This is a genomic window from Streptomyces siamensis (genome assembly GCF_039543605.1).
GTDB lineage: Bacteria > Actinomycetota > Actinomycetes > Streptomycetales > Streptomycetaceae > Streptomyces > Streptomyces siamensis.
Genome location: NZ_BAABKB010000005.1, coordinates 55852 through 113522 on the forward strand (window position 1 = coordinate 55852; position 57671 = coordinate 113522).

The window sequence follows — 57671 nt, forward strand, 5'->3', positions numbered from 1 at the left end:
CCACCGGCGCCCCGGCCGTCTGGGTCTACAACGGCGGGACCAAGGCGTTCAAGAAGCTGGCCTCCGACGCGGACGAGCCGAGCATGTCCCCGGACGGGCAGTCGCTCGTCTTTGCCCGGACCGTCGCCGGACACAAGCAGCTCTTCACGGTCAAGGTCGACGGCACCGGGCTGACCCAGGTCACCACGGACCCCGCCGACCACAACCGTCCCGCCTGGTCGCCCAAGGGCGACCGGATCGCGTACGACACCTACTTCACCGGCGGCCCGGACACCGGCCCCAGCGGTTCGCAGATTTGGATCCACGACCTCGGCACGGGCACGGAGACGCGTGTGCCCATGGCCGACGGGTCCGACGTGGCCTGGCAGCCGCTCCGGAAGAACGCGATCTCCCGGGTCTACGGCGCCGACACCTACGGCACCAACATCGCGTCGTCCAAGTGGACGTGGAACACCCTCGGCAAGAGCGTGCCGGGCCTGATGAACGCGAGCTCGGCGGTCCTCATCAGCAAGTCGGACTCCGCGTACGCCACCACCGCGACCTCACTGGCCGGCAAGAAGCACGGACCGGTGCTGATGACATCCCGCACGGGACTGGACTCCTCCGTCCAGACCGAGCTGAAGCGCATGCTGCCCAAGGGCAAGACCGTCTACCTGGTCGGCGGCACCAGCATCCTCAGCAGCTCGGTGGCGTCCAAGGTGACCTCGCTCGGGTACGTCGCCAAGCGGCTGTCCGACGTCTCGCGCTACTCCACCTCGGTGGCCGTGGCCAAGACGATCACCAGCGCCCCGAAGTACGTGTTCCTGGCGACCGGCACCGACTACCACAACGCCCTCGCGGCCAGTTCCGCCGCCGGCGCCATGGGCACCTCGGGCACCGCGGTCGTACTGCTGACCGAGGGCTCGACCATGACCCCGTCCGTGTACGGCTACCTGAACAAGTACAGCCCGAGCACGACGAAGATCATCACGGTGGGGGTCGACGCCGAGTCGGCGCTGACCAAGGCGTACAACGCCGGCAAGCTGCCCCACTGGCCCAGCAAGTACAGCTACTACCGCTTCGGCGGCAGTCCGGCGCCGGTCGCCGCGAGGCTCGCCGAGTTCTGGTGGTCGTCGCCGTCGGACGCCGCGGTGGCCTCGGTGAACAGCTGGACCGGCGGCGTCTCCGCGTCGTCGGCGATGACCACGTTCGGCCCGCTGCTGTGGACCGACGTCACCTCGCTGACGTACGACACCAAGTGGTACATGATGCGCACGTCGGCGAGCCTGAACCACGTGGCCGTGTTCGGCGGCAACGCCTCCGTCGACGCGAAGGTGGTCCCGTTGATCGGCAGGGCCATCGGCGTGGACAGCACCTACGTGTACACCTCGTACTACAAGGGTGACATCCCGCAGAGCCCGGCCTCCCAGCCGTTGTCCGCGAGCACCGCGAGCACCGGCAAGCCCGTTCCGAGCCCGGATCTGGACCCGCTCAAGGTGACAGTCTCGAGGTGACCCCGTGTCCGGGCCGCCTTCCTCCCAGAAGGCGGCCCGGACCACCGGCCGGCGACATCTCGCGAGCGCGAGCACGTCGTCACCACTCCCGGCCCAGGTCAGCCGATCAACCACCCGTAGATCACCTCGGCTTCCCGAGCTCATGCCCCTCATGGGCTGCTCGGCGAGCCGCGAAGAGCGGACCTCGATGTCAGAGCCGCACTGTACGGTCCGGCCTCATGGCCGAGAGACCGACGACGAATTGGCGCAGGGGCATGGCCCAGGAAGCCGCGGAGCTTGCCGCCGGCACTCTGGATCCCGACTGCGCGTGCATGGTCGACCTGTTCCCCGACGAGCTTCTGTCGGCAACTGATGCCGTCCTGGACACCTTTGAGGCCGAGTTGCCCACACTTGCGGAAGGAGACGACGAACGCGTCTTCGCCGTGGCGCAGCGCGTCGTCCTGGCCCTGAACGCGGTGAACGAAGCTCACGACGGGTGCGCGTTCGAGACCGACGAGCGCGAGCAACTGTGCACCTACATAGACCAGGCCCTCACCGAGCAAGGGGTCGACGTCGCGGCCCTGACCGCCAGGCGCGGACTCGGACGGCATGAGCTCACGGACCAGTGGCGGGATTGGTGAGCAAGCCGACGCCGTAGCAGGTCAGGACCCGCGACACCAACAGTCGAGGCGGCTAGGTTGAGGTCGTGGACGACGATGCGATCACCATCAGGCTCACGCACGATCAGGCATTCGTGCTGTCGGACTGGCTCTACCGAGTCATGTTCCAGTCCGACGACCTTCAGGAGATCGTGCGCGACCGAGCCGTCTGGTCCGCGATCTACACCATTTCGGGAACGCTGGACACGACGCTCAGCGAGATCTTCATGCCGGACTACGGCCCGCGCCTCGAAGCGGCCAAGCAACGCCTCCGCGCCGGCCTGTACGGCGAAGCCGACGAGTCAACGACGTTGAGCGGGGATGCTGCTATCGCACCACAAGTGCACCGGCCAGATCGCAGCTTCCCAAGCTGATGACGCCGTCACCAGTAGTCATTCGGCCGCGGGCCCTGGGCCCGGAAGGCGCCAGTGTCTACGATCGCGCGGTGAGCTACGACATCTACTTCCTGAGCCGGCGCGACGGGCAGTCCTGGGACGAGGCCCTGGAGGCGATGGAAGACGCGGCCCAGGCCGAGGACAGCGAGCCGATTCCCGGCGTACTCCTCAAAGCCTGGGAGCGAATAGTGCCGCAAGCCCGGGCTCTGCTGGGCGAAGTGGAGATCACGGAGTACGAGCAGGAGTCGCGGGACCTGAGCGACTCGGGCACCGGCATCGACTTGTCCGTGTTCGGCGACGAGGTAAGCATCACCGTGCCCTACTGGCATGCCGGAAACGACGCCGCGGTCGTCCTCGACAAGGTCTTCGCCCTCGCTGGCGTCGTCGAGAAGGAGACCGGGCTTTCCGCTTACGATCCCCAGGCAGAACGTCCCCTGACAGAGACGCCTCCGCACGACGCGGCCGGGCTCATGTCGCGGATCACCGAGGATCTGCGCAGTCGCTACGGCGGCTGAGCACCCGGTTCGACCGAGTCGGCAGGGGGGCCGAACCGTCTGCTCGCCGCTTGCCACAGTCGTGCCAGATGCAGAGGTCAGCCACGGTTGGTAGTGGCGATCGGCAGGCAGAACCGTGACGACTGGCCTGGTCGAGGTATCCGCAGGCCACCTGCCCTGTCGCCCCGCCTCTCTCCTATTAGCGGGTGTCGCAGGTTCGAATCATGCCGGGGGCAGCAGCCAAAAGGCCCCGGACCGATCATGGTCCGGGGCCTTTTGGCGTCCAGTTTTGGCGTCAACGGCCCTGCCACCGATCGACCGGATCGCGGCGGACCGCGAAGGGTCCCCCGAACGGAGGCCCCCCGTTGTTACCGAAGCCGTTGGGCCGTTCGGAGGAGTTCGGGCAGCGAGACGGCCGCGAATCCCACTGGCCGTCAGCTCCTGTTTCTCCTGCTCTCGGCATGATTCCGAGCCGGGGCAGGGCCGACACCCGGGCTCCTGTCCGGCATCAATGGCGCATACAAGGGACAGTTACCGATATATCTGCGCTTTGTAACGCGAATCCTGTCCTTGCTCTGGTGTCGCCGCAAAGGGCCACAGTGTGGGGTCCTCGGCACCTAGCCGGGAATTTCGGACAGCGCGCCCGGCTCAGACCAGGGTCGGCGTGCACGAACGTGAGGTGACAGATTCATGTCTGTTTCTCGTACGACGGTCCGCCTGATCGCCACCTTTGTGGCTACGGGCGCACTCGTCGGCGCGGCCGCCATGCCGGCTCTGGCCGCCGGAGCGGGCCATGACCGCGACAACGGGAGGGGCTACTCGCACAGCGACAGAGGCGACCGCCACCACGACGGTCACTTCGGCGACCGGGACCGGGGCTGGGACCGGGGCGAGCACCGCGGCTGGGACCGGGACCGGCACCACCGCTGGGACCGGGACCGGCACCACGGCTGGGACCGGGACCGGGACCGCGACCGCGGCTGGCACCACGGCTGGGACCGGGACCGGCACCACGGCTGGGACCGTGACCGCGGCTGGCACCACGGCCACCGCTAGGCCGCTGTACCGGCCTTGAGGCTGTGCTGCGACGCGGAGGCTCGCACCCTCCGCCACCCGTCGGCATAGCCGGCACGGCCGCCGCACCCGTCCGGAGGGCCGAAGACCGTTCCTTGCGGTCTTCGGCCCTCCGGCCACGTCCGCCTGCCGAACGGGCCGGCCCTCGTCCCGCCACGCGTCCGTGTTCCGCAGGCGGCGGGCGTGCGCTGTCACCCCGCCACGACGCCGAGGGCCGGGCCGGCGATGGACAGGTCGCCGCTGAGCCGGGCGGCCTGGGAGACGGTCACGTTCTTGAAAGTGATGGTGCGGGTGGGCGCGGCGGAGTCGGAGAGCCACGGGGGCAGCGCGTCGGGCGTGACGGTGACACTGCGGTCCGCCGGGAGCGGAGCGCCGCCCAGGCCGACGAGCGTACCGCTCAGTTTCTGGACGTACAGGGTCACCACGTCCTTGCCCTTGACCGTGGACGTGGTCGCGGGCCTGGCCCGCAGTCGCACCGCCGAGCGGCCGCGGCCCGCCGTCAGGTCGAGGTCGCCGAGGTCCAGCGACCGTGCGGTGAACTTCAGTACCCGCTCGGACCCTGCCGCGGTCCTGAGGACGGCCACGCCGCGGAAGGCACTGCCGTGGAGCACGAGTCTGTCGGCACGCAGCACCCAGGGGACGTCCGCCGCACGGTCCGGTGAGCGGGCGGCCGGCGCGGCACCGGCCGCCGGTGGCTCGGACGTGCGGATGCCGCCAGGGGCGAGCAACGCCTTCGAGGCCGTGGGCGTGGCGAGCTGCAGGCCCAAGGAAAGGGCGGCCACTGCCAGGGCGCAGGCGAGGGGCCGCAGCGGTCGGCCCGGCGAGCGGCGCTTCACCGCACTGCTCGGACGGCAGGGATCGCGCTCCGGACCGCTTTCCGTACAGCCGGTCAGGGCGTCACTTGCCACCGTGGTCCTGACCCACGGGGACGGGGGGCGACGCAAGGTCGGCCGCGGGCTGCGCATCGGTGGCGCCCGTCGGAGGAATCCAGGCGCAGGCCAGGGATCCGCCGATCAGGCCGGAGAGCAGCCCGACGAGAAGGCCCCCGAGATTGGCGACGGGGAAGGAGATGAGGGCGAGCAGGATGACCGTGATCCCTGCGAAGACGCGCGACTGCCGGTGGAACCACAGGGAGACGGCGAGGGTGACGAGGAGAACCCCGATGATCAGCGACCCGGCGCCGGCCGAGGTCGACAGTGCCAGGGGGATGGCGCCGAAGTCGAGGCGCGCGTATGGGAAGTAGATGATGGGCAGACCCGCCGCGAAGGTGAACAGGCCTGCCCAGAAGGGTCGTTCACCCCGCCAGGTCCTGAATCTGCGTCGGGCGTCGGCGGCGACGACGCGCACGTTCTCGCGTCTGCCGATTCGCTGGAGGAACACGTGAGCTTCCCTGATGTTCGGCGGGAGGGAGTACGCGGTGAGCGGGGGCGGAAGGCGCGTGCTTCGTGCCGGCGGATCAGAAGCACTCGTGGTGGCCTTGCCTGAGTCGCACATCGAGGTCCGGGACGTTGAACGTGGCGGCCGAGACGGCGACCGTGGTGAAGTGCACGTCGGTCAGGAAGGCCGAATTCGCCTGCTGGGCAAAGCCGTTGGGATCGAAGAACCGGGAGTTCCGGTCCCCCCGGCTGATCGGGCCCTTGCTGACCGCTCCTGTCGCCACGCCGATGTCGAGGTCGTCGAAATTCGCCTGGCTGCTCGACAGGGCTGTCGCGTCGAGGAACAGGTTCCTCGCTTCGACCCGGCTGTGATCGCCGCCGGTGATCTTCAGTGTGTACGGGCCCAGGACCGGGATCGTGATCACCACGGACTGGCACAGCCCGCTGATCTTCGCGTGGCTGGCGCCGGTGACGAACACCGGCACGAGGGTGCCCTTCTTGGTCACGTCCACCGTGCCGTAGATGGCCAGACCTCGGACGTCCAGAGTGTCCAGGGCCACCTGGAACTTCTGGCCGGAGATGAGGAACGACACGGCCAGCGCTCCCTGGGCCATGGCGATGCCGAGGGCCGCGGCAGCCACGGCGCTCGGGACGAGAATGCAGGCGAAGCGCTTCCAGGAGGTCCTGCCTGCACTGCGCAGCATCCCGTCTCCTCCGCTCGTACGTGGGCGCGCCGATGCCGGACAGGGGTAGGCGACGTCTCTCTCTAGTGGCGGATCCTAGGCTTCCGGGCGGGGCAGCGGACGGTACGTCAGGTCGGCCGGACGGGTGAGTCGCCTTCTGTTGCACCATCCGGATGACGCGCGGCGCGGTGCCGCCGACGGCGTCTCCGGTCCGCCGGTCACGGCCGAGCGGACGGCCGGTCACCGATGTCCGGGGCGCTTCCGGGGAGCGTCCGACGGTCTCCTCCCGGGCCGTGTCCTTCGTCGTGTCCGGGGTGCGGCCCGCGTGGCGGTGGAGTCCACCCGGGCCGTGATCACCCGGCGGTGTCGATCGCGTCAGTCGCCGGCCGGGACGATCGTCCAGGGGCGCATCAGGTCGTCGTCCTCGTGCTCGAGGAGGTGGCAGTGGTGGATGTACGTCGCCGGGAGCTCGGCGCCGCTTCCCGGGATCGACGCGATCTCCTTCTTCGGCGGGACGAATTCCTGGATGATGATTCTGGTGACCATCTGCGCGGGGGCCTTGACCGTGTCCTTGTAGGGCAGCGCTTCGTCCGGGTCCGGGGGAATCGGCGGGCCGGTGAAGTAGTCGGCCACGGCCGGGTGGTCCTCCGGCTTTCGGCCGCCGTAGACCCAGTTGTCGTAGTCCTTCTGGTAGGCCGCCGCGTCGATCGGCTGCCTGTCCAGTACCTGGAAGTTGACGAGGTGGACGTGCATCGGGTGGGCGTCGTGATTGGGATTGATGTATTCCCAGATCTCGGTCGAGCCCTCCTTGATGAAGTCCTGGGACGGCTCCATGTAGGGAACCGCGTTGAACGTCATCGTCCTGAAGAGCTCGTGCTGGTACACGACCCATTGCCGCCGACGGGTGTGCGGTTTCGGCTTGATGGCCGGGACCGACTGCAGCTTGAGCTTCTCGGGCGGTGTCGACCTGTCCTGGCCCCCGGACAGTGGCTTGCGGACCCGGAATCGCATGATCTCCGCGATCTCCGGTCCGCAGCCGGTGATTCCGGGGAAGTGGACCTGCGTTCCCGGGTAGTTCGTCAACGTGACGTCCTTGCCCGGGGGAATCTCACTGAAGTCGACGATCAGGTCGTACCGCTCGGCCGGACTGATCAGGAAGTCCAGCATGTGCAACGGAGCACGGAGGCCACCGTCCGTGCCGATCAGCCAGAACGGCAGTTGCGGCTGATGAAGTACCCCTCGGGGGGTGTCGAACCGCAGCCGCCAGAATCGCTCGTTCGAAGCGTTGAGAATGCGCAGCCGGTAGCGTCGCGGCTCGACGTCCAGGTAGGGGTACGCCTTCCCGTTGACGATCGGGGTGTCCTCGCCCTCCCTGTCGACCATGGTGTAGGCGAGCGAGCCGTTCGCGTTGAAGGTCCGGTCCTGCAGGATGAGGGGGACCTCGAATTCACCGCGCGGCAGCCCGAGCCGCTCGTCGGCGGGATCACGGATGAAGTAGAGACCGGCAAGTCCCGCATAGACGTTGAGCGCGCTCATCCCCATGGCGTGGTCGTGATACCAGAGCATGCACGAATGGTCGTGGTTGGTGTAGGCGTAGATCGCTTCGTTGGGCTTGACCCGGCCCGGCTCCAGGGTGGTGTAGCCCTCGGCGTGAAAGCCCTTCGGGCTGAACGACTGCTCCGGCAGGCCGTCGGACTGTGGTGCCGTGTAACCGCCGTGCTGGTGCACGACGTTCCACACGTTGATGTCGTCGGGGAACTGCGGCATGTACTCGTAGGGGGGCGGAGGGATCGGGGCGACGACGGGCTTCTTGTCGCGAATCATGTCGATCACGGTCTGGAACATGTGGGTGGTCGGCAGCTCGTTGCGGTACTTGACGACCGTCGGGCGGTCCCTGATCGTCTCGAAGGTCGGCCCGAGATAGCCCATGCCGATCGGCTCGTGGGGACGGTGCGGATCCGTGGCCCAGTAACCCCACACGGGTGACGGACCGAGATCCCGGTGGAAGCGCCACGACCCCTGCCGCATCGTGAACTCGTAGTAGTCGGCGCCCGGATAGGCGGACGGGTCCGGGACGGCCGTCGACGGTCTGGGTAGTGGGTCGACGAACTTCGTCAGCGAAGGGGTGTTGGTCGCCTGGTCGTCACACCCTGCCGGCGGCTGGGCCGACGAGGCGTACGCCCTCGCCCCGAGGACACCCCGTGGAAGCATGCCCGCGGCCCCCATGGCGCCGGCCATGAGGAATTTCCTTCGCTCGATCATCGTCTCCAGCTCTCCCTCGCCTCATGTGACGGTCAAGGGATACAGGGCTGGTTCGAAACGCCGTCGAAGCGCACCGGTCCGGTCCGGGAAAAGCCACTCATTGAGCCGATCTCGGCCCCAATTCCATATACATCGACATTGGGAACCGATTATTTACGAATTGGAACCTGATGATTATCGGCAGTCCTCATCGGATTTATCTGTGTTTTGTATGAGCCCGTAGGTATTTTTCTTCGTCCGTCGGCGGGGGCCGGCTGCCGACCGGCCGGCGGTCGGCAGCCGGTCACCCACCCGCGGGTCAGGGCAGTGCCGGGCCGCCCGTCGGGTCCGCGCCGCCCACGGTCGCGCGACTGCGTTGTTCGACCCACTGGCGGAGTTCCTCGTCGCCCACCTGCTCGACCGCGGCGAGCAGCTCGCGGCGGGCCGTCTCGTCCCGGTCGGCCTCCGGCAGGAGCCGGTAGCGGTTGACGGCCCGGCGGAGGGTCTCGCGGGACTGTGCCGCGAGGACGTAGCGCGGGCCGTGTGCGAAGACCTGGCGGAAACCGGTGAAGAACAGGGCGCCGCCCGCGATGATCGCCGTCAGCCAGGCCGGGGCGTGCAGGCCCGCCGCGACGACCGTCGCCGAGGAGGTCGCCAGGGCTCCCAGCTCGGACACGCGGTACCACAGGCGCGCCGAGTCGCGGACCCTCTCGTAGAAGGCCAACTCGCCCTGGGCCAGAGCGAGTACCGGATCGGGGGCTTCGGACCAGGCGGTGGCGTCTGGCTGCTGTCGGCGCATGGGTACATGGTGTCCTCGTGCCGCCCCACGGGAAACACCCCCCGTGCCGTCACGCGGCGGGAACCTCGCGGCGAGGCCACCGTCACCGTCGTGGCACCCGACGGAACTCCGCGTCGAAGGCACCCTCACCGTCGGAGTACGCGCCGCCGCAGGCGCCGACCGCACCGTCACCGCACGCGCCGGGGCTCCCGGGTCAACACGTACGACTCCCCCGCGAGCCGGATCCGGTCGTCGCCGTCCACGTGGCAGCCCAGACGTGCCGGAAGGCCGCGGAGATAGGCGACGGCGGGGGCGGTCAGGCGGATCCTGCCGTCGCCCAGCTGTGTGATGCCCTCGGGTGCGTCGAGCGCGGCGAACCAGGCGGCGTGCTCCCGTCTCACCTTCGCGGTGTACGTGCCGTCGCGGTCGGTCTCCTGTTCCAGGGCGAACAGGACGTCCCCGTAACGGGCGTGGTCGAGCACGGCGCGCACGGCCTCGACCACGTCCGGCAGGCCCGTGCCCACCTCGTCGGTGGCGAAGACGCGGACACCGGGGCGGACCCGCGCGTACGCGGACCAGGCCCCCGCGCGGGACGGGATGACGTAGCCGACCGGGAACCCTCCCGGGAGCCCGTCGTCCACGCAGACGTACACGATCTCCGCGACGTCGCTCCGCTCCTGCGTGAGGAACAGCCTCCGCCGCTTCAGCTGACCCGTGAGGGACCGGTCGATGACGGCCACGTTCGTGTTTCCTTCCTCGTCGGGAGGCGGCGGCCGTTCCCCCGGTCCACGGCCGCCGCACTTGCACACCCTCGCGGAAGACGCTGCAATGCCGGTGAAATTCTGATGATGCGCGGAGCGGAGGCTTCGAGGTGGGCTCGGAATCCCGTCGACGGTTACGACTCGCGGTGCTCGGGCCGATGCGGGCCTGGCGCGACGGCGGACGGCTGGCCCTCGGGCCCGTCCGGCAGCAGGCCGTGCTGGCCGCGCTGGCGCTGCGCCCGGGACTCCTGGTGAGCCGCGAGCAATTGCTCGACGGGGTCTGGGGGGAGAGTCCGCCGCAGTCCGGCCGCAAGGTGCTGCCCAGCTACGTCTACGGGTTGCGGCAGACGCTCGACGAGAGCGGCACCGCCCCGGCCGACTCCCTGATCCGCGGGGAGCGGGGCGGGTACCGCCTGGTCGTCGACGGGATCCGGCTCGATGTGGCGGAGCTGGCCGAGCGGGTCGACGAGGCCCAGCGGGCGAAGGCGTCCGGCGACCCGGTGACGGCGGCGGACCGGCTGTCGGCGGCCCTCGCCCTGTTCGACGGCGAGCCGCTCGCCGGGCTGCCGGGACCGTACGCCGACGCCGAGCGGCAGCGGCTGCTGGCACGCCTGCGCACCGTTCGGCTGGAACGGCTCGAATGCCTCGTCCTGACGGGCCGGTTCGCCGACGCCCTGGACGAGCTCGCCGCCCTGTCCGCGGCCGATCCCGCCGACGAGTCGCTGGTGGCGCTGCGCATGCGTGCCCTGTACGGCAGCGAACGTCAGGCGGAGGCGCTGGGCGTCTACCAGGACATGTGCGGGCGGTTGCGCGAGGAGCTCGGCGTCGACCCCGGGGACGAGCTCCGCCGCGTGCACGAAGCGGTGCTGCGCCGGGACGACGAACGCCTCCTCGGCCCGGCCGCGGCCCACACCACCCACCTACCCGGTGCGGCACAGCGGGTCTCCTCGCCCCTCCGCGCGGTCAACGACCTGCCGGGCGACTCGGGCCGGCTGATCGGCCGGGACAGGGAGCTGGCGCAGCTGATCGCGCCGGCCGCGCCCGGTTCGGTTTCGGTCGTCACGGTGGACGGTACGGCCGGGGTCGGCAAGACCGCGCTCGTCGTGCGCGCGGCCCGCGAGCTCAGCGGCCACCACCCGGACGGCTGCCTGTTCGTGGACCTGCACGCGCACAGCGCGCAGCGGCGGCAGGCGCCGGAACGGGCCCTGCAGCGGCTGCTGCGCAGCCTCGGCGCGGCGAGCGGTGAGCTGCCGGGCGACCTCGAGGAGCTCACCGCCGCCTGGCGCGCGGCGACCAGCCCGCTGCGGCTGCTCCTCGTACTGGACGACGCCCTCGACGCCGACCAGGTACGGCCGCTGCTGCCCGCCGGGGCGGGCAGCAGGGTGCTGGTGGCCGGCCGGCGGCGGCTCGCGGAACTGGACGCCGACCGCCGGGTCACCCTGGAGCCCTTGGAGAGCGGGGACGCGGTGTCGCTGCTCACCCACCTCATCGGAGCGGAGCGCGCGAGCGGGGAGCCGGAGGCGACGCGGCAGTTGGCCGGACTGTGCGACGGGCTGCCGCTGGCGCTGCGCATCGCGGGGTCGCGGCTGCAGAACCGCCACTCCTGGACGGTGGAGCACCTGGTGGGCCGCATGGCGGGCGACGAGCACCGGCTCGGTGAACTGAGCGTCGGGGACCGCAGTGTGGAGGCGGCCTTCCGCCTGTCGTACGACCAGCTCACGCCTGGGCAGCAGCGCGGGTTCCGCGCCCTCGGTGTGGCGCCGACGGTCGAGTTCGACGTGCTGACGGTGGCGGCCGTGCTCGACGCGCCGCCCCGCGACACCGAGCGGGTCCTGGAGAGCCTGGTCGACACGAGCCTGTTGCAGGAGCCGCGGCCGGGCCGCTACCGGCTGCACGACCTGGTGCGTGTGCACGCGCGGCGGGTCGCCGAGGCCGTGCCCGCCGAGGCCGCCGCGGCGCGCAGGGCCGCGTACCGGCTCTTCCTCGACGCGGGCCGGATCACCAGCGACTGGGGCCGTACCGGTTTCCCCACCGGGCCGCGGCCCTCCGTCGGTCCGTTCGGCACCTGGCAGGACGCGGAGGCCTGGCTGGACGCGGCCGGCGGGGAGCTGCCCGACGTCGTCGCGCACGCCGCGGCCCACGGTGAGACCGACTTCGCCTGCTGGATCGCGGAGGCGTTGTGCGACTACTTCGTGCGGCAGGGCCGCTACCAGGAGGGCCGAACGGCGCTGGAGACCGCGCTCGCGCAGGTCGACGAGGCCGGCGATCCGCGCATGTCCCAGGCCCTGCGGAACTGCCTGGGCTACACCTGCGTCCACCAGCGCCGGTACGCACAGGCCCGCGCCTGCTTCATGGAGGCGCTGGAGATCGGCCGGCGCGCCCCCGACCCGTATGAGAAGGCCCGTTCCCTCACCGGCCTGGGGGCTCTCGATCTGAGTCTGGGGGACGGTGACGGCGCCCTTCGCCATGCCGCGGCCGGGGCGGAGCTGGCCGAGCGGCTGGGCAGCGACTGGGTCGCCTCGATGGCGCTCGTCATCCTCGGTCTCACCCACTACTTCGGCCGACGCGACGAGGAGGCGCTGGCCTGCTTCGCCGACGCCCGGACCCACGCCGAGCGGGACGGCAGACCGCGCATGCTCGGCAGGCCCCTGAGCTGCGCCGCGGACGTCCACCTTCGGCTCGGCGACCACGGTGAGGCCAGGCGCGTGCTGCGCCGGGCGGTCGGCCTGGTCGAGCAGGCCGGGGACGTCTTCCTGTGCGCACGCAGCCTGACCCGGCTGGGCACGGTGGAGCAGGCCGAGGGCGACCCGGACGCGGCCGTCGCCCTGCACCACCAGGCCCTGCGTCAGCACGCGTTGCTGTCCCCCCTCACGGAACCCAGCTACGACTGGCTGGAGATGGACATCCGGTCCCGGCTGGGCCATGCCTATCTGGCGACGGGTCGGGTCCATGAGGCCAGGCAGCAGTTCCAGCACGTGCTCGCCGTCCACGCCGCCCACGCGCACGGAGGCGGACGCGCGGGCGGCTTCTGAAGCCCGGAGGGGCGGCGGAGGCGACACCGGACGCCGGCCGGGGACCGCCCGCTCTTCGGGCCCCGGCCGGCGTCGTCCGTCACCACATCGCCGGCAACCGCTCCGGGATGCGCTTCATGAATCCGGTGCGCCAGACCAACTGCTCGATCGGCACCGCGAGTCGGACGTCGGGCATGCGGGTGAGCAGGGTCTCCAGGGCGATCTCCGCATGGCGCTTGCCCAGTGCGGTGGCCGGGCAGTAGTGGCGTCCGCCGCCGAAGGACAGGTGGGTGGTGCTGTTCTCGCGGGTCAGGTCGGGCCTGAGCGGGTCGGGGAACTCCTCGGGGTCGAAGTTGGCGCCCTCGACGAGGACGAGGACGAGTTCGCCCCTGCGGACGTGCACGTCGCCGAGCCGTACGTCCTCCAGGGCGAGCCGGGGCAGTCCGTCGCCGATGGAGAGGTTGATGCGCAGGAGTTCGTCGACGGCGGCCGGGATCCTCTCGGGGTGCTCCGTCACCTCCCGTCGCAGTTGCGGGTGCTGGAAGAGGGAGACCAGGGCCATGGTCAGGAACCCGGACGTCGAGATGACGCCCGCGCCGAACATCGTCACCCCGACCGTCGCCAGCATCTCGTCCGTCAGGTGCGCGTACTCGGGATCCTCGCGCAGGGCCGCCAGCGCGGACATCAGGCCGGTCGTCGACGGGTCGTCGAGGCGGTCGGTCATGTACGCGATGTCCCGGTCCCAGTTCAGGCGGGCGCCGGTGACGGGGCAGGCGGAGTTCATGAACGCGATGTCCAGGCTGCGCATCAGCCGGGGTGCGTCCGCCTGCGGGATGCCGAGGATGTGGCAGTGCATGCCGGCCGAGTACGGGTCGGTGAAACCGCCGCGCAGGTCCGCGGGCGCGCCCTCGGCGAGCAGGGCGTCGACCAGTCGGGCCGCGTGCGAGCGCATCCAGTCGGTGAGGCCCTCGCTCTTCGGGTTGAGGGCCTTGAGGACGGCCTTGCGCAGTCCTGCGCCGGTGATGTTGCCCATGTTGTTGACGACCTCGGGCGGGATCGTCAGGGCGTACTGGCGGGGCACGCCGGGCGCCGAGGTGTCCTTCAGGCTGAAGCGGGCGTCCTCCAGCACCTGGGTGCACAGCTCGTAGGACGAGACCAGCCAGGCCTCGTCCCCGGCGATGGTCCGCACCCGGCGCACGGGGGTCGACTCACGCAACTTGGCAACCTCGGCCGGGAGTTGGTCGCCGCGCCAGGAGAAGGGGAAGTCGAGCAGTTCCTCAGTGGGCATCGCCGGCTCCTTCCGTGGGTGTGACGATCGCGTGCCCCTGGTTGCGGGACGCGCGCAGGCCCGATCCGCGCGCGTAGAGCAGTTCGGCCATCGGCAGCAGCTGGTGGTAGCAGTTGAGGGAGGAGGGGACGCCCAGGATGGCCGGGGTGTCCAGGAAGAGCGGCGCCTCGGCGCACACGTACTCCAGGCACACGGCGCGCTGCCGCTCGGTGGCCGCCTGCCCGTCGAGGACCTTCGTGGCGAGGTAGGCGTCCACCAGCGCGTCGCAGGTTTCGCGGAACTCCGCGTCCTCGTCGAGGAGTTCGTGGATGTGGTCGTGGATCCGCCGGTAGGCCGGGTTGTCCGCGAAGTCGGACATGGCGTATGCGGCGAGCCGCGCGCCGCCCGCGCCGTGGGCCGCCGCCGCGGCGGTCACCTTGGCGCGTACGCCTCGCAGGTTCTTCACCGCCTTGCGCCGGGCGTCGTCGGCGGGATAGCCGAGCGCCTCGTACATCTCGGCCACATGGAGGTCGGTGTAGACGAGGTCGACCCGGTCGAAGTGCTCGACGCCCCAGCGGGCCAGGTCGTCGACCCGGCGAGCCGAGAAGTAGCTGTTGCCCGGCGAGACGCCGATCACGGCGTGGTCGCCCGCGGCGTGGATGACCTGACAGTGGGGTGTGTAGGGCTGGACTCTGAAAAGGCCCGCGATGGTCGGGCGGGGAGTGACGTGCTGGATCTCGGAGACGGTCGCAGTCGTCAACTGGAGAGTGTCCTTCGCGTCGCTAGTCCCGATGGAGCCTGGTGCTCCTGGTGTGGCGACGACGCCGCGAAGTTAGCTGGCGGACACGGAGAGTGTCAACGCCCGTCCGGAGAGTGGCCGGTCGGGGCGCGTCAGGGACGCGGCGCGCGGATCAGGTGGTACTCGGACGGGTCCACACGGCGGGTCCGTTCCGCGTACTCGCCCATGTAGCCGGGCCAGTTGGCGACGTTGCGGCCGTCGGCCGTGCGGTACCAGGAGGTGCAGGCGGTCCATGCGGTGCCCGCGAACCGGGCCCGCAGCCGCTCCAGCCCGCGCGCCTGGGCCTCGGCACGCACGTCGAGGGCCGCCGCTCCGGTCCGCAGGGTCAGTTGCAGGGCCCGGCGGACGTAGCCGGCCTGCGCCTCCAGGAAGAACAGGATGGAGCCGCCGGAGGTGTTGGTGTTGGGGCCGTACATCAGGAACATCGACGGGAAGCCGGAGACGGTGATGCCCAGGTGGGCCTGGGCGCCGTCGGACCAGGCCTCCTCGACCGAACGGCCGCCGCGGCCCGTGACCCGCATCGGCAGCATGAAGGTGTTGGTGCGGAAGCCGGTCGCGTAGATCACGCAGTCGACGTCGTGGCGGCGGCCGTCGGCGGTGACGGGGCCCTCCGGTTCCATCCGCACGATCCGGTCCGTCACCAGTTCCGTGTTCGGGCGCCGCAGGGCCGGCAGGAAGTCCGAGCTGAGCAGGACCCTCTTGCAGCCGAAGGGGTGGTCGGGCCACGCCTTGCGGCGCAGTTCCGGGTCGGGGAGCTGACGGCGCATGTGGGCGGCGGAGAGAGCGGCGCCGATCCGGCCCACGGTGCGGGGGTGGCGGACGCACAGGGTGATCAGCTCGATGCCGTGGTGGAGCAGCCCGCGCCAGGCCCGGCGCGCCACGGGCAGGCGGCGCAGCACCCGGGCCAGGAGGGCGGGAGTGGGGCGGTCGCTGCGCGGCAGGAACCAGTTGCCCGTCCGCTGGAAGACCGTCAGCCGGGCGGCCTGCGGGGCGATCTCGGGGACGAGCTGGGCGGCGCTCGCGCCGGTCCCGATCACCGCCACGCGCTTTCCCCGCAGGTCGTAGGTGTCGTCCCAGCGCGCGGAGTGGAAGCTGCGGCCGGCGAAGCGGGACAGCCCCTCGACGGCGGGGAAGGACGGCTTGTCCAGCTGCCCGGTCGCCAGCACCAGCGCGTCGGCCACCCGCTCCTCGTACGGCCCGGTCGTGTCCGTACGGCGGCTGCGCACCGTCCAGGTGCAGGTGCGGTCGTCCCAGGTGCAGGCGGTGACCTCGGTGCCGGTGACGATGCGCGGGGTGATGCCGAGAGAGTCCGCCGTCCGCCTCAGGTAGGCGAGGATCTCCGGCTGGTGCGAGAACAGATGGGTCCAGTCGGGGCGTTGGGCGAAGGAGTACGAGTACAGATGACTCGGTACGTCGCAGGCGGCGCCCGGGTAGCGGTTGTGGTGCCAGGTGCCGCCGGGCGCGGGCGCCGCCTCCAGCAGGGTGACGTCGTCCAGTCCGTGGCGCAGGAGCTCGGCGGCGACCGCGATGCCGCCGAAGCCCGCGCCCACGACGATCACCCTCGGCCTGCGCCCGTCACGCTCGCGTCCGTCGTCCACGCGGCCAAGCTAGCCCGCCCGCGCGCGGGGCGACAGACGGCCACGGGCGCGGGGGACCCCGACAGCCCTGGGGGCGACGGCGGCCGGAGGGGGACACCCGCGGCCAGGGCCGGCCTGCCGGCCCTGACGCCTACGCCGATTCCGGTGCCTGCTCCGGCTCCCGTGGCGCGGCCGGACCGGGCCGAGGCTCACCGACCGGCCCCGGCTCCGGGTCCGGGCCAGAGCGCGCGGGCCGTCGTCGTGCGGGGACCGCGGCCAGTGTCAGCGTCGCCGCCAGCGACGCGAGCGCCATCACCGTCATCGCCGCGCCGGGCGAGGCCAGCTGGGCGACCGTCCCCGCCACCGTCGCGCTGACGCCCTGGAAGGTGAGCATGCCCGAGGAGTGCAGGCCCAGGGCGTGGCCGCTCAGCTCGTCCGGGGTCAGCGACATCAGCTGCTCCTGCTGGATGAGACTGGCGCCGAAGCCGACCGAGGCGACGGCGACGCAGACCGCCGTGACGGCCGTGCCCGGCCGCAGCGCGAACAGCAGGTACGGGGCCGCCAGAAGCAGCAGGCAGGGGATGCCGAGGCGGCGGCGGACCGCCGGCGGGACGAAGCGGCCGATCGTCACGTCGCCCACGAACATGCCGAACGCCGCGGACGCGAAGAGCACGCCGGCCCGGTCGGGGGCGTACGACACGAACAGGGACTCGCAGCCGACGATCAGGCCGTTGGGGATCCACAGGAGCAGATAGGTCGTCCGGCGCCGGGGCGAGGACCACAGGAGCGCGTTGGTGCGCCAGGTCTGCGCGACCGAGGGGCGGCCGGTGGCCCGAGGCGCCCGGCGGGCCATGCCGAGGCGGACGGTCAGGGCCGACCCGAGGTACAGGACCGCCGCCGTCGCCAGGGTCACCTGCGCGGAGAGCAGCGTGACCAGGGCGGCGCCCGTCATGTAGCCGGTGATCTGCATGAGGCCGTTGACCATGTTGAAGACCGAACGGCCCAGCAGGTATCCCTCCTTGGGGAGGATCTCGTTGAGCAGGCCCCAGCGGACCCCGCCGCCGAGCGAGGAGACGAGGCCGAGGACGGCGATGAGGGCGAAGACCGTCCCGACGGGCAGTCCGGGCGTCGCCATCACGGCCGTGCCGACGGCGAACGACAGCGCGATGCCGGTCAGGGTGGCGCGCGGTGCCAGCCGGTCGGCCGCGGACAGCAGGGTGGCCGCGCCGGCCACCTGGGCCAGCTGCGGGCCGAACATGCTCACGGCCGACAGCAGGGGCGATTCCGTCGCCCTGTACACCAGCGTGCCGATGGCCAGGCCGCCGATCGTCGAGGCCGCCGCGTGGAGGGCGGAGGAGAGGAAGAGGGGGGTGAACTCCCGGGTGCGGAAGAGGTCCGAGTAGCTGCGCATGCGCGGAGTCTGGGGCGAGCCGCGGGGCGGTCGATATTGTTTCGCGCGGGAGCGAAACCAACGGCCACGGACCGGACGGCGGACGGCCCCGCGCCGGGAACGGACCGCTCCTGACGGCGGACGGCCACCGCGGGACGGCCGCGGACCGGACCAGGCGGTGGACGGACCCCGAAACGGACACGGACCGGACCAGGCGGCGGACAGTCCCCGAAACGGACACGGACCGGACCGCGCGGCGAACAGGCGTCGCGACGGGCGGTCCGGGAACGACGGACGGGCCCCCGGAACACGGACGGTCCGCGGAACACGAACGGGCCCCCGAACAAGGGCGGGCCCCGGAGCACGGACGGAGGGTGCGCGCATGGGCTGGTGGCAGGTCAACGCCGACACCCTCGCCGGCAGCCGTTTCGCGCTGTCCCCGCTCGCCGAGACCTTCGCGGCCCTGAAGACGCTGGAGTCGGGGACCGCCTCGCACCCCGGCGAGCGGCGATGGCTGCGGGCCCATCTGCCCGCCTACCGGGGTCGGCTGGCCGCCGACCCGCTCACCGCCGTGCTGATCCGCTCCGGGCTCGGGCGGGAGTGGATCGCCGACTTCCTGACCCCGACCCCGTACGGCGACGAGCCCTTCGAGGTGGAGATCGCCAGGGTGCGCGAGACCCCGCCGCGGGCGGCGCGCGCGCATCTCGCCGTCTCGCTCGGCGGCCCGCTGCCCGCCGCTCTGGCGGACCGCGACGACCTGCCCGGGCGCGCCGCCGATCTCCTCACGCACGTGTGGGAGGAGTACGTACGCCCGGACTGGGAGCGGCGGCGGCGCGTCCTGGAGGCGGACGTGGTGGCACGGACCGCGCACCTGAGCCAGGGCGGCTGGGCCGCGGCGCTGGACGCGCTGCGGCCGGGGACGCGGTGGCTCGGCGACAACCGGCTCCAGGTGAACCTCCACGAGTATCCGCCGCGGGAGATCTCCGGTGCCCAGCTGCTGTTCGTGCCCGTCACCCCGAAGGCCGGGTGGGTGTCCTGGGAGGACCCGCACCGGTACGCCGTCGTCTACCCCTGCACGGGCGTCCTCGCGGACGGACGGGCCGAGGCGGTGCCGCAGAGCCTCGGCGCGCTCCTGGGGACGGCGCGCGCCGGGGTGCTCGTGCTCCTGGACTCCCCCATGTCGACGAGCCAGCTGGTCGCGGTGACCGGGCAGGGGCTGGGTTCGGTCGGACGTCATCTGAAGGTGCTGCTGGACGCCCGGCTCGTCGAGCGGCGGCGGGCGGGGCGGTCGGTGCTGTATTCGCGGACGGCGGCCGGCGAGGTGCTCGTCACGGCCCAGCGCGACTGACGGTCCTGTCACCGGACGGAGTTAGCATCCGCTCATGACTACTGACCATTCTGTGCTCGACATCGAGATCGGGGCCCTCCAGGGCGGCTCCGCCGACCTCAAGCAGTACCGCGGCAAGGCCGTGCTCATCGTGAACGTCGCCTCCAAGTGCGGGCTGACCCCGCAGTACGCGGGCCTGGAGCGCCTCCAGGAGCGTTACGCCGGCCAGGGCTTCACCGTGCTCGGCGTGCCCTGCAACCAGTTCATGGGCCAGGAGCCCGGCACCTCCGAGGAGATCGCCGAATTCTGCTCGGCGACGTACGGCGTGACCTTCCCGATGACCGAGAAGGTCGAGGTGAACGGCGACGGGCGGCACGGCCTCTACGAGGGTCTGGTGGGCACCGCGGACGCCGAGGGCCACAGCGGTGACATCCGCTGGAACTTCGAGAAGTTCCTGATCGGGCGCGACGGCACAGTCGTCGGCCGTTTCTCGCCGCAGACCGAGCCGGAGTCGGCGGAGGTCGTGGCGGCGGTGGAGAAGCAGCTCGCCGCCTGACGTCGTTGACCTTGCCCCTGGGGCAGGGGGGAGCGTCCTCGTCACCGGGCGGAAGGCGCCCGGTGACGGAGGTGACGAGGGGCGAACCGGGCCCAGGGGAAGGGGGTGCGCCGTGGACGGGGAACTGCTCACCATCGGCGCGTTCGCCGCTCGGGCCAGGCTGTCCGCGAAGGCGCTCAGGCTGTACGACCGGCTGGGACTGCTGACCCCGGCGCACGTCGACGAGGTCAGCGGCTACCGCTACTACCGCGTCGGCCAGGTCGAGCGGGCCCGGCTCGTCGTGCTGCTGCGCCGGCTCGACATGCCGCTCGCCCGGATCGCCGAGGTGGTGGAGGCGGAGGGGTCCGCCGCCGCCTCGCTCCTCGGCGCGTACTGGGACGACGCCGAGGAACGCTTCGCCTCGCAGCGGGCGCTCGCCGCGTACCTCCGTGGACGGCTGTCCGGGAGGAGTTCGCAGATGTACGAGAAGTTCGTGGTCGAGACCGTCGAGGTGCCCGAGCGGGTGGTGCTGACGGAGACACGGCATGTCCTGGCCACCGAGCTGCCGGTGTGGATCCCCGCCTCGCTGGGGCGGCTGGAGGAGGGCGCCCGCGCCTGCGGAGGGTTCGACGGGCCGCCCTTCGTCGTCTACTACGCGGAGGTCAGCACGGAGAGCGACGGGCCCGTGGAGGCCTGCGTGCCGGTCGCGGACGCCGACGCCGCGCGGGCATGGGTCCAGGCGCAGGGGCGGGCCAGGGAGATCAAGGTCCGTGTCGAGCCGGCGCAGCGTCTGGCCTACGCCCGGATCCCCAAGGCACAGGTCGCCTATCCGCAGATCCACGTGGCCTTCGAGGCCGTCGAGGCGTGGATCGCCGAACGGGGACTGTCGTACGACGGTCCCTGCCGGGAGGTGTACTTCGCCGACTGGGACGCCGCCGGGCCCGAGGACCCGGTGTGCGACGTGGCGTTCCCCGTGAAGTGAGCCGGCGCGGGCCGGCGGGGCGTGGGCCCCGCCGGGTCAGCGCATTTCCTCCGGGCAGGGCGTGCCGCGGGGCAGCTGGTACGGCGCGGCCAGGCGGTAGGTGCCCGGCTTCGGGGCCAGCAGCTCCGTCCACTTGTCGCCCGCCGGGGTCTCCTCGGTCGGCATCAGGCAGCCGTTGAGGTTGTCGTACGTCTTGGGGGTGCTGTCCTCGCGGTGCTTGGACTCGTCGGTCTCCTGCGGGGGCTGCACGCTCTTGCCCTTGTCGTCGACGATGCTCAGCCACGGCGAGTAGGGGACGCGGATCAGGATGCGGCCCGCCTTCTTCACCTCGATCGTCATCTCGCCCTGTTCGGCGCGCTCGACGACGGCGTCGGGCTCGGCGAGCTGGACGGGGTCGGTGACGGCGAACAGCTGCCAGTTCGCGTCGCCCCAGATCTGCCGCAGGTAGGGCATGCCCCGCTGGACGAGCTGGCGTTCGCGTTCCCCGCCGTCGCCGTCGGGCTCGTCCTTGGGCAGCACGACGTAGTGGATGGCCCAGCGCTGGAGCCACTCGTGGTAGTTCGCCGAGTTGAGGGTGTCGTCGTAGAAGAGCGGGTTGCGCTCCATGTCGGCCTGACGGTTCCAGCCGCGGGCGAGGTTCACGTAGGGGGCGAGGGCGGACGCCTCGCGGTGGGAGCGGGCGGGGACGACCTCGACGCGGCCCTTCTCGGCGCCCACCACCTGGAGCTGGTTGACGAGGGGGGCGAGCTCGCGGGCCCAGGACGCGGCGGGGGTCGTGTGGATGATGTCGTCGACCGACTTGACGCCGATCCAGGTGGTGAACCCGACGAAGGTGACGACGATCGCGTACCACTTGCGGGAGCGCGGCACGGTGAAGGGCAGTGCCGCCAGCAGGGCGACGCCCCCGAAGAGCATGGCCAGGCGGGTGATGTTGGAGCCGATCTGCGAGCTGATCAGCCAGACGAGGACGACGGCGGTGCCGTACACGGCCGCCGTGATGCGGACCGTCGTCCACTCCTTGGGAACGAGGAAGAAGACGAACCCGGCGTACAGGAAGGGCAGGATGACCGAGTAGATGGTCATCGGCTGGGTGCCGGAGAAGGGGAACAGCCAGGCCGACACCGCCACCACGATCGTCGGGGCGATCCCCAGGGCGTAGGCACCGGGACGGCGCTTCTGGAGGAAGAGCGCGACGGCGACCAGGCCCACGAACAGTCCGGCCACCGGTGACGCGGCGGTGGCGAGCGCGGCGAGCGGCGCCGCGCACAGCGCCTTCGCCCAGCGTTTGTAGCGCCAGCGGTAGGGCCAGCAGAACACGACGGCCGTAGCGGCGAGCGCGAACACCATGCCGAGGCCGTAGGTCACACGGCCCGAGATGGCGTTGCACAGCAGCGCGAAGATCCCGGCGAGGGCCGGCCACAGCGGATTGCGCACCGCACGGCTGCGGATCAGGATCAGCATCAGCAGGCCGGCGGATATCGTCCCCGCGATCATCATGGTCGTACGGACGCCGAGCACGGACATCAGGTACGGCGACACCACGCTGTACGACACCGGGTGCATCCCGCCGTACCAGGCGAGGTTGTACGCGGAGTCCGGGTGACGCCCGACGAACTCCGCCCAGGCGTCCTGCGCCGCCAGATCCCCGCCGCTGTTCGCGAACGTGAAGAACCAGGCGAGGTGGAGCACGCCCGAGAGGACGGTGGCCAGGGTGACGGGGTGCCGCAGGAAGCGGCTCAGCCGGGTGCCGTGCTCCTGCTCCCGGGCGCCGGGGTCGTCACCGGCCTCCTCGGTCGTGCGGGAGCGCAGCGGTATTCGCGGACCCGTGCCCGGGCCCGGATCGGCGTCGTCGGCGTGTGTCGGCTGCGCTGTCGCCACTGCAAGGCACTCCCCGTGTCCCATTTTCCCGTTCTCGTCCGGGACCCGCGGCCCGCGGCGAGCAGCCCCGACCTCGCGACGCTAGCACGCACCCCGCCGGGTGGCGCCCGGGTGGGGCGCCCTCGACGGGGTGCGGGGCGTGTGCTCGTACCCGGAGTACGTCACCGACGTGTGTGCGGGTACGTCATCGGTGCGTACGTCCGTCCGGGCGACGGCGGCGGCTCAGCCGATGCGCGTCAGCTTCGCGCCGAAGCCGGGTTCCGCGAGGTCCGACTGGAGCGCCACGGGGATCTTCACGGCGTGGCTGGACCCGTCGCCGACCGTCAGTTCGCCGACGACCGTGCCGGCCTTGCCGGAGTGCGGGACCGCGTCCTTGCCTTCGCCGATCGACAGCTTCGTCCTCAGGCCCGGCCAGCCGATCGCCGTCATGTCCTTGGTCGCGACGACCGGGGTCCGGCCGCCGAGCTGGTCGTCCACGTAGCCGACGACCTGTCCCTTCTCGACCACCTTGGCGGTGGTGAGGCTCTTCTGGACCTTGTCGATCAGCTTCTGGCTGTTGACGAGCGCCAGGTGGAGGCTGTCCCACACCTTGCCGGTTCCGGCGTTCTGGTTCATGACCGCGCCGTAGACGGTCTGGGTCTTGCCGTTCACCGTCTTGGTCGCGGCCCACACCAGGTTGCCGCCCGCGGGCGTGGACGAACCGGTCTTCAGGCCGATCACCCCGACCTGCTGCACCAGCAGGTCGTTGTTGTTGTAGATGGGCTTGTCGAGGCCGGGGATCTTCGCGCTGGCCATCCCGACGATGCCGCGGAACACGTCGTTCTGCATGACCTCCTTGGCCAGCTTGAGCTGGTCGGTGGCCGTGCTCACCGTCGTCTTCTGCAGACCGCTCGGGTCGGTGTACGTCGTGTTCGTCATGCCCAGCTCGTCGGCCGCGGCGTTCATCTTGGCGACGAAGCTCTTGTTGTCGGAGTCCCAGCGGGCCAGCAGCCGCGCCGCGTTGTTGCCCGACGGGATCATCAGCATCTGGAGCATCTGGCGCTCGGTGAACTGCTGGCCCTTCGACATCGCCGCGGTCGACTCGTCCGGCAGCTTCGACTCGTCCTCGGCCTGCTGGTCGACGGTGATCTTCTCGCCGCTCTCGTCCCCCTTGAGGGGGTGCTCCTGGAGGATCACGTACGCCGTCATGATCTTGGCGACGCTCGCGATGGGCGCGGGCGTCTGCTTGCCGTCGGTGCCGAGGCTGCCGACGCCCTCCACCTCGATCGCCGACTGCCCCTGGCCGGGCCAGGGCAGGTCGAGGGAGCCTCCGTCGAAGGTGTACGTCTCGTCGGCGGTCAGCGCGAGCGACGCCGCCGGGAGCGGGCGCACGGCCTGCGCGACTGCAAAGATCACGGCGAGCAGCAGGACCAGCGGGGTCCAGATCTTGACCCGCCGCACGATCGTGCGGACCGGAGTCTGCGGGGGCGGCGGCGTGTTCGTCAGCTCCGCCAGGAGGTCCAGCGGCGGCTTGGGCGGCAGCGGTTGCTGGGTGGTGCGCTCGGGGCCGACCTGCGGGAGGGCGGCGGTCGCGTCCGCGGCGGGCCTGGTGGCGGTGCCGGGCGCGGGCTCGACGGGCTTCGGCTTCGCCGGGGCGGGCTCGTCGAGGGGCTTGAGCGCGACGAACCTGCTGGTGCGCTCGGCGGCGGGCTCGGGCTTCGCGGCCGGCTTGTCGGCAGGCTTCGCGGGGGCCTTGCCGGCGGGCTCGTCCCCGGGCTTCGCGGGGGCCTTGCCGGCGCCCGGCTTGGTGCCGCCGCCCAGCTTGAGCATCGTCGTGGGCTGGTCCACGGCGGGCGGCCGCGGAGCCTTGAAGATGGCGGTGGGCTGGTCGACGGGGGGCTCGGCGTCGGCCGGGGACTTGGCGTCGGTGCCGGAGCCCGCGTCAGCGGGAGCCTTGGCGTCCACCGACCGCTCGGAGCCGTCCGAGGACTTGGCGTCGGCGGGGGCGTCGCTGCCGGCGGGAGCCTCGACGTCGGCGGGAGCCTTCGCCTCGGTGGAGTCGGCGGGAGCCTCGGCGCCGGCCGGAGACTTGGCATCCTCCGGGGACTTGGCGTCCTCCGGGGACTTGGCGTCCTCCGGGGTCTCCGCGTCCACGGCAGGCTTCGCGTCCGCAGGGTCCTCGGCGTCCGCGGATTCCTTGGGGGAGTCCTCGGGCGCGCTCCCCGGGCGCCCGGAGGCGGCGGCCTCGTCCGGGCGGGCGGCGTCCGCCCCGGACTTGGGCTCGGGGTCGGACTCGGCCGTGTCGTCGGCGGCCGTGTCGTCGTCGGCAGCCGTGCCGGACACCACGTCGTCCCGGGGCTCGTCCCCGGACGCGTCCGTGGCGGCGTCGGTGTCGGCAGCCGCGTCCGCGGCCTCCCCGGCGGCGTCGGCACCCGTCGCTGACGCTCCGTCAGCGTCTGCGGAGTCGGCCGCGGAGCCGGAGCCCGAGTCGGCGTCGATGCCGGCGTCGGCAGCGTCGTCGGAGCCCGCGTCGGCGCCATCGTTCGCTGCGCCATCGGCCTCATCGGCGTTATCGGCGTCGTCGGCACCGCCGGCGTCACGCCCCGCCTCCCCCGCCCCGGCCGACGTCCCGGCCCCGGCGGGCTCACCGGCTGCCGCCGGCGTCTCCTCGTCCGTACCGGCCACCCACGCGGCCACGGCCGCGCGCAACCGGGCGTCACCCGCGGACCCGCCCTCGCCGGACCCGGCGGACTCGTCGGCGGCGTCCGTGGAGTCCACGGTGTCCACCGACGCGGGAACCGGCGCGGCAGCCGACTCGGCCTCCGTCACCGCCCGTTCCGCGGTGACCGCCTTCGTGGAGAACACCGCCGTCGCCTGATCCACCCGTACCGTGGCCGCCCTCTCGCGGGCCATCGCCACGCGGGGGTCGGCCGAAGCCGGAGCCGTGGACGGACTCGACGCGGCCCCGCGCGCCGGACCCGGAACCGCAGCCGGGGTCACCGGCGTCGGTTCTGCCGACGGCGCCGACGACTCGTGCTGCTTCGACCTGTCGGGGGACTCGCCCGCCACCGATGCCTCCTCCATGCGACGCACGCCCCGTGCGTCCAACCCAACCGTTGCCCGTTGAACCGCCGCCCGAACACCGCTGTCCGAACCATGTACCAGTGTCCTGTGTGAGGGCTTGGCCCCTGTGGTAGACGAGAACGACATACCTACTGGTTCCACTGCATTCCGGTCACGCACTCTCGACAGACCGATGTGAGAGGGGTCACCCTGTCATTCATCCACGCGGGGAGGCATGGATGGGCAGGAGCCGCAGAACACTTCCGGAGGAGCTTCTGCTGCTGGCGTTGGACCCGACAACGGGTACCACCGCACAGCCGCAGTCGCTCGACCTCGGTCTGGCCGGAGCACAGCTAGTGGAGCTGGCGCTGGCCGGACGGATAGCCCCAGACGGGGATCGTATCGCCGTGGTGGCGCCACGGCCGACAGGAGATCCGACACTGGACTGTGCGTTGGAGTTGCTTCGCCGCCGCGGAGCACCCGTACGCGCGGTCAACTGGATTGGCGGACCCCGGTTGGGGCTGCGCCAGACCTACCTCTCGCATCTGGAGAGGTGCGGCATGGTCCATGCCGTGGCCGGCCAGATGTGCGGGGTGCTGCCGACGACTCGCTACCAGGCGACGGACACGGCGATCAGCCGGGAGATCAGGTCCCGGCTGGACAGTGCGATCCGCACCGGCGTACCGCCGGACCCGCGGACCGCGGCGCTCGCCGCGCTGGCCCACGCGGTCGGACTCGGCAAGCACCTGTACCCGGGGAACGAGGGACGCTCGTCCCGCTCCCGGCTGCGGGATCTGATCAGGCATGACCCCATGGGCGGTCTCGTGGCCCACGCGGTCATGGACGTCCAGAACGGCGTGGCCGCTCAGCCTCGCCGCAACCCGGCACCGGCAGGCCGTCCGGCCACCGCCGGAGTCAGGTCCGCGCCGGAACCCGCCCGCGGTGTTCCGATGCAACCGCGCCGCGGTTCCATGGCGCGCGCCGTGGTGCACTGAGCCGCAGTCCCACGGCACCCCACAGCAGGACCAGCACCGCCGGAACCACCAGCACCGCCAGAACCTCAGCGCCGCACCGCAGTCCCCACGACCCGGTTCGGGAGCCGCTGGCTCGCGCGGGGCGATGAGGCCGTACGTCCGGACGACGACACGGCCCCAGCGCCCCGCGCGGCCGCATCCGGGGCCGCGGAGGCGCGCCGCCGCGCGGCGGATCGCCGAACTGGCGCGCACCCAGCGCATATCCGCTGTTTCCCAGCGGTAGAAAGCACCTTGGTGGCAATCTGCTCAACAGCAGATACGCAAAGTACAGGCCTGCAGCCGGAGGTGCACGTCCCGTGGCGTCCAATGTCAATCCCACCGTCCGGCGGCGCCGGCTGGGTCAGGAACTGCGCCGGCTCCGCGAACTGAAGGGCATGACGGCCGAAGAGGTCGCCGAGCGGCTGCTGGTCTCGCAGTCGAAGATCAGCCGGCTGGAGAACGGACGGCGCAGCATCAGCCAGCGGGACGTCCGTGACCTGTGCGGCGTGTACGAGGTCGAGGACCACCGGATCGTCGACTCCCTGATGCAGATGGCCAAGGACTCGCGCCAGCAGGGCTGGTGGCACTCCTTCGGCGACATCCCGTACAGCGTCTACATCGGCCTGGAGACGGACGCGGCCTCGCTGCGCGTGTACGACCCGCAGGTCGTCCCCGGCCTGCTGCAGACCCGGTCGTACGCCGAGGCCCTGATCGCGGGCGCGCTGCCGGAGACGGCGCCCGTCGACATCGACAAGCGGGTCCAGGTACGGATGAAACGGCAGGAACGAATCTCCGCGCCGGACAACCCGTTGCGCCTGTGGACGGTCCTCGACGAGGCCGCCCTGCGCCGTACCGTCGGCAACCGTTCCCTCATGCGCGACCAGTTGGAGCACCTCGTCGAGCAGTCCCAACTGCCGCACGTCACGGTGCAGGTGATCCCCTTCGACATGGGAGCGCACCCCGGGCTGAACGGCCAGTACGCGATCCTGGAGTTCCCCGACGCGGCGGACTCCAGCGTGGTGTACATCGAGGGCGTGACGAGCGACCTGTACCTGGAGAAGGCGAACGACGTCCAGAAGTACAGCGTGATGTACGAGCACCTGAGGGCCCAGGCCCTGAACGTGGAGCAGTCACGCCAGTTCATCGCGGACATCGCCAAGGAGCACGCGCGCTGAGGCGGGGGGCTCCGGACGTCGGGGACGGCCTCACGGAGGGGTCCTGACGGGAAGGTGCCGGACGATACACCTTCGCCCGGCCGGGGCGGAAGACCCCACTGGAATATGCCATCCAGTCGAGTGAATAGTCGCTTCGTCAGCCGATGTTGGCGAGTAGCGTCGATCACGCCACCGAACAACAACGTTGGCGCAAACCGGACTGCGGGTTCCGAAGCGGACCCGTGGTGCGGTGGCACCGCGTCGACCGCGTCGTCGGGGGTACTCACAGATGAACGACTGGCTTACTGGAGCGAACATGGCAATTCAGCAGGGCGCCACCGACACGTGGACCAAGTCTTCCTACTCCACCGGCAACGGCGCCTGCGTCGAGGTCAAGTCCCCTGTCCCCGCGGCGATGGCGGTACGGGACTCCAAGGTCCCCGCAGGCCCCACCCTGGCCTTCCCCGCGGACGCCTGGAACGTCTTCGTGGCCGAGGTGAGCCGTGGGGCCGCCGGCCTCGTCTGAGGCGCGACCCCACACCACGTCCGACACATGACCCGACACAACTTCATACGATCCACCGACAGAGCCCTCTCGACCGGCCCGCCGTCCTGGCCGAGGGGGCTCGGCTCTTTTCTCCCGCACCTGCGCCGGGTGGGGCGACCCCGCCCGCCGGCTAGCGCAGCCGGTCCACGTATCTGTCCGTCCCCGGCACCGTGGGGATGAAGGGCGCGACCAGCTCCACCCTGCCGAGCGCCCCCGAGTCCGGGCCACCGGCGGACGCGGCGGCCACCTCCGCGTCGAGCCCGGTGAAGCACTCCTCCCAGCAGTCCCGTGGGTCCGCCTCCAGGAACCACAGCAGTGTCAGCCGCGTGTCCACGCCCTCGACCTGCTTCACGTACGTCATCCGGTCGCCGGGCAGCGGCGTCGGGCTGAAGACGGTGACCATGGCGGCCGGTGAGCCCGCGAGGCGCTTGGGCAGGTGCCGGGAGCGCAGCCACTCCAGCAGTTCGGCGCGCCGCTCGGCGGACTCCGCGTCGACGACCTCCAGCACCAGCCCCGCGTAGGGGTGGTCCAGGGCGTGATGGTCGCGGGGCCCCGCGGCACCGTCGCGGTACACGGTGGCCTCGTGGTCCTGGAAGGCCGTGAAGACGTGCGTGCGGTCCTGGTAGACGCGGCCGTCGCGGTTGAGCCGCTTGTTGATGCCGACGGTCCACTTCATGTGGTCGTCGTAACGGCCCTCGGTGACCCAGTACGTGGAGAGGTAGCAGCCGGCGGTGACCGGCTGGGCGACCGCCGACTTCTCCGGGTAGCGCAGCAGTTGGAGATCGCGGGTGGCGACCCAGCGCCGACCCGCGTACATCCAGGGCATCGCCATCGCGCCCGCGTAGTAGTGGTCGTCCTCGTACCACCGGTTGTACGCGTACTCGTGGCCCGGGTGCGGTTCGACCATGGTGATCAGTGCATGGCCCGGACGGACGCCGTACGGGCCGAGGGCGGCCAGTTCGGCGTACGTCTCGCTGCGAGTCTCCTCCGACACGACGATCCCCTTCCTTCTTCCGCCGGACGCCCATACTCTGACGCTCCGTCAGACAATGCGCCAGAGGTACGGCAACCGACGGCGAGTGAGCCTCAGGCCCAGGCGCCCCGGAGGCGAACCGAGCCGAACGAAGGGGAGGCAGCGATGTCACTGCTCGCGGGCAGGACCGTCGTCGTGTCGGGCGTCGGGGCCGGACTCGGCCACCAGGTCGCGGCGGCGGTGGTGCGCGACGGGGGCCACGCGGTGCTCGGGGCGCGCACGGAGGCGAACCTCGCCAAGTCGGCGGCGGAGCTCGATCCGGACGGCTCGCACACGGCGTACCGAGCGACGGACATCACGGACGAGGGCCAGTGCGAGGCGCTTGCCGCACTGGCGACGGAACGGTTCGGGCGGATCGACGCGGTCATCCATGTCGCCGCCTGGGACAGCTACTTCGGCGGCCTGGAGGACGCCGACTTCGCGACCTGGCAGACGGTCATCGACGTGAACCTGCTGGGCACCCTGCGGATGACCCGGGCGTGCCTGCCCGCGCTGAAGGCACGGGGCGGCTCGGTCGTCATCATCGGCACGCAGTCGTCGGTGGCCGCGCCGAGCCAGGTGCGCCAGGCGGCCTACGCGGCGTCGAAGGGCGCGCTGACGAGTGCGATGTACTCACTCGCGCGGGAACTCGGACCGCACCGGATCCGGGTCAACACCGTGCTGCCCGGCTGGATGTGGGGGCCGCCGGTCGAGGCGTACGTGCAGTTCACGTCGCACACCGAGGGCGTGCCCGAGGCGGACGTGCTGCGGCGGCTCACCGAGCGGATGGCCCTGCCCGAGCTGGCCACGGACGGGGACGTGGCGGACGCCGCGGTGTTCCTGGCGTCCGACCGGGCGCGGGCGATCACGGGGCAGTCGCTGCTCGTGAACGCCGGCGAACTCATGCGGTAGTCACTGCTGTCGACCCTCCCTTCCCAGGCGTACGGGACCCGCATCCCGTACGGCTGTCGTCCGGTCGTCCTTCTTCGTGGGTCCGCCGGTCTGGCGAAGTGCCCGCTCATCGTGTGGTCCACGTCACGAGCACGACAACAGCCCGACGGGTAAAGTAGACGTAAAATCGTTCTGCTTTCTGATCTGCGTTCATATCTGTGACCGCGAAAGGTCTTGACCGGCCGGTCGGACCAGCGGTTCAATCCCCGAAGTCCCCGCTCCCGCACGGGGGCGCCGCCCCAGCGCGTACTGGCGAAGTGCCGTCCGGTATCAGCAGGTTCACAAGGCGGACCCCTGGAGGGGGCACATGAACGGTCTCGACTGGGCCGTCCTGGTCGCGTACTTCGGCGTGATGACAGCGATCGGCGTCTGGTCCCACAAGCGTGTGGACGATGTCAGCGACTTCTTCACCGCGGGCGGCAAGATGCCGTGGTGGCTGTCGGGCATCTCGCACCACATGTCGGGCTACAGCGCGGTGATGTTCACCGGTTACGCCGGCATCGCGTACACGTACGGCATCACGTCGTACGTCACCTGGGCCCTGCCCATCGCCATCGGCGTCGCCATCGGCGCCAAGGCCTTCGCACCCCGGCTCAACCGGCTGCGCTCGCGCCTGCACGTCGCCTCGCCCCTCGAATACCTCAAGGACCGCTACAACATACCGACGCAGCAGGCACTCGCCTGGTCCGGCATCCTGCTGAAGATCGTCGACGTCGGCGCGAAGTGGGCCGCCATCGCGACCCTCCTCAGCGTCTTCACCGGCGTCACGCTCACCCAGGGCATCATCATCACCGGCGGCATCACGGCGGTGTACTGCACGATCGGCGGGCTGTGGGCCGACGCGCTCACCGAACTCGGCCAGTTCGTCATCCAGTTGCTGGCCGGCCTCGCCATGCTGGTCATCGCGCTGAACAAGATCTCCGACCAGGGCGGCCTGTCCAAGGCGCTGGACTCGCCGAAGCTGGACGGCCACGCGGACGGCTTCGCGGGCCCGTACCTCACCGTGTTCTTCATCGCGTACCTGTTCATCAAGCTGTTCGAGTACAACGGCGGCATGTGGAACCAGGCCCAGCGCTACATGGCCACCGGCAGCGCCAAGCAGGCCACGCGCTCGGCGTTCCTGTCCGCCGGACTGTGGTTCGTGTGGCCGGTCATCCTGTTCATCCCCATGTGGCTGTCGCCGCTGCTCGTCACCGCGAAGAAGCCCGACGGCTCCGACGCGTACGGCCTGATGACCGAACAGCTGCTGCCCCACGGCCTGCTGGGGCTGGTCGTCGTCGGCTTCTTCTCGCACACGATGGCCATGTGCTCCTCGGACGCCAACGCGATCGCCGCCGTGTTCACCCGGGACGTCGTCCCGGTGCTGTCGAAGGCCGCACGAGCCTGGGACACCCGGACCGGGCTGATCGCGGGCCGCGTCACCACCGTCGCCTTCCTCGGCCTCTCGATGGCGGTGGCCACGCAGGTCAACTCCCCCACCTTCAAGGACATCATCACGGTCGTCATCAAGTGGGTGGCCGGCCTGATGGGTCCGATCGCGATCCCGTTCATCCTCGGACTGCTCCGCCCGTTCCGTAAGTCCGGGCCGACGGCGGCGCTGACCAGCTGGGCCTGCGGTCTGCTCGCGTTCTTCTTCGTCAACTACAACCTGGACTTCTCCCAGCGCACGGATGTGAAGCTGGAGTACCAGGTCGCCGTCCCGATGGTCATCTCCCTGGTCCTGTACATCCTCATCGGCCACCTGAGGCCCGAGGACACCCCGGAGCGGGACGCGATCATCGAGAAGATCAACACGGACGACGACACCGGCGGCGCGGCGGCGGCGATCCCGGCGCCCGCCGGGGCGGCCGACGGCGTGGTGGGAACCCCGACGAAGGACTAGGAGGCGGCTCAGCCCCGCGGATAGCGGGCGAGCCACCCGGGGGACGACCCGCCCGGCCCGTGCAGCGCGGGCCCCTGGGTCATCTCCATCGCGAAGTCGTCCGCGAGGACCAGCACGGTGGAACGGCCCTCCAGCTCGGCCAGCCAGGCCGGGGGGAGGGCCGTCTCGCCGTGCAGGGCGCCGAGCAGCCCGCCGGTGAGCGCCCCGGCGACACCCGACGGGCCCCCGTGGTTGACCGCGAGACGCAGCCCGTGGCGGATGTCCTCGCCGACCAGCGCGCAGTACACGGCGACCGCGAGCAGCCCCTCCGCGGTCGCGTTCCCGGCGAGTTCCTCCACCCGCCCCGGCGTCGGCATGCCCTGCCGGACGGCACCCAGCGCGTGCTGGAGGGCGTCCGTGACGGGCTGCTGTCCCGGCCGCGCGCCGAGCAGCCCGAGGGCCCGCTGCACACCGGCGTCCAGGCTCTCGCCGCGGGCCAGCGCGTGCACGATCACGGCGTACGCGCCCGCCGCCAGATAGGCCGCGGGATGCCCGTGCGTCTGCGCGGCGCACTCCACGGCCAGCTGCATCACCAGCTGCGGCTCCCAGCCGACGAGCAGTCCGAAGGGCGCCGAGCGGGCCGCGGCCTCCGGGCCGGCCTCACCGGGGTTCTTCGGCGCGTCGAGCGTGCCCATGATCTCGTCGCCGAAGCCGAGCAGACAGGATCTGGCCGGGTCACGGCGCGCGTACAGCCATTCCTCGCGGGCCAGCCAGCCGTCGTCCTTGCGGCGCTCGTCGGGCCCCCAGTCGCTCTGGGTGGCGGCCCACCGGCGGTAGGCCCGGTGCAGGTCCGTGGGCGGATGCCAGGCGCCCGTGTCGCGCCGCACCTGGGCGCGGACAAGTCCGTCGACGCTGAACAGCGTGAGCTGCGTGAGGTGGGTGACGGCGCCGCGTCTGCCGTACGCGGACGCCAGATCAGTCAGGCCCTCCGCACCGTACGCCTCGCGGATCTCCTCCAGGCCGAGCCCGTCGAGCGGTGCGCCCAGCGCGTCGCCCACGGCCGCCCCCAGCAGCGTGCCGCGCACCCTGCTGCGAAAGTCCTGCTGCTCGGTACGGCCCCAGACGGCACCGGCTGTCGCACCCACCGAGACCTCCCAGGCACCGTCCGCACGTCCGACAGCTCAGCACTGTAATCGAACGCGAACGGTCGGTTGAGGTTCCGGATCCATATACGGGATGTGCTCCGAGTGACCTCAAGTGGTCGAGTATGGGCGTCGTTCGGGGGGCATGTCCCGTGATGCTCCCCCGGCCCCATCCCCGTCCCCGCCCCCGTGCCCATCCCGTCGGCGGAAGCGGGTCGCCGACGCACGCGCGTCCGCCCGCGCCGCCTTCACCGGGCGGCCCGTGCGGGCGCCCGGGCCGCGCTACGCAGTGCCGCCCTCCCTGGCACGCGAGGCGCGTGCCAGGATCTCCGCCCGGTGGCTGTGCGCCCACGCGTAGTCGGGCCTGAGGCCGAGCGCCCGGTCCAGGTCCGCGAGCGCCTCCTCGTGGCGTCCCAGTTCGCTGCGGGAGACGGCCCGGCTCGCGTACGCCGACGCGTACCCGGGGTCGAGCTCCACGGCGCGGTCGTAGTCGGCCAGCGCCTCGGTGTGCCTGCCCGCGACGCGGAGGGCGTCTCCCCGCTCGCAGACGCCCCACGCCCAGTCGGGTTGCACGGCGACGGCCCGGTCGAGGTCCGCCATCTGCCGATCGTCCTCGCCGAGGGCGCGCCACACCCGGGCGCGGCGGGCCAGCGCCCACCCGTAGTCCGGTTTGAGTTCGAGCGCCCGTCCCAGATCTGCGAGGGCCTCGTCGAGTTCGCCGCGGCTCAGCCGGGTGGCTCCCCGGGAGGCCCAGGCGAAGTCCCGGGTGGGATCGAGGGCGATCCCGCGGTCCAGGTCGTCGAGCGCCGCGTCGTAGTCGCCGAGAACCCGGTGGTACTCGCCCCGGACGGCGAACGACCGTCCGTCGTCGGGCGACAGGGCCAGCGCCCGGTCCAGGTCGGCGATTCCGGCCACGTAGTCACCCGACTCGGCACGGGTCATGGCCCGGCTGCGATAGGCCCTCACCAGCTCGGGATCGAGGGCGATCGCCCGGTCGAACTCCGTCATCGCCCGCTCGTACGCCCCGCCGTGCCGCAGGACGCTGCCGCGCACCGCCCGGGCGAACGCCTCGGTGGCCGCGTCGAACCCGGCACGGTTCAGCAGCAGTTCCAGGGCGGCGGCCGGTCCGTCCTCGTCCAGCGCCCGCAGCAGGTCGCTCCCCAGGCGGGACGGCTCCTCCGCACCGGCGTCGCGTCCCGCCTCCGCCAGCACCCGCGCCCACTGCCGGGCCGGGACGTCGCCTTCGTTGCACGCGTCCACGACCTCGCGGAGCACCACCGCGAGCGCGGTCCGCGGACTCGCGCACAGCAGGTGGTACGACTCGGCGAGCCGCAGCTCCCGCCACCCGTCGTGCGCCCACAACCGGCCCCTGTCCTCTCCCGCTTCGGCCTCCTGCCGCCACCGCCCGAAGGTCTCCGCGAGGCGGCTGTGCCGTGCGGTCCAGCCGCGCGGCGAACGCAGGCGCTGCGAGCGGAGCATCGGCGCCCGTACGACGTCGTGATACTGGATCCCGCCGCCGCGTTCGGTGACGAAGGGCAGCCCGCGCAGCCAGTCGAACAGGCCGTCGGCCTCCTCCTCCGGGCAGTCCGCCGCCGCGCGGAAGACATCGGCGTCCAGTCGTCGGGGAAACGCGCAGTCCAGGGCGACGGCCCGGTGCACCGGGTCGTGTTCCCACTTCAGGAAGCGGTCCACGGCCGTGGCACTCGGGTCGCCCACGTCGTCCGGATCGGCGGGGCGCGTCTCGGCGAGGGTCGAGACGAGGACCGGCAGCCGGCCGGTGACGCGGAGGATCTCCTCGACGACCGGCTCCGCCACCACACCCCTGCCCGCGAGCACTTCCCGCGCTTCCTGCTCCGTGAACGGCAGCAGCGGCATCTCGGACACGGAGCCGCCGCAGCCTCCCCAGCGCCCGGCGTCCAGCGGGTTGCGTCCCGCGGTCACGACCACCACGTTCGCCGGCATCGCACCGTGGTGCCCCAGGGCCATGGTCGCGTGCAGCCAGGCGTCGAGGAACGGGCCGGTCCGCTCGTAGGTGTCGAAGAACAGCACCTGGCGCGGGGCACGGGCGGCAGTCCTGGTCAGTTCCTCCAGCAGGACCGGAGTGAGCACGTCCTCGGGCGACAGAAGGAGCCGTACGTCGTCCCGGCCGCGGAAGTGCGCGCTGAGTCCGGCCCGCACCTGGTCGGCCGCGCCCGCGAGGAGGGCCGGGTCGACGGCGCCGGCCAACGGGCCGACACCGGGCACCATGCCGATCCCCACGAGACCCGCCCGCGCCAGCGTCGTGCCGGCCGCGGAGGGCTCTGCCGGCGGGGACCCCTGCAACACCGAGTCGGCCTCGTGACGCCGCTCGCGGTGTCGGGCGAGCAACCGCTCCAGATCCTTGAACCGGCGCCCTTGACGGGCGAACTGCGCACAGATCGCCTCCAGCGCCTCGGGCACGCTGCCGGTGCTCTCGTCGACGTACGCGGTCAGCGCCCCGGCCTCCTGGGCGAGCTGCTGCAACTCCCTGACGAGAAAGGTCTTTCCGACCCCCGCATTGCCGTGCACATGGAACAGGAAGCGACGGCCGGGGTCCCGCAGCGGCACATCGAAGTTCGCCAGGAACGCCGCGCGTTCGGCACCGCGGCCCACGAACGCGAGCCGTCTGCGCGCCTCGATCAGCTCCTGCATCGACGGCACCGAACGCGCCCCAGGCATCCGTCGTCCTCCCGACTCCCCCGGCGCACCACGCCCCGGCCCCGCCCCCAGTCTGGCCCAACTCGGCTGCGGGCGCCCGGCGGTGGGCCGGGCAGCAGAGTCCGCCGGAACCGGAGTTCCGGCGCCGCGGGGTGTTACCCCCTCACTGCTCCAGCACCGGCAACAGCTCCGGCAGATGACCGTCCGACGCGGCGGCGGCCCGCTGCCGTTCCGCCGGCACCTCGCCGTACAGCGTCGTCCGGGGCCTGGCCGGGCGTCCCGCCGCGTCGGCCACCGCGATGAGGTCCTTGACCGACTTGTACGAGCCGTAGGACGACCCGGCCATGCGGGAGATGGTCTCCTCCATGAGGGTGCCACCGAGGTCGTTGGCACCGGAGCGCAGCATTTCGGCGGCTCCCTCGGTGCCGAGTTTGACCCAGCTGGTCTGGATGTTGGGGATGTGCGGGTGGAGCAGGAGACGGGCCATCGCCACCACGGCCCGGTTGTCGCGGGTGGTCGGGCCGGGGCGGGCGATGCCGGCCAGGTAGACGGGGGCGTTGGTGTGGATGAAGGGCAGTGTCACGAACTCCGTGAAGCCGCCGGTCTCCTGCTGGATGCGGGCGAGCGTGCGGAAGTGGCCGAGCCAGTGGCGGGGCTGGTCGACGTGGCCGTACATCATCGTCGACGACGAGCGGATGCCCAGCTCGTGCGCCGTCGTGACGACCTCGATCCATGTCGCCGTCGGCAGTTTGCCCTTCGTCAGCACCCAGCGGACCTCGTCGTCGAGGATCTCCGCGGCGGTGCCCGGGATCGAGTCGAGGCCCGCCTCCTTGGCGGCCGTGAGCCACTCCCGGACGGACAGACCGGTGCGGGTGGCGCCGTTGACCACCTCCATCGGCGAGAAGGCGTGGACGTGCATGCCGGGGACCCGTTCCTTGACCGCCTTCGCGATGTCGAAGTAGGCGGTGCCGGGCAGGTCGGGGTGGATGCCGCCCTGCATGCAGACCTCGACCGCGCCGACGTCCCAGGCCTGTGCGGCGCGGTCCGCGACCTGTTCCAGTGACAGGGTGTACGCGTCGGCGTCCGTGCGGCGCTGGGCGAAGGCGCAGAAGCGGCAGCCGGTGTAGCAGACGTTCGTGAAGTTGATGTTCCGCGTGACGATGTAGGTGACGTCGTCGCCGACGGCGGACCGGCGGACGTCGTCGGCGACCCGGCAGAGCGCGTCGAGCGCGGCGCCGTCGGCGTGCAGCAGGGCGAGCGCCTCGGCGTCGGTGAGTCTCGTGGGGTCGTCGGCGGCGGTGGCCAGCGCCTGCCGTACGTCGGTGTCGATGCGCTCGGGGGCCATGCCGGGCGCGGCGGCCTCGCGCAGCGCCTCCCAGTCGCCGTACACCTCGTCGAAGTCGTCGCGCCGGTCGCCGGTGCGGCCCTCGGTGTCGATGGTGTGGTGCAGGTCGGTGCGTCCGGAGGAGACGAAGGCCTCCTCGGGCTCCTGCCACGGGTGTCCCTCGACGACCGCGTCGGGGCGGGCGAGGCCGGTCTCCGGGTCGGCGAGTGCCCGGACGTGCGGCAGCAGCCGCGGGTCCAGCCAGGGCTCGCCGCGGCGCACGAACTCCGGGTAGACGCAGAGGCGTTCGCGCAGTTCGAAGCCCTCGGTGGCCGAGCGGGCGGCGAGTTCCTCGATCCGCGGCCAGGGTCGTTCCGGGTTGACGTGGTCGATGGTCAGCGGCGAGACGCCGCCCCAGTCGTCGATGCCCGCGCCGATGAGCCGTCCGTACTCGCTGTCGACGAGGTTCGGCGGCGCCTGGAGACAGGCCGACGGGCCCATGATGTGCCGGGCCACGGCGACCGCGGCGACCAGTTCGTCGAGTTCCGCGTCCGGCATGCCGCGCATCGCGGTGTCCGGCTTGGCGCGGAAGTTCTGGATGATCAGCTCCTGGATGCCGTGGTACGACCGCGACACCCGGCGCAGCGCGAACAGCGAATCGGCGCGCTCCTCGTACGTCTCCCCGATGCCGATGAGCAGTCCGCTGGTGAAGGGGACGGAGGAGCGGCCGGCGTCCTCCAGGACGCGCAGTCTGACGGCGGGTTCCTTGTCGGGGGAGCCGTGGTGCGGGCCGCCGGGCTCGCTCCACAGGCGGGTCGCGGTGGTCTCCAGCATCATGCCCATCGACGGGGCGACCGGCTTGAGCCGCTGGAAGTCCGTCCAGGACATCACTCCCGGGTTGAGGTGCGGGAGCAGTCCGGTCTCCTCCAGGATGCGGATGGAGATGGCCCGTACGTAGGCGATCGTGTCGTCGTACCCGTGGGCGTCCAGCCATTCCCGGGCCTCGGGCCAGCGGTCCTCGGGCTTGTCGCCGAGGGTGATCAGGGCTTCCTTGCAGCCGAGTTCGGCGCCGCGGCGGGCGATGTCGAGGACTTCGTCGGGGGACATGAACATCCCGTGGCCCGCGCGGCGCAGCTTGCCGGGGACCGTGACGAAGGTGCAGTAGTGGCATTTGTCCCGGCACAGGCGGGTCAGCGGGACGAAGACGCTCTTCGAGTACGTGATGACGCCCGGGCGGCCCGCCGCCCGAAGGCCCGCGTCGCGCACGCGCGCGGCGGACGCGGCCAGGTCGTCGAGGTCGGCGCCGCGCGCCTGGAGGAGAACCGCCGCCTCACCGACGTCGAGCGCGACGCCGTCGCGGGCGCGCCTGAGCGCGCGCCGCAGGGAGTTCGCCGTCGGCCCGGTCCCGGACGTCGCGGGAGTCGTGGGCCCGGTTCCGGGAGTCTCGGAAGTCGTCATCCTTCGAGCATACGATCGCGGTGATCAGGCCCAGCAGGGCCCGCGCACAATCCCGGTCCGTCCGGGGGCGTCGCCTGCGGGCAAACCGCCGATCCCCTGCCCGTGCAACGGCGTTCACGGCCGGGCAGCAGGGTTGCCCCTGCCACCCCCGCGCCACACCATGGCAGGCAATGTCATGCCACTGTCATGCTCGACACCCCTGGGAGCAGCAGCATGTGCGAGGACGACCACGGAAACGGGATGGGCAGACGCGCCCTGTTCGTGACGGGCGCCGCCGCGGCGCTTACGTTGGGAAGCGTGACCTTCGCGAGCGGCGCCGACGCGGCCGACGGCTCCGGGACGCCGGCGGGCGGTTCGGAGACCCGCACGGTGCGCGGCACCCTGCCCACCGGTTCGCCCGACTTCGTGTACCTGCCGGTCGAAGTACCGCGCGGTGTGCGGGAGATCAGGGTCGCGTACACCTACGAAAGGCCGTCCGTACCGGCCGGCACCGCGGGCAACGCCCTGGACATCGGCATCTTCGACGAGCGCGGCACCGCGCCGGGCGGCCGGGGTTTCCGCGGCTGGTCGGGCGGGGCGCGCACCGAGTTCTTCGTGCGCGGCGACGACGCCACCCCCGGGTACGTCCCCGGCCCGGTCCGGGCCGGCACCTGGCACATCGCGCTCGGCCCCTACACGGTGGCCCCGCAGGGACTGGCGTACGAGGTCACCATCACCCTCACCTACGGCGAGCAGGCCCCGACCCCCGAGCCGGTGTACCCGCCGGAGCGCGCGAAGGGCCGCGGCCGGGACTGGTACCGCGGCGACTGCCATCTGCACTCCTGGTACTCGGACGGCCGCCGCACACCGGCCGAGATCGCCGCGCTGGCCCGCGCCGCCGGTCTCGACTTCATCAACACCTCGGACCACAACACCCACTCCGCGCACCCCCATTGGGCGGACCAGGCGGGCGACGACCTGCTGATCATGCTCGGCGAGGAGGTCACCACCCGCAACGGCCACGTGGTGGCTCTCGGCACCGACCCCGGCACCTTCGTCGACTGGCGCTACCGCGCCCGGGACAACCGCTTCGGCCGGTACGCCCGGCAGATCCGGGGCGCCGGGGGCCTCGTCGTGCCCGCCCACCCGCACGCCACCTGCATCGGCTGCGCCTGGAAGTTCGGCTTCGGGGAGGCGGACGCGGTCGAGGTGTGGAACGGCCCGTACACGCCCGACGACGAGGTGGCCCTGGCCGACTGGGACGGCATGCTGGTCGCCTCCGTGCGCTCCGGGCGCGACTGGATCCCCGCGATGGGCAACAGCGACGCGCACCGCGATCCCGACCCGGTCGGCACGCCGCAGACCGTCGTCCTCGCGGACGACCTGACGCGCGAGGCCGTGCAGGACGGCATCCGCGCGGGCCGCTCGTACGTGGCCGAGTCGAAGACGGTCTCGCTGTCCTTCACGGCGTCCGGCGGCCGGGGCGAGCACGCGGGCATCGGCGAACGGCTGCACGTGGACCGGGAGACCCCGGTCACCGTGCGTCTGGAGGCCACCGGCGTCCCCCGCTGCACGGTCCGCTTCGTCACCGACCAGGGCGTCCTGTTCACCAGCGCCCCACTGCCGGTGTCCGGCTCGGGCACGGTCGAGTGGCGCACCACTGCCTCCTACGCGGCGTACGTACGGGCCGAGGTACGGCACGAGGTGGCGGCCGGTCCGCTGCCGGGGGCCCTCGCCGCGTTCACCAACCCCATCTTCCTGGGGGCGTCCGGGGCCGCGGACGGGTGAGCCGGCCCCTCAGGCGCTGAGCGCCTGCATCACGACCAGGAGGAGCACCAGCACGCCCAGCCCGGCCCCGCCCGCCTTCGCACCGCCCCGGGGCAGGAAGATCCCGAGGACCGTGCCGAGGGTGACGAGCGGTACGGCTCCCCGCGCGACGGCGATCAGCGCATCGCCGTGGCGCGGGGTGCGGACGCCGTCCTGGCAGGCGTCGCAGGCGATGGCGAGGAGCGGCCCGAACAGGCCGACGAGGGCGCCGGTGAACAGCACCAGCAGCGCGAGCGCGGTCAGTCCGGCCCATGCGGCGGGGGCGCGCCGTGCATCGGCGACGGGTTCCGCCGGTGCGCCGGAGCCTTTCGTGTGATCCATGCCCCGACGCTACGGAGCCCGGCCCGCGCCGGACATCCGTGCGCGTACTCAGCCGGCCCCGGTACTCCGGCTCAGGACCGCCGTCCACCCGCCGGTCGTCCCGCAGGGCCGGTGTCGTCCGGGGGCGTGTTGGAGAGCCGGTCCAGCCACTCGCCGAGCAGGCCCGTCTCGGCGGGGGTGAACGCCGGGCTCGGGGACTGGCGCAGGAGCGCGCCGAGGCGGGCGGCGGTCGCGGGGACCTGCGGCCCTTCCGCCCCGTCCGCGGCCGGCGTACGGGGCCCGGCCGCGTCCGGGGTGAAGACCACGGCGTGCACGGCGTCCCGGACCCGTCGGGACAGGGACGCGTCGGTGAAGCTCGCCGGGCGGGAGACCAGCATCAGCGCGACACCGACGTTGGCCGACATGATCATCTGGGCGGCGAGCTCGGGGGCCAGACGCAGCCTGCCCTGTTCCGCGGCGCGCCGCAGGTCCGACGTGAGGATCTCGTGGGACTCCAGGGCCGCGGCCGGGGGCGTGCGCATGACCGGGGAGTTCATGAGCCGGTACAGGTTCGGATTGCGCAGGGCGAACTCGGTGTGGGTGTCCCAGCCGTCGCGCAGATCCTGGAGCGGGTCCGTACCGGGGCGGCGATCGCGTTTGGTCGCCAGGTACTGGTCCCAGCCGTGGTCGACGACCGCGGACAGCAGGCCCTCCTTGTCCCCGAAGTGGCGGTAGAGCGCGGGGGCGCCGACCCCGGCGGCCTCGCAGACCGCCCGGGTCGAGACGTCCCCGTCCGGTGACTCGGCGACCAGCGCGGCCGCCACTTCGAGGATGCGTGCTTTGGTACTCACGCCAGGGACGCTATCCGAGGCCGCGGTGGCGGCGGTGCGGGTGCTCACGCCGCCATCCCCCGCGGGGCGAGCAGGTCGGCCAGGCCGATCCGGGTCAGGAACTCCACGCGGATGCGGTCCGCGACCCGGCTGACCTCCTCCGACCCGTCGTCCGCGGGGTCGACATGGACCCGGAACGGCCGCTCGCCGTGCGGGGTGTCGACGACCTCGACGACGGCGTCGGCGACCAGGGACGCGTCGGCGTCGGCCGGGGCGAGTTCGGCGAGCCGCCGCGCGACCTGCTCCGTCAGCGCGCCGTAGCGCTCCTCGTAGGCCGGCAGCACGGTCTGCTCGGCGGGGTGACCGCCCGTCGCGAAGTGTTCGGTGCCCGAGGTGAAGGCGCCCGGCACCAGGATGGTCGTCTCGATGCCGAAGCGGGCCAGCTCGGCGGCGTAGGACACCGCGAGCGCGTCCATCGCGGCCTTGGCGGCGAAGTACGGCGCGAGGTACGGCGGGGTGCCGCCCCTGCTGGACGTGGAGCCGACCCACAGCAGCAGGCCGTGTTCCCGGGCGCGCAGGTGGGGCAGCGCGGCCCGGTTGACGCGCTGGGTGCCGAGGACGTTCGTGTCGTGGACCGCGGCCAGTTCCTCGGGGGTGAAGGCCTCGGCGGGACCGGTCACCATGTGGCCCGCGTTGTGGACGATCACGTCGAGGCCGCCGGCCTCGGCGAGGACGGTGGCCACGGCGGCGTCGGCCGACTCCTGCGAGAGGACGTCGAGTTCGACCGTGCGCAGGTCCACGCCGTGCTCCGCGGCATGGGCCGCCGCCCGGGCGACGCGGTCCGCGTTGCGCCCCCGCGTGTCGCGCATCGCGGCGTAGACCGTGTGCCCGGCGCGGGCGAGCGCGCGGGCGGACAGGGCGCCGAAGCCGCTGCCGGCGCCGGTGATGAGGATCGTCTTCTTGCTCATGTCGGTACTCCTGGGGTGAGGGACGGGCAGGCGGCGGGGGCGGCGGTGCGTCAGACGATGCCGCCGTTGGCGCGGACCACCTGGCCGTTGACCCAGTGCCCGGCGGGCGAGGCGATGAAGGCGACGAGGGAGGCGATGTCCCCGGGGGTGCCGAGACGCTCCAGCGGCGGCTGGGCGGCCATCCACGCGATGGTCTCCTCGTCCTTGCCGTCCAGGAACAGCTCGGTGGCGGTCGGTCCGGGGGCCACGGCGTTGACGGTGATGTCCCGGCCGCGCAGTTCGCGGGCCAGGATCAGCGTCATCGCCTCGACGGCGCCCTTGGAGGCGGCGTACGCGGTGTAGCCGGGCAGGGCGAGGCCCAGCACGGAGCTGGAGATGTTGACGAGCGCGCCGCCCGCGCGCAGCCGGCGCGCGGCCTGCTGGTCGACGACGAACGTGCCGCGGATGTTGGTGCGGTGCATCCGGTCGAGGACGTCGAGGTCGAGGTCCGCGAGCGGGGCCAGGGTCATCGATCCGGCGGCGTGCACGACGACGTCGACGCCGCCGAAGGCCAGCTCGGCCGCGTCGAACAGGCCGGCCACCGCGGCCTCGTCGGCCACGTCGGCGCGGACGGCGATCGCCCGTCCGCCCGCTTCGGTGATCGCGAGGACGGTCTTGTCCGCCTCCGTGCCGTTGCTCGCGTAGTTCACGACGACGGCGTGCCCCTGGGCGGCGAGCCGCTCGGCGGTCTCCCGGCCGATGCCGCGTGATCCGCCGGTGACGATCGCGACGCGGGGGAAGGCTGCGGCCGGCTCGTACTGCTCGCTCATGGCGTTGCTCCTTGACGTGACGGTGGTAGCGGTGTTCCGCTCCCGACAGAAGCAACGCTAACACTTTCGGGATAGCAACGCTACCCCCGCTCCGTAGCATCGCTACGGAGCACTGATACGGCGGCACGGGGACGCGGCGGCTCACAGTGGTGTGGGGCGGTGGCCGGGGAACGGCCCGCCCGGCCGCCCCGGCCCCGCCCCGATAGGGTCGACCGGACCGAACGGGAGAAGCCCTCATGTCGCGCTACCTCGACGCCAAGCACCGGGCCGTCACGACGTTCCAGCGGCGGATCGGCAACCCGCTGCTGAAGCGGTTGCCCTGGCAGACCCTGCTGGAGACCACCGGGCGCACCTCGGGGCTGCCGCGCCGGACCCCGGTCGGCGGGCGCCGCGTCGGCGACTCGTTCTGGCTCGTCTCGGAGTTCGGTGACAAGTCCCAGTACGTACGGAACATCCAGGCCGACCCGCGGGTCCGGGTCCGCATCCGGGGCCGCTGGTACCACGGCACCGCCCACCCGCTCCCCGACGACGACCCGCGGGCCCGCCTCGGACTGCTGCCACGCATGAACAGCGCTGCCGTCCGCGCCCTCGGCACCCGGCTGCTGACCGTCCGGGTCGACCTGACCGACTGACCGCCGGGGCGACCTGACCGACCGGCCGGGCCGGCCGCAGGGCCCGGGCCGACCGGACCGGCCGAGCGTCCGCAGCCGGCCGGACCCTCAGGCCGCCGTCCGGCCGGGCCTCACCCGGGCCAGACGATGGCCTGCACCTCGCTGTAGGCGTGCAGCGCGTAGGACCCCACGTCCCGCCCGACACCGCTCTTCTTGAAGCCGCCGAACGGGGCCTCCATGTTGCGGCCGACCGTGTTCACGCCCACCCCGCCGGCCCGCAGCCGGCGGGCGACGCGGAAGGCCCGGGCGACGTCGCCGGACCAGACGTAGTCGATCAGGCCGTAGTCGCTGTCGTTGGCGAGGGCGACCGCCTCCTCCTCGTCGTCGAAGGGGAGGACGGCGACGACCGGGCCGAAGATCTCCTCACGCACCACCCGCATGTCGGGCGTGCAGTCGGCGAGCAGAGTGGGTGCGACGTAGAAACCCCGTTCGGCGGCGGGCCGTTCGCCGCCCGCGACGACGCGCGCGCCCTCCTTTCGCCCCAGTTCGACGTACGCCTCGACACGGTCGCGATGGGCCGCGGAGATGACCGGGCCGACCACCGTGCCCTGCTCCCTCGGGTCCCCCACCGTCAAGTGCCGTGCGTACGCGGCCAGTCGCTCGACCAGCCGGTCGTACACGCCCCGCTGCACGATCACCCGGGTCGGCGCCGTGCAGATCTGCCCGCTGTAGAACGAGAACGTGGTGCCGATCCCCGACACCGCCGAGTCCAGGTCGGCGTCGTCGAAGACGACCGCCGCGCCCTTCCCGCCCAGCTCCATCAGCTGCCGCTTCATCCCCCGGCCGCACACCTCGGCGATCCGCTGTCCGACCGCGGTCGAACCGGTGAAGCTGACCATGTCGACGTCGGGGCAGTCGACCGCGGCCTCCCCGGCCTCCGGGCGCGATCCCGACACCACGTTCACCACGCCCGGCGGGGCGCCGGCCGCCTCCAGGGCCTCCGCCATCCGGTACACCGACAGCGGGTCCTGCGGCGCGGGCTTGACCACCACGGTGTTGCCCATGGCCAGGGCGGGGGCCACCTTGCCGGCCGGATTGGCCCAGGGGTTGTTGTACGAGGTGATGCACGTGACCACCCCGACCGGGTGGCGCACGGCGAGGGCGCCCATCACGGCGGCCCCGCCGAACGGGCCGGCCTCGTTGATCTGCGGAGGCAGCGGCTGCTCGACGGGCTCGACCTTCGCGTAGCGCCGGAAGCGGGCCACCGCGACCCCCACCTGCATGCCGCGCGCCGTGCCCGTCGTGGCACCGCTCTCCGCCTGGGCGAGTTCGGCGTAGGGGAGGAAGTTGCGCTGGATGATCCCGGCCGCCCGGCCGAGCACCGCGGCGCGTTCCTCCGCGGGTGTGCGCGACCACGCGCCGAAGGCCTCACGGGCCGCCGCCGCGGCCGCGTGCACCTGGTCCCGCGAGGCCTCGGGCGCGAGCCCGACGACCTCCTCGGTCGCCGGGTCGATCACCTCGTAGTGCCCGTGCTCGGGCTCCATCCACGCCCCGCCGATGAACAACCGCTGCTCGCCGGTCACCCGACCCCCTCGAAGAACCGGTCCGGGCCGCCGCGCGGCGGCCCGGACGCCCGTCACCTGGTGTTCACCGTCCGCGTGTCCCGCCCGGAGCGGAGCACCTTGCCGGGCACGGCGCCGGTCACCGTGTCCTGCCTGATCGCCTCGACGCCGTTGACCCACACCGCGGTCACGCCGATCGCCCTGGAGTCGAGGCGCGGGCTGTCACCCGGCAGGTCGTGCACCAGGGTGGCCTTGCCGGCGTCGATCCGTTCCGGGTCGAAGAGGACCAGGTCGGCATGGAACCCCACCTCGATGCGTCCGCGTTCGCGCAGCCCGAACAGCTGCGCCGGATCGTCCGTCAGCATCCGTACGGCCTGCTCCAGCGTCGCCAGCTTCCGCCCGCGCAGGCAGTCGCCGAGGAAGCGCGTGGTGTACGGGGCTCCGCACATGCGGTCCAGATGGGCGCCCGCGTCGGAACCGCCGAGCAGCACGTCCTGGTGCTGCCAGGTCTCCGCGCGCAGCGCCCACGAGCCGGGGTCGTTGTCGGTGGGCATCGGCCACAGCACGGTCCGCAGGTCGTCGTGGGCGCAGATCTCGACCAGGCACGCGAAGGGCTCCTGGCCGCGCTCGGCCGCGATGTCCCGGACGACCCGGCCGGTCAGGCCCTCGTTGGCCGCGCTGTACGTGTCCCCGATGACGTAGCGCCCGAAGTCGGCGAGCCGCCGGAACACGCCCGCCTCCTTGCTGTCGGCCCGCCGCAGCATCTCGGCGCGGACGTCCGGGTCGCGGAGCTTCGCGATGCGTTCCGGGACGGGCAGTGCGAGGACCGGACCCCAGCCGGGTATCAGGTTCAGCGCGCAGAAGGTGCCGAGCGACATGTTCATCGGGGTGAGGATCGGCATGGTGAGCGCGACGACGCGACCACCGGCCTTGCGGGCCCGTTCGCTCGCCTCCAGCTGCCGCGGGACGCGTTCGGGCACGGCCGCGTCGATCGTCAGGACGTTCCAGTTCAGGGGGCGGCCCGCCGCCGCGCTCATCTCCACGAACAGGTCGATCTCGGCGTCGCTGAACTGGTCGAGACAGCCCGCCACGATCGCCTCGATCTGTGTGCCCTCGTGCTCGCCGACCGCCTTGCTGAGCGCCAGCAGTTCCGCGGGCCGGGCGTGCCGTGAGGCGACCGGTTCGCCGTCGCCGTCGGAGTGGGTGGAGGACTGCGTGGTGGACAGGCCCCAGGCGCCGTCGTCCATCGCCTCGTGGAGCAGACGCAGCATGTCCTCCAGCTGGCCGGGGGTGGGTTGGCCGCCCACCGCGTCGGGTCCCATCACATGGCGGCGCAGCGCGCAGTGCCCGACCATGAAGCCGGCGTTGACGGCGATGCGGCCCTCCAGGGCGTCCAGGTACTCGCCGAAGGTGTGCCAGTTCCAGGGCGCGCCCTCCTCCAGGGCGACCAGGGACATGCCCTCGACCTTGGACATCATGCGGCGGGTGTAGTCGGCGTCGGCGGGGCGGGCGGGGTTCAGCGGCGCCAGGGTGAAGCCGCAGTTGCCGCCCGCGACCGTGGTGACCCCGTGGTTGAGGGACGGCGTCGCGTACGGGTCCCAGAAGAGCTGGGCGTCGTAGTGCGTGTGCGGGTCGACGAAGCCGGGCGCGAGGACGAGGCCGGCCGCGTCCTCGGCCGTGCGGGACTCCTCGGTGACCGTTCCGACGGCGGCGACACGGCCGTCGCGTATGCCGACGTCGGCGACGAACGCGGGCGCGCCGGTCCCGTCGACGACGGTCGCGCCCCTGATGACGTGATCGAGCATGGCGGCGTCCCTCCTTGAACGACGCGGCGGTGGGCGCCCCCGAAGGGGCGCGGGGAACTGCGCGGCCGGCCGCCGGGGTCCGCGGTCGCCCGGCGGTCCGCGGCCCCGCGGCGTTCAGGCGCTCTGCCGGAACCGCGTGGTCCGGTGCACGGGATCCGTGTCGATCTTCGGGATCACGTGCTCGCCGATCAGCCGGATGGTCTGCAGGGTCTCCTCCTTGGGCACTCCGACCGGCAGGCCGAAGCTGAGCTGGTCGGCGCCCGCCTGCTCCCAGCGCTTGCACTGGGTGAGCACCTCGTCCGGGTCGCCGCAGATCAGCAGTTCCTCCTCGATGAGGAGTTCGACGAACTCGGGGGTGTACTCGGGGAGCGTCTCGGGCCAGACGGGGAAGCCCTCGGGGCGCGGGAAGGTGTCGTGGTAGCGGAAGACGAGGGACGGCAGGTAGTGCAGTCCGCCGCGGACGGCGATGTCGATGGCCTCGTCGTGGGTGGGCGCGCAGATGGCGGTCGTCGTCACCATCACGTTGTCGTTGACGAAGTCGCCGATCGGTTCGGCGTTCACGATCGCGGTCTTGTACTGCTCCAGCACCCACTCCATGTCGGAGACCTTCTGGATGCTGAAGCCGAGCACTCCGAGGCCCTTGCGGGCGGCCATGGCGTACGAGGGCGGTGAGCCGGCGGCGTACCACATGGCCGGGTGCGACTTCCCGTACGGCTTCGGCAGGATCTTGCGCGGCGGCAGCGACCAGAACTTGCCCTGGAAGCCGACGTACTCGTCCTGGAGCCACATCTTCGGGAACTCGGCGATCGTCTCCTCCCAGATCTCCTTGGTGAAGTTCATGTCGGTGACGCCCGGTATGAAGCCGAGGATCTCGTGCGAGCCGGCGCCGCGGCCCGAGCCGAACTCGAAGCGGTTGCGCGAGAGGTGGTCGAGCATGGCGACCTTCTCGGCGACCTTCACCGGGTGGTTGACCTGGGCGAGCGGGTTGAAGATGCCCGAGCCGAGGTGGATGCGTTCGGTCGCGTGCGCCAGGTAGCCGAGGTAGACGTCGTTCGCCGAGAGGTGCGAGTACTCCTCCAGGAAGTGGTGCTCGGACGCCCAGGCGTACTTGAAGCCGGACTTGTCCGCCTGGATGACGTACTCGGTCTCCTCCATCAGCGCCTTGTGCTCGGCGAGCGGATCGGTCTCGGCCCGCTTGCCCACGTATCCCTGTACAAAGAGCCCGAATTCCAAGGAGGTTCACCGTCCCCACGTCTTTATCTGACAGACCGTCAGATCCAATGCGCCGACTGTTGCACCGCACCCTTGAGCCGTCAATAGCTGACAGCACGTCAGATGACGCTGACCCCGGCCAGCCATCCCCCGTCGATCACGAACGGCTGCCCGGTGATGTAGGAGGAGTCCTCTCCGGTCAGGAACAGGGCCAGCCGGGCCACCTCCTCCGGCCGCCCGACGCGCCCCAGCGGCACGAGCTTGCGGTACAGCTCGTCGAGGGCGGCGGAGGTCTCTGCGGGGTCCGCGTCCGGGTCGAGCTGGGCGGGGTTGCTCATGGCGGTGTCGACGGCGCCGGGACACACCGCATTGACCCGTATCCCCTTGGCCGCGAGCTCCAGGGCGGCCACCCGGGTCAGCCCGACGATGGCGTGCTTGGTCGCCGCGTACGCGCCCACCCACGCCATGCCGGTGAGTCCCGTGTACGAGGCCGTGTTCACGATCGTGCCGCCGCCCGCGGCGGCGATCTCCGGCGCGACGGTCTTGATGCCGAGGAACACCCCCACCTGGTTGACCTGCACGATCTGCTGGAACTCTTCGAGCGGCGTGTCGACCAGTTCGTTGAAGCGCAGGATGCCGGCGTTGTTGACGAGCCCGTCGACGCGTCCGTACGCGTCCTTCGCGGCGGCCGTGGCCGCACGCCAGTCGTCCTCGCTGCTCACGTCGAGGTGGACGTAGCGGGCCCCGATCTCCTTGGCGAGGGCCTCGCCCTGGTCGTCCAGCACGTCGGCGACGACGACCCGCGCGCCCTCCGCCACGAAGAGCCGCGCCTCCTGCTCGCCCTGTCCGCGCGCCGCGCCGGTGACGATGACGACGCGTCCGTCCAGCTTGCCCATGCCGTGTCTCCCTGCTCTGCCTGGTTGGGGTGGGTGCGGGCGAGGGCGGGCCCGGCCGCACCTCCTGGTTCCGGAACCGTGCCCCGCCTCAGCCGAGGAGGGGCCCGACCTGCGCGCCGAACGCGGCCATCTGGTCGGTGAGCTCGCCGCGGCTGCGACTGCGGAAGCGCACCTGTATCTGGTGCACACCCATCGCCCGGTACGCCCGCAGCGACTCGGCGAGCACCTCGGGCGATCCGTGCAGGGTGCGCCGCCCGACGTCCCAGCCCGGCTCACCGACGTACAGCGGCTCGGTGATCGCGCCGACGGTCAGGGGGTCCTCGATGCCCGCCTGCGCGCGCAGCTCACCGAGCCGGGCGATCTGCGCGGGCAGCCGGTCGCGCGGGTCGCCCTGCGGCAGCCAGCCGTCGCCGCGGAGCGCGGCACGGCGCACGGCGGCCGGCGAGGAGCCGCCGACCCACACGGGCACCCGGTCCTGGGCCGGCCTCGGCCGCTGCCCGAGCCCCTCGAAGTCGTACAGCTTGCCGTGGTGGACGGGGAACTCCTCGGGGCCGAGGGCGGCGCGCAGCGCGTCCACGGTCTCGTCGAGCACCGCCCCGCGCCGCTCGAAGTCGGCCCCGACCGCGTCGAACTCCTCGCGCACGTGCCCCGCACCCACGCCGAGCACGAGCCGGCCGCCGGACAGGTGGTCGAGGGTCGCGTACTGCTTGGCCGTGACGAGCGGATGCCGCAGTCCGACGATCGCGACATGGCTGAGCAGCCGGACCCGCTCCGTCACGGCCGCCAGGTGCGCGAGGGTGGCGACGGGGTCGTACCAGATGGTGCTCATCGCCCCGGCGAGGCGGCGCGGGATGGCGACGTGGTCGCAGCTCGCGATGTAGTCGAAACCGGCGCGGTCGGCGCTGCGGGCGATCTCGACGAGGTCGGCCGGGCCCGCCGAGGCCTCCCACGCCTCCGCGTAGAGCGTGCTCTGCGACTGGACCGGGAGCTGCATCCCGTACGCCAGTCGTCCTTCGGGCAGCACCTGCATGGCACGCCCTCCCATCTGACGATCCGTCATGTCGCTCGGGCTGCCGCCCATCGTCGTAGCTGACGGACCGTCAGACAAGAGGCGGGCCGGTATTCAGGGCGTCCAGAGGCCGTCCTCGGTGAGCCCCAGCAGGTCGATCGCGTTGCGCCGCACGATCCGCTCGACGACATCGGGTGCGAGATGGGCCATCTGCGCCTCGCCGACCTCCCGGGACTTCGGCCAGGTGGAGTCCGAGTGCGGGTAGTCCGTCTCGTACAGGACGTTGCCGACGCCGATCGCGTCCAGGTTCCGCAGGCCGAAGGCGTCGTCGAAGAAGCAGCCGTACACATGGTCGGCGAACAGCTCGGACGGCGGCCGGTGCACCTTGTCGGCGACACCGCCCCAGCCCCGGTTCTCCTCCCACACCACGTCGGCCCGTTCGAGGATGTAGGGGATCCAGCCGATCTGCCCCTCCGCGTACATGACCTTCAGGTTCGGGAAGCGCTCGAACTTGCCGCTCATCAGCCAGTCCACCATCGAGAAGCAGCAGTTGGCGAAGGTGATGGTGGAACCGACGGCGGGCGGGGCGTCGGCGGAGGTCGAGGGCATGCGACTGGAGGAGCCGATGTGCATGGCGACGACCGTGCCGGTCTCGTCGCACGCGGCGAGGAAGGGGTCCCAGGCGTCGGTGTGCACGGAGGGCAGCCCCAGATGGGGAGGGATCTCGGAGAAGGCCACCGCGCGTACGCCACGGGCCGCATTGCGCCGTACTTCTTCCGCCGCAAGTTCGGCGTCCCACAGCGGAATGAGGGTCAGCGGTATGAGGCGGCCCGCGGCCTGCGGTCCGCACCATTCCTCCACCATCCAGTCGTTGTAGGCCTTCACCGCGAGAAGGCCCAGCTCGCGATCCTTGGCCTCGGTGAACGTCTGGCCGCAGAAGCGCGGGAACGTGGGGAAGCAGAGAGCGGACTGGACATGGTTGACGTCCATGTCGGCCAGGCGCCGGGGCACGTCGTACGAGCCTGGTCGCATCTGCTCGTACGTGATGACTTCGAGCCTGATCTCGTCGCGGGAGTACCCGACGGCCGTGTCGAGGCGGGTGAGCGGACGGTGCAGGTCCTCGTACACCCACCAGTCGCCGACCGGACCGTCGTCGCCCGGGGCGCCCATCACCGGGGCGAACTTCCCGCCGAGGAACGTCATCTCCTTCAGCGGCGCCCGGACGATGCGGGGGCCGGTGTCCTGGTACCTGGCCGGGAGCCTGTCGCGCCAGACGTCGGGGGGCTCCACCGTGTGGTCGTCCACCGAGATGATCTTCGGGAAGGGCGTTTCGGAGGTCCCCGAAGGGCCCGCCTTGCTCTGCGTGGTCTCCATACGGCCCACGGTAGCGCTGATCTGACGACCCGTCAGCTCTCTGTCGAACCGCCCGTGCAGCCGCCTGTGGACTGGGCGATTGTGTGCGGACATGTGAGGAGACTGTGTGAGGACCTTGTGGTGTCCCGTCCGGCGCCCTGTGACAGCCGTCTCCCACGGCTGACGCATCCGCCATGAACAAGGCAAACTGGCCTCGTTGTACTGACGGTTCGGCAGGGGGACAGCGATGGTCGGTGTGCCGCGGGTACCGGAGCAGCGGCGTCCCGAGGGATCGGCGGCGTTGCGCTTCAGCGTGCTCGGACCGGTGCGCGCCTGGCGCGGGGACGACGCCCTGCCCGCCGGGTCACCACAACAACGCGCCCTGCTGGCGGCCCTGCTGCTGCGCGAGGGCCGCACGGCCACGGCATCCGAACTCATCGACGCCCTCTGGGGCGACGAGCCCCCCTCCCAGGCGCTGGCCGCCGTCCGCACCTACGCGTCACGGCTCAGGAAGGCCCTGGGAACCGAGGTCCTGGTCAGCGAGTCCGGCGGATACGCCATCCGGTCCCTCGGCGACGGGGCGCTGGACCTCGCCCGCGCCCAGGAACTCGCCGCCGACGCGGAGAAGGCCCGCGGCGGCGGAGACCTGTGCCGCGCCCGCGAGCTGCTCCGGGACGCCCTCGGCCAGTGGGACGGCGAGGCGCTCGCGAGCGTACCCGGCCCGTACGCCGAGACCCAGCGGGCCCGGCTCGACGAATGGCGGCTGCAACTCCTGGAGTCCTGCCTCGACATGGACCTGGAGCAGGGCTGCCACGCGGAGGCCGTCTCGGAGCTGACCGCCCTGACGGCCGCGCACCCGCTGCGCGAACGGCTGCGCGAACTGCTGATGCTCGCGCTCTACCGCAGCGGCCGCCAGGCCGAGGCCCTCGCGGTGTACGCGGACACCCGGCGCCTGCTCGCCGACGAGCTGGGCGTGGACCCGCGGGCGGGCCTCAAGGAGCTCCAGCAGCGCATCCTCCAGGCCGACCCCGGCCTCGCCGAACCGTCCGCCCCGGCCGCCGAACCCGCCGCGGCTCCGGTGCGCCCCGCCCAGCTGCCGGCCACCGTCACCGACTTCACCGGGCGCGCCTCCTTCGTCCAGGAGCTCAGCGAGGTCCTGGCCTCCGCCACCTCCGCGGAGGGCAGCGTGATGGCGGTCTCCGCGCTCGCCGGGATCGGCGGCGTGGGCAAGACCACCCTCGCCGTGCACGTCGCACACCAGTCCCGCGGGGCCTTCCCCGACGGTCAGCTGTACGTGGACCTCCAGGGCGCGGGCGCACGCTCCGCCGAACCCGAGACCGTGCTCGGGGCCTTCCTGCGGGCCCTGGGCACCGCCGACTCGGCGATCCCCGACTCCCTGGAGGAACGGGCCGCCCTCTACCGCTCCGTACTGGACGGACGCCGCGTGCTCGTCCTGCTGGACAACGCGCGGGACGCCGCACAGGTGCGTCCGCTGCTGCCCGGCACCGAGGGCTGCGCGGCGCTGGTGACCTCCCGGGTGCGGATGGTGGACCTGGCGGGCGCGCACCTCGTGGACCTCGACGTGATGTCCCCCGAGGAGGCCCTCCAGCTCTTCACGAAGATCGTCGGCGCGGAGCGGGTGGCGTCCGAGCGGGAGGCCGCCCTGGACGTGGTCGCCGCGTGCGGCTTCCTCCCCCTGGCCATCCGCATCGCCGCCTCCCGGCTGGCCGCCCGCCGCACCTGGACCGTGTCCGTCCTGGCCGCCAAGCTCGCCGACGAGCGGCGCCGGCTGGACGAGCTCCAGGCGGGCGACCTCGCCGTCAAGGCGACCTTCGAACTCGGCTACGGCCAGCTGGAGCCCGCCCAGGCCCGCGCCTTCCGGCTGCTGGGCCTGGCCGACGGCCCGGACATCTCGCTGCCCGCGGCGGCCGCCGTCCTCGACCTGGGCGTCGAGGACACCGAGGACCTCCTGGAGTCCCTCGTCGACACCTCGCTCCTGGAGTCCGCGGCGCCCGGCCGCTACCGCTACCACGACCTCGTACGGCTCTACGCGCGTGCCTGCGCCGAACGCGACGAACAGCCGCCGAGCGAACGCGCCGCGGCGATGTCGCGGCTGCTGGACTTCTACCTGGCCTCGGCCACGGCGGTCTACGCCATCGAGCGCCCCGGCGACCGGACCGTGGACCATCTCGAAGTGACCCGGCAGCAGGGGCAGGAGTTCGCCGACGACGGCAAGGCGCTGGACTGGCTGCACGCGGAGGCGGCCTGCATCCTGGCGTTCGTCCAGCAGTCGCTCGGCCCGGACACGCTGCGCCGTGGGGTCGATCTCCTGCTCGCCTCCAAGGACCTCGCGGAATCGGGGGCCAGCTCCCTGGCGTACGAGGCGGCGACCAGGGCCGCCCGGGACGCCGCGGAGGCCCTCGACGACGCCCACGCGGCCGGGCGCGCCCGGGTCACGCTCACCCAGGTGCTCAGCACCGCGGGACGCTTCGACGAGGCGGCCGCCGAGGCGGATCGGGCCGTCGTCCTCGGCGAGGCGGCCATGGACCCCTGGACCAGCGGCAACGCGCCCAACGAGCTCGGCATCATCGCCATCTGCCGCAACGAGCACGCCGCCGGCGAGGCGCACCTGCTCAAGGCGATCGACCGCTTCCGCGCCGACGGCAACCATCCCGGCGAGGCGAGCGCCCTGTGCAACCTCTCCCGTGTGCTGGTCTCCATGAACCGCACCGCGGCGGGCATCGAGCTGGCCCAGCAGGGCATCGCGATCTACGACGAGCTGGGCCTGACCGTCCGGCTCGCCAACGCCCGCTACGCGCTCGGGATCGCGTTCAGCCACGCCGGGCGCCACGTCGAGGCACTGCAGCAACTCACCCAGGCGCTCGCCATCTTCGTCGAGAACCGGCAGCGCCTGTGGGAGGGCACCACGCACTTCCGCATCGCGCAGGTGCACCTGGCGGGCCGCGGTCTCGGCAAGGCGGCCCAGCACGCCGAACAGGCCCTCAGCACCGGCTGCATCGGCGGCGACTGGATGCGCGCCAACGTCCTCACCCTCCTCGGGCGGTCGTTGCAGGGTCTCGGGCAGGTGGACCGGGCACGCGCCTGCTGGAACGAGGCGCTCACCATCCACGAGGAGGCGGGCGCCCCCGAGGCCGACGAACTGCGCGCTCTGCTCAGCCCCGTCGCCGCCGCCTGAGCCGCCCCCCGGGCGGCGTTCATCGAACGTTTATGAGCGGCTGTCAGTCTCAGTGCATCGACCCGTCGCGTCGGGGGGCAGACGGATCGGCGTGGGCCCCACTTGTAGGGTGAGCGGCCCTGGAACGCCCGTTCGGCGACCCACGGGGGAGTTGCCGAACGGGCGTTCCCCACAGCACACCTTCAACTTCACGGGAGGGCCCAGCCATGAGCGACGAGAAGAAGACCGACGACCTCGCGGACGCCACCACGATGGACAGCCACGCGCCCGCTCCGCCGGCCAAGGACCCCGTCGCCACCACGGACGACAGCCACGCGCCCGTGCCCGGCGAGGACGCCGTGACCACGATGGACAGCCACGCCCCGGCCCCGCCGGCCAAGGACGGCGTGACCACGATGGACAGCCACGCTCCCGTGCCGCCGGCGCTGCGCCGCGACTGAGGACTGCCTGGAACGGGGATCGGCCGCGGCGGCGCGGAGGGGGAGCCGTCGCGGCCGAGGCATGTCCGCACGACGCCGGCCGGCCCGCCCGTCCGTCAGCGGCCCCGCAGCTCCCCCTTGACCACCTTCCCGCTCGCGTTGCGCGGCAGGTGGGCCACGAACTCCACCGCGCGGGGGACCTTGTAGTTGGCCATCTCTCGGCGGGACCAGGCGATGAGGTCGTCGGAGGTCAGGGTGGAGTCCGCGCGGCGGACCACGTAGGCCTTGCCCACCTCGCCGAGGCGGCCGTCGGGGACGCCGATCACGGCGACGTCCGCCACGTCCGGGTGCAGGCCGATCAGCTGCTCTATCTCCGCGGGGTACGCGTTGAAGCCGCCGACGATGAACATGTCCTTGATCCGGTCGGTGATGCGGAGGTTGCCCGCCTCGTCGAGGACGCCGACGTCCCCCGTGCGGAGCCAGCCGTCCGGGTCCAGGACCGCGGCGGTGGCCTCCGGGTCCTCGAAGTAGCCCTGCATGACGTTGAATCCGCGGACCAGGACCTCTCCGGGCGTGCCGGGGCCGACGGGGTCTCCCGCGGTGTCCACGACCCGCACCTCGCTGCCCGGGATGGCCCTGCCCGACGTGGCGGCGATCACCGGCGCGGCGTCCCCCCTGCGGCACATGGTGACGATGCCGCTGGCCTCGGAGAGACCGTAGGCCGTCAGCACGGTGTCGATCCGCAGCTCCGACTTCAGCCGTTCCACCAGGCGCAGCGGGACGACGGCCGCGCCCGTCACCACCAGGCGCAGGGCCGAGAGGTCGTGGGTGTCCCGGGACGGGTGGTCCAGCAGGGACTGGTGGAGGGTGGGCGGGCCCGGGAGGACGGAGATGCGCTCCGCGGCGATGTTCGCCAGCACGGTGTCCACGTCGAACACCGGCTGCGGGACCATGGTCGCGCCGCGCATCAGACAGGCGATGATCCCGGCCTTGTAGCCGAAGGTGTGGAAGAACGGGTTGACGATCAGATAGCGGTCGCCCTCGCGCAGGCCCGCGAGGTCGCTCCAGATCGCGTAGCCGCGCAGCGTCTGCGCATGGGTGATCAGCGCGCCCTTGGGGCGGCCGGTCGTGCCCGAGGTGAAGACGATGTCGGAGGGTGACGCGCCGGAGAGGGCATCCTCGCGCCGCCGTACGTCGTCCCGGCCCACGCCCTCACCCTCGGCCAGGAAGTCCTTCCAGGTGCGGAAGTCGGCGGGGGCGTCGTCCGCGAGGACCACCACCTGCTCCAGGTGCGGCAGGCCCGGGAGCGGACCGGATCCGGCGCCCTCCCCGACGGCACGGCGCAGCGACGCCACGTACGAGGTGCCCAGGAAGGTGCCCGTGACGAACAGCAGCTTCGCACGGCTCCGGGACAGGACGTAGGCCGCTTCCGCGCCCTTGAAGCGGGTGTTGAGGGGGACGAGGACGGCACCGGCGCCGACGGCGCCGAGGGCGGAGACGATCCAGTCGAGGGTGTTGGGCGCCCAGACGGCGACCCGGTCGCCCGGCTCCACCCCGTTCGCCATGCAGGCGGCCGTCGCGCGTTCGACGCGGGCGCCCAGTTCCTCGTACGAGACGCGCGTGCGGCCGTCGACGACCGCCTCGCGGTCCGCGAAGCGCTCCGCGGCCGACCGCACCAGTCCCGGGACGCTCGTCCACTCCAGGTCACCGCGCATCGCGTACCTCCCGCCCGCACACCACTAGCTGACTGTCCGTCAGATTAGCTGTAGCCTGACGCCCTGTCAGCAGCCGGGACCTTGTGCGGAGGTGCACCCATGCCGGGGATCAAGGACGCCACAGCCGTCGTCGGGATCGGGCAGACCCCCTTCGCCAAACACCTCCCGGAGTCCGAGAAAGCCCTGGCCTGCCGGGCGATCCTCGCCGCCCTCGACGACGCCGGCATCGCGGCCTCGGAGGTCGACGGGCTCGCCTCCTACACCATGGAGGAGACGGACGAGGTGGAGGTCGCCAAGGCGG

At 72.0% G+C, this 57671-nt stretch carries 46 protein-coding genes (2 of these 46 only partly in view); 19 read left to right on the forward strand and 27 right to left on the reverse strand.

Annotation, left to right across the window (positions count from 1 at the left end):
• The 5 genes from ABEB03_RS12070 to ABEB03_RS12090 form a co-directional block, all read left to right on the forward strand.
• Nucleotides 1-1493: the 3' portion of a cell wall-binding repeat-containing protein gene (locus ABEB03_RS12070; protein WP_345646169.1), read on the forward strand. Its footprint begins 541 nt before the window's first position; only the last 1493 of its 2034 coding nucleotides appear in the window; its start codon lies beyond the left edge, outside the window; its stop codon occupies nucleotides 1491-1493.
• A gap of 218 nt (nucleotides 1494-1711) precedes the next feature.
• Nucleotides 1712-2113, forward strand: a complete 402-nt coding sequence (locus tag ABEB03_RS12075; protein ID WP_345646172.1) for a hypothetical protein — start codon at nucleotides 1712-1714, stop codon at nucleotides 2111-2113.
• Nucleotides 2114-2178: 65 nt separating this feature from the next.
• Nucleotides 2179-2505, forward strand: coding sequence for a hypothetical protein (locus tag ABEB03_RS12080; protein ID WP_345646175.1), 327 nt, complete (start codon nucleotides 2179-2181; stop codon nucleotides 2503-2505).
• A gap of 71 nt (nucleotides 2506-2576) precedes the next feature.
• Nucleotides 2577-3041, forward strand: coding sequence for a hypothetical protein (locus ABEB03_RS12085; RefSeq protein WP_345646178.1), 465 nt, complete (start codon nucleotides 2577-2579; stop codon nucleotides 3039-3041).
• Nucleotides 3042-3710: 669 nt separating this feature from the next.
• Nucleotides 3711-4076, forward strand: coding sequence for a hypothetical protein (locus ABEB03_RS12090; RefSeq protein ID WP_345646181.1), 366 nt, complete (start codon nucleotides 3711-3713; stop codon nucleotides 4074-4076).
• Nucleotides 4077-4285: 209 nt separating this feature from the next.
• On the opposite strand, the gene ABEB03_RS12095 is transcribed toward ABEB03_RS12090, so the two are convergent.
• The 6 genes from ABEB03_RS12095 to ABEB03_RS12120 all read right to left on the reverse strand — a co-directional run bounded on the left by ABEB03_RS12095 (nucleotide 4286) and on the right by ABEB03_RS12120 (nucleotide 9912).
• The gene (locus ABEB03_RS12095; protein WP_345646184.1) at nucleotides 4286-5002 is read right to left on the reverse strand and encodes a hypothetical protein; all 717 of its coding nucleotides are present in this window, start codon (nucleotides 5000-5002) and stop codon (nucleotides 4286-4288) included.
• Nucleotides 4992-5474 (reverse strand): DUF6114 domain-containing protein, encoded by a 483-nt coding sequence (locus ABEB03_RS12100; protein ID WP_345646187.1) that lies wholly within the window; start codon nucleotides 5472-5474, stop codon nucleotides 4992-4994. The genes ABEB03_RS12095 and ABEB03_RS12100 overlap by 11 nt, the downstream gene beginning before the upstream one ends.
• A gap of 76 nt (nucleotides 5475-5550) precedes the next feature.
• The gene (locus tag ABEB03_RS12105) at nucleotides 5551-6174 is read right to left on the reverse strand and encodes a DUF6230 family protein (protein ID WP_345646190.1); all 624 of its coding nucleotides are present in this window, start codon (nucleotides 6172-6174) and stop codon (nucleotides 5551-5553) included.
• 354 nt (nucleotides 6175-6528) lie between these two features.
• Nucleotides 6529-8415, reverse strand: a complete 1887-nt coding sequence (locus tag ABEB03_RS12110) for a multicopper oxidase family protein (protein ID WP_345646195.1) — start codon at nucleotides 8413-8415, stop codon at nucleotides 6529-6531.
• A gap of 298 nt (nucleotides 8416-8713) precedes the next feature.
• Nucleotides 8714-9193 carry an SLATT domain-containing protein gene (locus ABEB03_RS12115; protein WP_345646199.1) on the reverse strand — a complete coding sequence of 160 codons (480 nt, stop codon included), beginning with the start codon at nucleotides 9191-9193 and terminating at the stop codon, nucleotides 8714-8716.
• Nucleotides 9194-9360: 167 nt separating this feature from the next.
• Nucleotides 9361-9912, reverse strand: coding sequence for a hypothetical protein (locus tag ABEB03_RS12120; RefSeq protein ID WP_345646202.1), 552 nt, complete (start codon nucleotides 9910-9912; stop codon nucleotides 9361-9363).
• Nucleotides 9913-10091: 179 nt separating this feature from the next.
• Here ABEB03_RS12120 and ABEB03_RS12125 point away from each other — a divergent pair, with 179 nt between their 5' ends.
• On the forward strand, nucleotides 10092-12965 hold the full coding sequence (locus ABEB03_RS12125) for an AfsR/SARP family transcriptional regulator (RefSeq protein WP_345646205.1): 2874 nt from the start codon (nucleotides 10092-10094) through the stop codon (nucleotides 12963-12965).
• A 79-nt stretch (nucleotides 12966-13044) separates the two neighbouring features.
• Here ABEB03_RS12125 and ABEB03_RS12130 read toward each other — a convergent pair whose 3' ends face one another.
• The 4 genes from ABEB03_RS12130 to ABEB03_RS12145 all read right to left on the reverse strand — a co-directional run bounded on the left by ABEB03_RS12130 (nucleotide 13045) and on the right by ABEB03_RS12145 (nucleotide 17998).
• Entirely contained in the window at nucleotides 13045-14232 is a 1188-nt protein-coding gene (locus ABEB03_RS12130; RefSeq protein ID WP_345646209.1) for a cytochrome P450, read from the reverse strand.
• Nucleotides 14222-14971, reverse strand: coding sequence for a cyclodityrosine synthase (locus ABEB03_RS12135; protein ID WP_345646212.1), 750 nt, complete (start codon nucleotides 14969-14971; stop codon nucleotides 14222-14224). The genes ABEB03_RS12130 and ABEB03_RS12135 overlap by 11 nt, the downstream gene beginning before the upstream one ends.
• A 131-nt stretch (nucleotides 14972-15102) precedes the next feature.
• Nucleotides 15103-16608: a flavin-containing monooxygenase gene (locus tag ABEB03_RS12140; protein ID WP_345646216.1), complete on the reverse strand. Its 1506-nt coding sequence runs from the start codon at nucleotides 16606-16608 to the stop codon at nucleotides 15103-15105.
• A 130-nt stretch (nucleotides 16609-16738) separates the two neighbouring features.
• Complete coding sequence (locus ABEB03_RS12145; RefSeq protein ID WP_345646219.1) at nucleotides 16739-17998, reverse strand: MFS transporter; 1260 nt, start codon at nucleotides 17996-17998, stop codon at nucleotides 16739-16741.
• Nucleotides 17999-18359: 361 nt separating this feature from the next.
• On the opposite strand from ABEB03_RS12145, the gene ABEB03_RS12150 reads away from it, so the two are divergent.
• The 3 genes from ABEB03_RS12150 to ABEB03_RS12160 all read left to right on the forward strand — a co-directional run bounded on the left by ABEB03_RS12150 (nucleotide 18360) and on the right by ABEB03_RS12160 (nucleotide 20821).
• Nucleotides 18360-19325 (forward strand): ArsR/SmtB family transcription factor, encoded by a 966-nt coding sequence (locus tag ABEB03_RS12150; protein ID WP_345646222.1) that lies wholly within the window; start codon nucleotides 18360-18362, stop codon nucleotides 19323-19325.
• Nucleotides 19326-19359: 34 nt separating this feature from the next.
• A complete protein-coding gene (locus tag ABEB03_RS12155; protein ID WP_345646226.1) occupies nucleotides 19360-19860 on the forward strand; it encodes a glutathione peroxidase in 501 nt (166 codons plus the stop codon).
• A 112-nt stretch (nucleotides 19861-19972) separates the two neighbouring features.
• Nucleotides 19973-20821, forward strand: a complete 849-nt coding sequence (locus tag ABEB03_RS12160; protein ID WP_345646229.1) for a MerR family transcriptional regulator — start codon at nucleotides 19973-19975, stop codon at nucleotides 20819-20821.
• A 36-nt stretch (nucleotides 20822-20857) separates the two neighbouring features.
• Here ABEB03_RS12160 and ABEB03_RS12165 read toward each other — a convergent pair whose 3' ends face one another.
• On the reverse strand, nucleotides 20858-22699 hold the full coding sequence (locus tag ABEB03_RS12165; protein ID WP_345646234.1) for an MFS transporter: 1842 nt from the start codon (nucleotides 22697-22699) through the stop codon (nucleotides 20858-20860).
• Between the two features lie 222 nt (nucleotides 22700-22921).
• Nucleotides 22922-25561, reverse strand: coding sequence for a D-alanyl-D-alanine carboxypeptidase family protein (locus tag ABEB03_RS12170; RefSeq protein WP_345646237.1), 2640 nt, complete (start codon nucleotides 25559-25561; stop codon nucleotides 22922-22924).
• A gap of 419 nt (nucleotides 25562-25980) precedes the next feature.
• On the opposite strand from ABEB03_RS12170, the gene ABEB03_RS12175 reads away from it, so the two are divergent.
• The 3 genes from ABEB03_RS12175 to ABEB03_RS12185 all read left to right on the forward strand — a co-directional run bounded on the left by ABEB03_RS12175 (nucleotide 25981) and on the right by ABEB03_RS12185 (nucleotide 28434).
• A complete protein-coding gene (locus tag ABEB03_RS12175; protein ID WP_095934988.1) occupies nucleotides 25981-26736 on the forward strand; it encodes a GOLPH3/VPS74 family protein in 756 nt (251 codons plus the stop codon).
• Nucleotides 26737-27071: 335 nt separating this feature from the next.
• A complete protein-coding gene (locus ABEB03_RS12180) occupies nucleotides 27072-27929 on the forward strand; it encodes a helix-turn-helix domain-containing protein (protein WP_345646242.1) in 858 nt (285 codons plus the stop codon).
• Nucleotides 27930-28224: 295 nt separating this feature from the next.
• Nucleotides 28225-28434 (forward strand): DUF397 domain-containing protein, encoded by a 210-nt coding sequence (locus ABEB03_RS12185; RefSeq protein ID WP_028802749.1) that lies wholly within the window; start codon nucleotides 28225-28227, stop codon nucleotides 28432-28434.
• Between the two features lie 151 nt (nucleotides 28435-28585).
• Here ABEB03_RS12185 and ABEB03_RS12190 read toward each other — a convergent pair whose 3' ends face one another.
• Nucleotides 28586-29449, reverse strand: coding sequence for a hypothetical protein (locus tag ABEB03_RS12190; RefSeq protein WP_345646247.1), 864 nt, complete (start codon nucleotides 29447-29449; stop codon nucleotides 28586-28588).
• Between the two features lie 144 nt (nucleotides 29450-29593).
• On the opposite strand from ABEB03_RS12190, the gene ABEB03_RS12195 reads away from it, so the two are divergent.
• Complete coding sequence (locus ABEB03_RS12195; RefSeq protein WP_345646250.1) at nucleotides 29594-30379, forward strand: SDR family oxidoreductase; 786 nt, start codon at nucleotides 29594-29596, stop codon at nucleotides 30377-30379.
• Between the two features lie 346 nt (nucleotides 30380-30725).
• Nucleotides 30726-32300 carry a sodium:solute symporter family protein gene (locus ABEB03_RS12200; RefSeq protein WP_345646253.1) on the forward strand — a complete coding sequence of 525 codons (1575 nt, stop codon included), beginning with the start codon at nucleotides 30726-30728 and terminating at the stop codon, nucleotides 32298-32300.
• Between the two features lie 8 nt (nucleotides 32301-32308).
• On the opposite strand, the gene ABEB03_RS12205 is transcribed toward ABEB03_RS12200, so the two are convergent.
• The 3 genes from ABEB03_RS12205 to ABEB03_RS12215 form a co-directional block, all read right to left on the reverse strand.
• Nucleotides 32309-33424 (reverse strand): ADP-ribosylglycohydrolase family protein, encoded by a 1116-nt coding sequence (locus ABEB03_RS12205; protein WP_345646256.1) that lies wholly within the window; start codon nucleotides 33422-33424, stop codon nucleotides 32309-32311.
• Nucleotides 33425-33703: 279 nt separating this feature from the next.
• Nucleotides 33704-36118: a tetratricopeptide repeat protein gene (locus ABEB03_RS12210; protein ID WP_345646260.1), complete on the reverse strand. Its 2415-nt coding sequence runs from the start codon at nucleotides 36116-36118 to the stop codon at nucleotides 33704-33706.
• Between the two features lie 142 nt (nucleotides 36119-36260).
• Entirely contained in the window at nucleotides 36261-38879 is a 2619-nt protein-coding gene (locus tag ABEB03_RS12215) for a bifunctional FO biosynthesis protein CofGH (protein WP_345646263.1), read from the reverse strand.
• A 213-nt stretch (nucleotides 38880-39092) separates the two neighbouring features.
• Between ABEB03_RS12215 and ABEB03_RS12220 the strand changes: the two genes are divergently transcribed.
• Nucleotides 39093-40646 (forward strand): CehA/McbA family metallohydrolase, encoded by a 1554-nt coding sequence (locus ABEB03_RS12220; protein WP_345646996.1) that lies wholly within the window; start codon nucleotides 39093-39095, stop codon nucleotides 40644-40646.
• A gap of 9 nt (nucleotides 40647-40655) precedes the next feature.
• Here ABEB03_RS12220 and ABEB03_RS12225 read toward each other — a convergent pair whose 3' ends face one another.
• The 4 genes from ABEB03_RS12225 to ABEB03_RS12240 all read right to left on the reverse strand — a co-directional run bounded on the left by ABEB03_RS12225 (nucleotide 40656) and on the right by ABEB03_RS12240 (nucleotide 43592).
• Nucleotides 40656-41006: a hypothetical protein gene (locus ABEB03_RS12225; protein WP_345646265.1), complete on the reverse strand. Its 351-nt coding sequence runs from the start codon at nucleotides 41004-41006 to the stop codon at nucleotides 40656-40658.
• A 71-nt stretch (nucleotides 41007-41077) separates the two neighbouring features.
• Nucleotides 41078-41836: a TetR/AcrR family transcriptional regulator gene (locus ABEB03_RS12230; RefSeq protein ID WP_345646268.1), complete on the reverse strand. Its 759-nt coding sequence runs from the start codon at nucleotides 41834-41836 to the stop codon at nucleotides 41078-41080.
• A 44-nt stretch (nucleotides 41837-41880) separates the two neighbouring features.
• Nucleotides 41881-42783 (reverse strand): SDR family NAD(P)-dependent oxidoreductase, encoded by a 903-nt coding sequence (locus tag ABEB03_RS12235; protein ID WP_345646272.1) that lies wholly within the window; start codon nucleotides 42781-42783, stop codon nucleotides 41881-41883.
• Between the two features lie 50 nt (nucleotides 42784-42833).
• Nucleotides 42834-43592 carry an SDR family oxidoreductase gene (locus ABEB03_RS12240; RefSeq protein WP_345646275.1) on the reverse strand — a complete coding sequence of 253 codons (759 nt, stop codon included), beginning with the start codon at nucleotides 43590-43592 and terminating at the stop codon, nucleotides 42834-42836.
• A 236-nt stretch (nucleotides 43593-43828) separates the two neighbouring features.
• Here ABEB03_RS12240 and ABEB03_RS12245 point away from each other — a divergent pair, with 236 nt between their 5' ends.
• Nucleotides 43829-44224 (forward strand): nitroreductase/quinone reductase family protein, encoded by a 396-nt coding sequence (locus ABEB03_RS12245; protein ID WP_345646278.1) that lies wholly within the window; start codon nucleotides 43829-43831, stop codon nucleotides 44222-44224.
• 110 nt (nucleotides 44225-44334) lie between these two features.
• Here ABEB03_RS12245 and ABEB03_RS12250 read toward each other — a convergent pair whose 3' ends face one another.
• The 6 genes from ABEB03_RS12250 to ABEB03_RS12275 form a co-directional block, all read right to left on the reverse strand.
• Nucleotides 44335-45747, reverse strand: a complete 1413-nt coding sequence (locus ABEB03_RS12250) for an aldehyde dehydrogenase family protein (protein ID WP_345646998.1) — start codon at nucleotides 45745-45747, stop codon at nucleotides 44335-44337.
• Between the two features lie 92 nt (nucleotides 45748-45839).
• Nucleotides 45840-47570, reverse strand: coding sequence for an N-acyl-D-amino-acid deacylase family protein (locus ABEB03_RS12255; protein WP_345646280.1), 1731 nt, complete (start codon nucleotides 47568-47570; stop codon nucleotides 45840-45842).
• Nucleotides 47571-47684: 114 nt separating this feature from the next.
• Nucleotides 47685-48803, reverse strand: a complete 1119-nt coding sequence (locus ABEB03_RS12260) for an LLM class flavin-dependent oxidoreductase (protein WP_095935004.1) — start codon at nucleotides 48801-48803, stop codon at nucleotides 47685-47687.
• 98 nt (nucleotides 48804-48901) lie between these two features.
• Complete coding sequence (locus ABEB03_RS12265) at nucleotides 48902-49678, reverse strand: SDR family NAD(P)-dependent oxidoreductase (RefSeq protein WP_345646285.1); 777 nt, start codon at nucleotides 49676-49678, stop codon at nucleotides 48902-48904.
• Nucleotides 49679-49766: 88 nt separating this feature from the next.
• Nucleotides 49767-50708, reverse strand: coding sequence for an LLM class F420-dependent oxidoreductase (locus tag ABEB03_RS12270; protein WP_425589228.1), 942 nt, complete (start codon nucleotides 50706-50708; stop codon nucleotides 49767-49769).
• Nucleotides 50709-50801: 93 nt separating this feature from the next.
• Nucleotides 50802-52061 carry an amidohydrolase family protein gene (locus ABEB03_RS12275; protein WP_345646291.1) on the reverse strand — a complete coding sequence of 420 codons (1260 nt, stop codon included), beginning with the start codon at nucleotides 52059-52061 and terminating at the stop codon, nucleotides 50802-50804.
• Nucleotides 52062-52287: 226 nt separating this feature from the next.
• Here ABEB03_RS12275 and ABEB03_RS12280 point away from each other — a divergent pair, with 226 nt between their 5' ends.
• Together ABEB03_RS12280 and ABEB03_RS12285 are read left to right on the forward strand one after the other, a co-directional pair.
• Nucleotides 52288-55236 carry an AfsR/SARP family transcriptional regulator gene (locus tag ABEB03_RS12280; RefSeq protein WP_345646294.1) on the forward strand — a complete coding sequence of 983 codons (2949 nt, stop codon included), beginning with the start codon at nucleotides 52288-52290 and terminating at the stop codon, nucleotides 55234-55236.
• 206 nt (nucleotides 55237-55442) lie between these two features.
• Complete coding sequence (locus ABEB03_RS12285; protein ID WP_345646297.1) at nucleotides 55443-55676, forward strand: sigma-like protein; 234 nt, start codon at nucleotides 55443-55445, stop codon at nucleotides 55674-55676.
• Between the two features lie 95 nt (nucleotides 55677-55771).
• Here the strand turns inward: ABEB03_RS12285 and ABEB03_RS12290 are convergent, their stop codons facing one another.
• Nucleotides 55772-57370, reverse strand: coding sequence for a FadD3 family acyl-CoA ligase (locus ABEB03_RS12290; protein WP_345646300.1), 1599 nt, complete (start codon nucleotides 57368-57370; stop codon nucleotides 55772-55774).
• A gap of 99 nt (nucleotides 57371-57469) precedes the next feature.
• Between ABEB03_RS12290 and ABEB03_RS12295 the strand changes: the two genes are divergently transcribed.
• Nucleotides 57470-57671, forward strand: the start of a protein-coding gene (locus ABEB03_RS12295; RefSeq protein ID WP_095935011.1) for a lipid-transfer protein. The gene runs 947 nt beyond the window's last position; only the first 202 of its 1149 coding nucleotides appear in the window; it begins with the start codon at nucleotides 57470-57472; its stop codon lies beyond the right edge, outside the window.

Bases quoted from the DNA above. Each gene is read 5' to 3' on its own strand.
- ABEB03_RS12150 (WP_345646222.1), top strand. From the start codon at position 18,360: ATGGGCTGGTGGCAGGTCAACGCCGACACCCTCGCCGGCAGCCGTTTC.
- ABEB03_RS12105 (WP_345646190.1), bottom strand. From the start codon at position 6,174: ATGCTGCGCAGTGCAGGCAGGACCTCCTGGAAGCGCTTCGCCTGCATT.
- ABEB03_RS12090 (WP_345646181.1), top strand. From the start codon at position 3,711: ATGTCTGTTTCTCGTACGACGGTCCGCCTGATCGCCACCTTTGTGGCT.
- ABEB03_RS12265 (WP_345646285.1), bottom strand. From the start codon at position 49,678: ATGGGCAAGCTGGACGGACGCGTCGTCATCGTCACCGGCGCGGCGCGC.
- ABEB03_RS12200 (WP_345646253.1), top strand. From the start codon at position 30,726: ATGAACGGTCTCGACTGGGCCGTCCTGGTCGCGTACTTCGGCGTGATG.
- ABEB03_RS12220 (WP_345646996.1), top strand. From the start codon at position 39,093: ATGTGCGAGGACGACCACGGAAACGGGATGGGCAGACGCGCCCTGTTC.
- ABEB03_RS12195 (WP_345646250.1), top strand. From the start codon at position 29,594: ATGTCACTGCTCGCGGGCAGGACCGTCGTCGTGTCGGGCGTCGGGGCC.
- ABEB03_RS12290 (WP_345646300.1), bottom strand. From the start codon at position 57,370: ATGCGCGGTGACCTGGAGTGGACGAGCGTCCCGGGACTGGTGCGGTCG.
- ABEB03_RS12245 (WP_345646278.1), top strand. From the start codon at position 43,829: ATGTCGCGCTACCTCGACGCCAAGCACCGGGCCGTCACGACGTTCCAG.
- ABEB03_RS12250 (WP_345646998.1), bottom strand. From the start codon at position 45,747: ATGGAGCCCGAGCACGGGCACTACGAGGTGATCGACCCGGCGACCGAG.
- ABEB03_RS12175 (WP_095934988.1), top strand. From the start codon at position 25,981: ATGGGCAGGAGCCGCAGAACACTTCCGGAGGAGCTTCTGCTGCTGGCG.
- ABEB03_RS12155 (WP_345646226.1), top strand. From the start codon at position 19,360: ATGACTACTGACCATTCTGTGCTCGACATCGAGATCGGGGCCCTCCAG.
- ABEB03_RS12130 (WP_345646209.1), bottom strand. From the start codon at position 14,232: ATGCCCACTGAGGAACTGCTCGACTTCCCCTTCTCCTGGCGCGGCGAC.
- ABEB03_RS12210 (WP_345646260.1), bottom strand. From the start codon at position 36,118: ATGCCTGGGGCGCGTTCGGTGCCGTCGATGCAGGAGCTGATCGAGGCG.
- ABEB03_RS12115 (WP_345646199.1), bottom strand. From the start codon at position 9,193: ATGCGCCGACAGCAGCCAGACGCCACCGCCTGGTCCGAAGCCCCCGAT.
- ABEB03_RS12110 (WP_345646195.1), bottom strand. From the start codon at position 8,415: ATGATCGAGCGAAGGAAATTCCTCATGGCCGGCGCCATGGGGGCCGCG.
- ABEB03_RS12270 (WP_425589228.1), bottom strand. From the start codon at position 50,708: ATGCAGGTGCTGCCCGAAGGACGACTGGCGTACGGGATGCAGCTCCCG.
- ABEB03_RS12125 (WP_345646205.1), top strand. From the start codon at position 10,092: ATGCGGGCCTGGCGCGACGGCGGACGGCTGGCCCTCGGGCCCGTCCGG.
- ABEB03_RS12240 (WP_345646275.1), bottom strand. From the start codon at position 43,592: ATGAGCGAGCAGTACGAGCCGGCCGCAGCCTTCCCCCGCGTCGCGATC.
- ABEB03_RS12280 (WP_345646294.1), top strand. From the start codon at position 52,288: ATGGTCGGTGTGCCGCGGGTACCGGAGCAGCGGCGTCCCGAGGGATCG.
- ABEB03_RS12075 (WP_345646172.1), top strand. From the start codon at position 1,712: ATGGCCGAGAGACCGACGACGAATTGGCGCAGGGGCATGGCCCAGGAA.
- ABEB03_RS12255 (WP_345646280.1), bottom strand. From the start codon at position 47,570: ATGCTCGATCACGTCATCAGGGGCGCGACCGTCGTCGACGGGACCGGC.
- ABEB03_RS12145 (WP_345646219.1), bottom strand. From the start codon at position 17,998: ATGCGCAGCTACTCGGACCTCTTCCGCACCCGGGAGTTCACCCCCCTC.
- ABEB03_RS12215 (WP_345646263.1), bottom strand. From the start codon at position 38,879: ATGACGACTTCCGAGACTCCCGGAACCGGGCCCACGACTCCCGCGACG.
- ABEB03_RS12225 (WP_345646265.1), bottom strand. From the start codon at position 41,006: ATGGATCACACGAAAGGCTCCGGCGCACCGGCGGAACCCGTCGCCGAT.
- ABEB03_RS12235 (WP_345646272.1), bottom strand. From the start codon at position 42,783: ATGAGCAAGAAGACGATCCTCATCACCGGCGCCGGCAGCGGCTTCGGC.
- ABEB03_RS12285 (WP_345646297.1), top strand. From the start codon at position 55,443: ATGAGCGACGAGAAGAAGACCGACGACCTCGCGGACGCCACCACGATG.
- ABEB03_RS12185 (WP_028802749.1), top strand. From the start codon at position 28,225: ATGGCAATTCAGCAGGGCGCCACCGACACGTGGACCAAGTCTTCCTAC.
- ABEB03_RS12275 (WP_345646291.1), bottom strand. From the start codon at position 52,061: ATGGAGACCACGCAGAGCAAGGCGGGCCCTTCGGGGACCTCCGAAACG.